Source organism: Pseudomonas sp. Pse1 (assembly GCF_024519635.1).
Taxonomy (GTDB): domain Bacteria; phylum Pseudomonadota; class Gammaproteobacteria; order Pseudomonadales; family Pseudomonadaceae; genus Aquipseudomonas.
In genome coordinates, this window is sequence record NZ_JALJRO010000002.1 from 111,421 (window position 1) to 166,412 (window position 54,992).

Genomic DNA, 54,992 nt, shown 5'->3' on the forward strand with positions numbered 1-54,992 from the left:
AAAAGCTGATTCCTTGGGGTGGTTGCGGTATACTCGCGCCACTCCCTGGGGTGCTTGCCAGTTGACGATGTCCCTGAGCCGATTCGCACTACCCTGGAGGTTGCACGTTGGGCTGGTGTGCATGTCCGCTAGACGGAAAGCCTTAAAGCCTACTGCATCTTCCACCTTGAACTTTCGGGTTCAAGGGCTAAGTCAGCAGCGGTTCATCCGGGGAGCCTGATTCAAGCCGATGCCAGTTCATACTGGCATCGGCTTTTTACGATCACGCCCTTCTGGCGTATTCGACACTCGAACAGCCCAAGACGATGACCGAACCTGCGCCGCTTTCCCGCCCGCAACTTCGACGCCAGTTGCGCAAGGCCCGCCGCGCACTGACCGGCCGCCAGCAACAGCAGGCCGCCCGCGGGCTGTATCGACAACTGGCGCAACATCCGTTGTTTCGCCGGGCCAGACACATATCCCTGTACCTGCCCACCGACGGTGAAATCGATCCGCGCCTGCTGCTGCGCGCCGCCCAGCGCCGGGGCAAGGCCACCTACCTGCCGGTGCTCAGCGCCTGGCCACGGACCAAAATGGTCTTCCAGCGCATTCGTCCCGGCGAAAAACTGCAGCCCAACCGTTTTCGCATTCTCGAGCCGCGAGTCAACCCGGCGCGCCAGCGCAAGGTCTGGACACTGGACCTGGTGCTGTTGCCGCTGGTCGGTTTTGACGAGGACGGTGGGCGCCTGGGCATGGGCGGCGGTTTCTATGACCGCAGCCTGGCGTATCTGGAGCGCCGCAAAAGCTGGCGCAAGCCGACGCTGATGGGCCTGGCCCACGAATGTCAGAAAGTCGGGAAGCTGGCACAAGCCAGTTGGGATGTGCCGCTGCAAGGCACGGTGACCGATCGCCAGTGGTACGTTGCCGACCCGGCGATCCTTGACACTTGAACCTTAGCGCTTGAAGGGCTGGATCTGTTGCGCGACTTCGATCGGTGCATCGGTCTTGTTGGCCCACAGGCTCTGTGCGTAACCGGTCGTCACCACACCCAGACCAAACACGATCACCAGTACCCAGAGTAAATCCGGCTTGCGTTGCATCGATTGCCCCCCTCAAGGCGTGTCACACACGATGTCAGCAGCCGTGTCCATTCCAGGCCGTGCTTGCCGCGTCTTGCTTAAAAGTCCGGCATTTTGCGGTAACGTGAGGCGACACGCAAACACTGGCGTCAACCGACCGTCGGTTTGTCATATATTTACCCTTATCCTTCGCGCCCCCTTCTTTTGGAGCATAAAAGATGGCCTATTGGCTGATGAAATCCGAGCCCGACGAGCTCTCAATCAAAGGCCTGGAAAAGCTCGGCGAAGCCCGTTGGGACGGGGTTCGCAACTACCAGGCGCGGAATTTCCTGCGGGCCATGGCGGTGGGTGACGAGTTTTTCTTTTATCACTCAAGCTGCCCCGAGCCGGGTATCGCCGGGATCGGGCGGATCATCGAAGCCGCCTACCCGGACCCGACGGCGCTGGAGCCCGAGAGCCATTACTTCGACCCCAAGGCCAACGCTGAAAAGAACCCTTGGAGTGCGATCAACGTCGCGCACGTGGAAACCTTTCCCAAGGTGCTCAGGCTCGACTACCTGAAGCAACAGAGTGCCCTGGAACAGATGCCCCTGGTGCAGAAAGGCAGCCGGCTTTCGGTGATGCCGGTCACCGCCGAGCAATGGGCTGCCGTACTTGCATTGCGCTGATGGAGCATTAGCGCCCGTCGGCCCTTACTGAATGATCAGGTTGTTGAACAACAGATCCTCGACCATCGGCTTACCGGTTTCGTCGTTCATGACCTGCTGGGTCTGCTTCAGGGCTTCCTGGCGCAGCTTTTCCTTGGCTTCGACGTTGTTCATGGTTTCGCTGGTCTGCTGGTTGAACAGCGCGACCAGTTGATTGCGGATCAACGGCTCATTGGCCTTGACCGCCTTGGCCGCCTCATCGCCGGTGACACGCAACGCCACGTCGGCCTTGTAGACCTTGAGCTTGGGCGTGCCGTCCAGGCCGTAATTGCCCACGAACGGCGGGCTCAGGCTGATGTAGCTGACTTTCGGCGCCGCACCCTCTTTGGCTTCTTCGCCCAGTGCTGCCACAGGCAGAGACAGGGCCAGCATCAACATGATCCACGCTTTCACAATTCGCTCCTTATCCGGTTGGCGGCCTAGCATAGCGATCCACCCACGCCAGCCCAAGCGCAAAGCTTATGGCCGACTATCAGGGTGGGGCATGCTCGTTGACCCGTTGACTCACACACCTACACTTATCGGCCATCACTCCCAAAGGAATAGCCCTGATGAAAGCCGTGCTGTGCAAAGCCTTCGGCCCTGCCGAATCGCTGGTGCTGGAAGACGTCGCCAGTCCTGTCGCGAAGAAGAACGAAATCCTGCTGGAGGTGCATGCCGCCGGGGTCAACTTCCCGGACACGCTGATCATCGAGGGCAAATACCAGTTCAAGCCGCCCTTCCCATTTTCACCGGGCGGTGAAGCGGCAGGCGTGGTCAACGCAGTGGGGGAAAAGGTCAGTCACCTCAGGGTGGGCGACCGGGTCATGGCGCTGACCGGCTGGGGCAGCTTTGCCGAGCAGGTCGCGGTACCGGGCTATAACGTCCTGCCAATCCCGCCGTCGATGGATTTCAATACCGCTGCAGCGTTCAGCATGACCTACGGCACCTCGATGCACGCGCTGAAACAACGCGGCAACCTGCAGCCGGGAGAAACCCTGCTGGTACTGGGCGCCTCCGGCGGCGTCGGCCTGGCCGCAGTGGAAATCGGCAAAGCCATGGGCGCCCGGGTGATTGCTGCCGCCAGCAGCAGCGAGAAACTGGCGGTAGCCAAGGCCGCCGGCGCCGATGAGTTGATCAACTACAGCGAAACCAGCCTCAAGGACGAAATCAAGCGCCTGACCGACGGCCAGGGCGCCGATGTGATCTACGACCCGGTCGGCGGCGACCTGTTCGATCAGGCCATCCGCGCCATCGCCTGGAACGGCCGCCTGTTGGTGGTGGGCTTTGCCAGCGGACGTATCCCCGAACTGCCGGTCAACCTCGCACTGCTCAAGGGCGCCGCCGTAGTTGGAGTGTTCTGGGGCTCCTTCGCCCAGCGCCAACCGCAGGACAACGCCGCCAACTTCCAGCAATTGTTCGCCTGGTTCGGCGAGGGCAAGTTGAAGCCACTGGTGTCGCAGGTCTATCCGCTGGACAACGCCGCCCAGGCGATCAACGACCTGGGTCAGCGCAAGGCGGTGGGCAAGGTGGTGGTGCAGGTTCGCTAGAGGAGCTTGCGAATTTCCTCAGGCAGAAATCGTTTGAAACGCGAGTGGGGGCTGTTCAGGCACTCTCGGGCAATGTAGGGCGCCTGCCGGTTCAGCTTGGCGATCAGTGCCAGGCGCTCCTCGTTCGACCATTGGTGATGGAATACCCCGTTCGTCAGATACGCGCGGGTGTAGCGAAACGCCGTCAGATCGACCCAGTTGAATTCTGCGAAGCGGACAAAGCTGCGGTTGATCTCGCGGCATTTCACCTCCTTGAGCCACGCATGGGCATCAATTGGGTCATCCAGGCGGAACTGAATGGGCGCTATCAGCTCCACTACCGCCAGTTTTTCAGCATCCACCGTCCAGGGCTTGAACCGCCACTGCTCTGTCGCCTCCTTCGCCGCGTCCGCCAGACCGGGATGGTCACTTTGCAGGACGCGGACCTTGCTCACCGAACCATCGGCATGCACGGTCAAGCTGACTTTTACATCGCCTGTCACCCCTGCCCTGTGCAGCGCACTGGGATAAATCGGTTTCGGACTGTACTCCGCCACCAGGAAGATTTCTGCGGCCAAACCTTCGCCCGCCACACACAACATCAAAAACAAACCAAGCCAACGCATACCGCCCTCCGCATTCCGGTGCCGGGTTTGGCACTGATGCAAAAGGGTACGGACAGCGTTGTAAAAGCCCTATCCCGGCATTTCCGAGAGCCTTGCGGGAAGCGTCGCAAAAAGTTGCACTTCAATTCCTACAGCGGCGACTGATTGATGAGCAACGGATGCCGGCTTCAGTGCCGCGGCGCATCCGCGTGATCCCGGGCTGTGCCACAGCGCTTGAGCCGCGCCTCCAGATTGCGGTCCGGCATGGCGTGGCTACGCAGAGCGCTGACCGTTTGCTCGACGTAATCGCGCGTCGTCCCATAGCGTCCGCAGGCGCTTTCAAAGACCTGGCTGAGCACATGATCCGGCAAATTTCCGGCATAGCTGGGCAGGTGTCGCTCCAGGACAAAGCCCAATGCCTGAACCTTGCTTCCATCCTCGAGCCGACAGTTGAGCCAGTGCGGGCGATAGGAAGGAACCGGCATTTCGCGCTGCCACAGGGCGTACAGCGAGGCTTCCAGTTGTTCCTCAGGCAAGCGATAGGCAAACCCGCTGCACGAGCCGCCACGGTCCAGGCCAAATACCAGCCCCGGCAACTCCGGCGTGCCGCGATGCTCGTGGGACCACAGGTACAGGCCACGGTGGTAGCCATGCACCCGCCCGCGCACACGTTCGACCGCCGAGCATTCCGGACGCCAGATCAACGAGCCATAGGCGAACAACCAGACCGGCCCGCCTTTGTGCAGAGCCATGGTGGATTGCATCGAGTTGAGCAACTGCTCGCGCGTCAATTGCGCACCCAGATCAAGCCGCGGAGGATAAGCCACTTTGAGAAAGTCGGATTCAATGGCTGTCATGATAGAAACAATCGCCCCCACAGTTGTTGCGAGATGTAAGTAACTTTAGCTCAATTGAACGTAAAGCTCTAACTACCGCTCGCAACTTACTAAGAACTCAGAACTTTCCCGGATAAATATTCAATAAGTCAGCGATATATAGCCTAACGTCATTTGCAACGCCGCTTAAATATCTTTATGTACTAACCATAAGCTATTCGCACTACGACAACCGCCAGCACGTTCAGCTTGGCAACAGGAGCAGTCCCGTATAAAGGCCGGTCACAACGCCAGCCTTATCGCGTTGAAGGAACCAACGATGAAAAAATCCTGGATCTGCCTGCTTCTGGCGTTCACCTATACAACCCACGCCTGGGCGCAAGATGACGAGCAAGGGACCTGGTATCTGCAAACCAGTGTCTATACCCGACACTTTTCCCCAGACCCCGAGCACAACAATCACCAGCAGTTGCTTGGCCTGGAGTACCACGATGCCTCCGGCTGGCTGCTGGGCGGCGCGACCTTCCTCAACTCGTTCGACCAGCGAGCCTATTACGCCTATGGCGGCAAACGCTACGACAGTGCGGACTATCCGCTCTACGTGAAGCTCACCGGAGGACTACTGGAGGGTTATCACGGCAAGTACCAGAACAAGATCCCGCTCAACCGATACGGCGTTGCGCCGGTCGTCATTCCCTCCCTGGGCACTTACTACGGACCGGTATCAGCCGAGCTGGTTTTGCTCGGCTTCAACGCGGCGATGATTACCACCGGGGTGCGGTTTTAGACGGGATCACGATCGAGGATCAAGATCGAGGATCAAGATCGAGGCGCGTATGCAAATACGTCGGCGCGCATTTGGTGGGCATCCATGCCGGCTTCGACCAGGGCGTCCAGCGTGCCGTAGACCATCGCCGGTGAACCGCTGGCATACACATGCAGCGGCTTGAGATCGGGGAAGTCCTGGCACACCGCTTCGTGCAACATGCCACAGCGCCCTTCCCAGCCACACAAATCACTGACCACCTGATGCAGGAACAGATTGGGCAATTTCTGCCATTCGTCCCAGTGCTCCATCTGGTAGAAATCTTCCGGCCGACGCACGCCCCAATACAGATGCACGGGATGCTTGAAGCCCTTGGCCCGGCAGTGTTCAAGCAGGCTGTGGATCTGGCCCATCCCGGTACCTGCCGCGATCAACACCAGCGGACCGTCCGGTAATTCGGCGAGGTGGGTATCGCCAAAAGGCATTTCGATGCGCGCCATGCCGTTGCGTTGCAGTTGTTCGATCAGGCTCCGGGCGCTGGCCTCGCGAGCCAGCACGTGGATTTCCAGGTCACGTCCGGAATGCGGAGCGGAGGCCAGGGAGAAGGCGGATTTTTCGCCATTCTCGCGTTCGATCATCAAGTACTGCCCGGCGTGATAGCGCGGCGGCTTGCCCGCCGGCGCCCGCAGGCGGACCCGCCAGGTGTCGCCGCCAACGTCCAGACATTCGATGACCTGACACGACAGACTGCGCACCGGCAGTTCTCCCAGCGCAAGAACGCCATCCCACAACACGATGCAGTCTTCCAGCGGCGCTGCTATGCAAGTGTAGAACTCACCGTGGTCGCGCACCTCACCGGTCTGTTCGACCCGGCCTTCGACCAATAACGCCGCGCACACATGGCAGTTGCCGTTGCGGCAGCTTTGCGGGCAGTCATAACCCAGGCGTCGCGCGCCATCGAGAATTCGCTCGCCGGGCTGTATCTCAAGCACTGCTCCGGACGGCTGCAAGGTTACACGCATCAATCTATTCCTAACTGATTCCAGATGGCATCGATCCGGCGCGTCACCGCCTCATCCTTGACGATCACCCGCCCCCACTCGCGCGTGGTTTCACCGGGCCACTTGTGCGTGGCATCGAGCCCCATCTTCGAGCCCAGGCCGGAAATCGGCGAGGCGAAGTCGAGGTAGTCGATCGGCGTGTTATCGATCATCACCGTGTCGCGCTTGGGATCCATGCGCGTGGTGATGGCCCAGATCACGTCGTTCCAGTCACGGGCGTTGATATCGTCGTCGGTGACGATAACGAACTTGGTGTACATGAACTGTCGCAAAAACGACCAGACACCCAGCATTACCCGCTTGGCGTGGCCTGGGTACTGCTTTTTCATGGTGACCACGGCCATCCGGTACGAGCAGCCCTCGGGCGGCAGGTAGAAGTCAGTGATTTCCGGGAACTGCTTCTGCAGGATCGGCACGAACACTTCGTTCAGGGCCACGCCGAGAATCGCCGGCTCATCCGGTGGACGGCCGGTGTAAGTGCTGTGGTAGATCGGTTTGATGCGATGGGTGATGCGCTCGACAGTGAACACCGGGAAGCTGTCGACTTCGTTGTAGTAGCCAGTATGGTCGCCATACGGCCCCTCGTCGGCCATCTCCCCAGGATGAATCACCCCTTCAAGAATGATTTCGGCGGTGGCCGGAACCTGCAAATCGTTGCCACGGCACTTCACCAGCTCGGTACGGTTACCGCGCAGCAGACCGGCGAAGGCGTATTCGGACAGGCTGTCCGGTACCGGCGTCACCGCGCCAAGGATGGTCGCAGGGTCGGCGCCCAGCGCCACGGACACCGGAAACGGTTGCCCCGGATGCTTCTCGCACCACTCGCGATAATCGAGCGCGCCGCCACGATGGCTCAACCAGCGCATGATCACTTTGTTGCGGCCAATCACTTGCTGGCGGTAGATGCCGAGGTTCTGCCGGTCCTTGTTCGGACCCTTGGTCACGGTCAGGCCCCAGGTGATCAGCGGCCCGACGTCGCCCGGCCAGCAGGTCTGCACCGGCAGCATGGCCAGATCGACGTCATCGCCTTCGATGACCACTTCCTGGCAGATCGCGTCCTTGACCACCTTCGGCGCCATGGAAATGATCTTGCGGAAGATCGGCAGCTTCGACCATGCATCCTTGAGGCCTTTCGGCGGCTCGGGCTCCTTGAGGAACGCCAGCAGCTTGCCGATTTCGCGCAGCTCGCTGACCGCCTCGGCGCCCATGCCCAGGGCCACGCGCTCGGGCGTGCCAAACAGGTTGCCGAGCACCGGGATATCGTAGCCAGTAGGATTTTCGAACAACAGTGCCGGGCCCTTGGCGCGCAGCGTGCGATCGCAGACCTCGGTCATTTCCAGCACAGGGGACACTGGAACCTGGATGCGCTTGAGTTCACCGCGCTGTTCCAGGCCGCTGATAAAGTCGCGCAAATCGCGATACTGCATGCGTAAGCCTCACTTGGCCGTGGCGTTCGGGGCAGGCAGTTTAGCGCCGAACCTTGCGCTTCAGAACCACGAACTGCCGGTTGAGCACAATTCAGATAGCAAAAAGCCGGGTTTCCCCGGCTTTTTCAACCTGTTCGACTTACTTGCGTTTCATCGACAGGAAGAACTCATCGTTGGTCTTGGTCGTTTTCAGCTTGTCGACCAGGAACTCGATGGCGGCGACTTCGTCCATCGGGTGCAGCAACTTGCGCAGGATCCACATGCGCTGCAACTCGTCGTCGGCGGTCAGCAACTCTTCGCGGCGGGTGCCGGAACGGTTGATGTTGATGGCCGGGAACACGCGTTTTTCAGCGATACGACGATCCAGCGGCAGCTCCATGTTGCCGGTGCCCTTGAATTCCTCGTAGATCACTTCGTCCATCTTCGAACCGGTTTCAACCAGTGCGGTGGCGATGATGGTCAGCGAGCCGCCTTCTTCGATGTTCCGCGCGGCGCCGAAGAAACGCTTTGGTTTCTCCAGGGCGTGGGCATCGACACCACCGGTGAGGACCTTGCCGGAGCTCGGGATCACGGTGTTGTAGGCACGGGCCAGACGGGTGATGGAGTCGAGCAGGATCACCACGTCCTTCTTGTGTTCAACCAGGCGCTTGGCCTTCTCGATCACCATTTCGGCAACCTGCACGTGGCGGGTTGGTGGCTCGTCGAACGTCGAGGCAACCACTTCGCCGCGCACGGTGCGCTGCATTTCGGTTACTTCTTCCGGACGCTCGTCGATCAGCAGCACGATCAGATGAACTTCAGGGTTGTTACGCGCAATGTTCGCCGCGATGTTCTGCAGCATGATCGTTTTACCGGCTTTCGGCGGTGCCACGATCAGACCGCGCTGGCCTTTGCCGATCGGTGCGCACAGGTCGATCACACGACCGGTCAAGTCTTCGGTGGAACCGTTACCGGCTTCCATCTTCATGCGTACGGTCGGGAACAGCGGGGTCAGGTTCTCGAAGAGAATCTTGTTCTTCGCGTTCTCCGGACGATCGAAGTTGATCGTGTCGACCTTGAGCAGTGCGAAGTAACGCTCGCCTTCTTTTGGCGGGCGGATCTTGCCAACGATGGTGTCACCGGTACGCAAGTTGAAGCGACGGATCTGGCTCGGCGAGACGTAGATATCGTCCGGGCCGGCGAGATAGGAAGCGTCTGCAGAGCGCAGGAAGCCGAAGCCGTCCTGGAGGATCTCCAGCACGCCATCACCGGAGATTTCCTCGCCGCTTTTCGCGTGCTTTTTCAGCAGGGAGAAAATCACGTCCTGCTTGCGCGAACGGGCCATATTTTCTATGCCCATCTGTTCGGCCAATTCGAGCAGTTCGGTAATCGGCTTTTGCTTGAGTTCAGTCAGATTCATATAGGAATGACGTAATCATTTATAGAGGGGGGAAATTAAGCTTTTGGCTTAATGAGGCCGCGCCGCGGAGAAGGCGACAGAATCGCGTACTTATTCGAAAAGGAGTGCGTCGGCGACGGCTTGCAGGGGGCATTGGAGAAACCAGTGCGGGGCCGAATGTACCACCTGTATTTCGGAGCGTCTAGCCCTGAATAACGAAAAAGCCCCGCAAATTGCGGGGCTTTTTGGGTGACACTTGCAACGATGCTTAGATGTTGGCGTCGAGGAAAGCAGCCAGTTGCGACTTCGACAGCGCACCTACCTTGGTCGCTTCAACGTTGCCGTTCTTGAACAGCATCAGCGTAGGAATACCGCGCACGCCGTGCTTGGCAGGGGTTTCCTGGTTCTCGTCGATGTTCAGCTTGGCAACGGTCAGCTTGCCCTTGTAGGTCTCAGCGATTTCGTCCAGGACCGGAGCGATCATCTTGCATGGACCGCACCACTCAGCCCAGTAGTCGACCAGTACAGCACCTTCGGCCTTGAGTACGTCAGCTTCGAAGCTAGCGTCGCTAACGTGTTTGATAAGATCGCTGCTCATGGAAGTCTCCAGGTTGTAAGCAAAAAAACGTGGCCCATCATAGCCGCCCTTCCCCCGTTCAGGAAGCCGCAGTTGATTGAGTCTCGCTATGGTGATGCATGAGTTTGGGTATAGCTCACGTCATGGGGTAAGGGGAGCGATGAACGCAATTCCTGTACGCAAAGCGGCATTGCGTACGTGTTCCTGCATGGCCTTTTGCGCGGCGCCAGAGGCCCGGCGGCTAAGGGCGCGAAGGATCTTGCGGTGTTCCTGCCAGGTTTCCATGGCCCGCTCGGCCCGGATGAACGGTAGCTTCTGACTCTCTAGAAAGATGTCGGCCCTGGCCGTCAGGATGCTCAGCATCGCTTGATTGCCGCTGGCCAGCAGGATGCGTCGGTGGAACTCAAAGTCCAGCCGGGCCGCTGCTTCGAAGTCGCCAGACTTCAGTTCATTGCGCATGGCGGCGACATTGTCTTCCAGTGCATCGAGCTCATCAGTGCTCAGGGTCACCGCCGCCAACCCCGCCGCAAAGCTCTCCAACGCATAGCGCAACTGAAAGATATCCAGCGGCGAAGCCTGCGCCGCGAACGGCCAGCCCGGCGCGGTCTCGCCTTGCGGCAGCTCCACCGACGCCTGCACGAACACGCCTTTGCCCGGCTGGACGCTGATGACGCCCAACGCACTGAGGGAAGACAACGCCTCACGCAAAGAAGCCCGGCTGACACCCAGCTGTACCGCCAGGTCTCGTTGCGAAGGCAGGGCATCCCCAGGGCCGAAGCCCTGCTCGGTAATCAGTTTGCGGATGGCTTGCAGCGCCACTTCGGGTACGGCGCGGGAGATCGAATTCATGGTTTTCCAGACGAACCAGGCCAAGGTGCGGTCAGTTGTAAAGCTATTCGCGACGCCCGGCAAGTCGTGCCCCATGGGGGTTCGGCGCTTTCCACGGCTGCGCCATCGGGGTGCGAAATGCAACCTGACTGTTCAGACCAGTAAGACCGTACTGCGCCAGCAAAACCGTGCCCTGGCGCCCGCAAACCCCAAGTTGGCATGACCCATGCTCTGTCGATCCGCAGAAATCACTCCTTGCCGATCCGGAGATTTGCCATGACCCAGCGTTACAGCGCCCTCCTCGCCGCCCTGTTTGCCAGCCTGATGCTGAGCCAGGCACCCGCCCACGCCGACGGCCTGGAGGATGTGGTCAAACGCGGCGTCCTCAAGGTGGCCGTGCCCCAGGACTTCCCCCCCTTCGGCTCGGTCGGGCCAGACATGAAGCCACGCGGTCTCGACATCGACACCGCGAAGCTGCTGGCCGACCAACTCAAGGTCAAACTTGAACTGACCCCGGTCAACAGCACCAACCGCATTCCGTTCCTCACCACCGGCAAAGTCGACCTGGTGATTTCCAGCCTCGGCAAAAACCCCGAGCGCGAGAAAGTCATCGACTTCTCCCGCCCCTATGCGCCGTTCTACCTCGCCGTATTCGGTCCGCCAGATGCCGACATCACGTCGCTGGACGACCTCAAGGGCAAGACCATCAGCGTCACCCGCGGCGCGATCGAAGACATCGAGCTGACCAAGGTCGCCCCCGAAGGCGTGACCATCAAGCGTTTTGAAGACAACAACTCGACCATTGCTGCGTACCTGGCCGGGCAAGTCGACCTGATTGCCAGCGGTAACGTGGTGATGGTCGCGATCAGCGAAAAGAGCCCGAAACGGGTGCCCGTTCTGAAAGTGAAGCTCAAGGATTCGCCGGTCTACGTAGGCGTTAACAAAAACGAGCCGGCGCTGCTGGACAAGGTCAACCAGATCCTGGTGACCGCCAAGAGCGACGGCGCACTGGAAAAGAACGCCCTGACCTGGCTGAAAGAGCCGTTGCCGGCCGACCTCTGATTCGGCACGCTGGAGACGTTTTATGGCTTATCAGTTCGATTTCCTGCCGGTGCTGAGCAACACCGACCTGTTGTTGCGCGGTGCGTTGTTCACCCTTGAGCTGACCGCCATCGGCGCTGTGCTTGGCGTGGGACTGGGCATCGTCGGGGCGCTGGTGCGGGCGTGGAATATCCGGCCTTTCTCGGGGATCTTCGCGGTCTACGTCGAGTTGATCCGCAACACGCCCTTCCTGGTGCAGCTGTTTTTCATCTTTTTCGGTTTGCCGTCCCTGGGCGTGCAAATTTCCGAGTGGCAGGCGGCGGTGCTGGCGATGGTGATCAACCTCGGCGCCTATTCCACCGAGATCATCCGCGCCGGCATCCAGGCGATCCCCCGGGGTCAACTGGAGGCCGCGGCGGCACTCGCGATGACGCGTTTCGAGGCGTTCCGCCACGTGGTGCTGCTGCCAGCGCTGGGCAAAGTCTGGCCGGCCCTGAGCAGCCAGATCATCATCGTCATGCTCGGCTCGGCGGTGTGTTCACAGATCGCCACCGAAGAGCTAAGTTTCGCCGCCAACTTCATTCAATCGCGCAACTTCCGCGCCTTTGAAACCTATGCCCTGACCACGCTGCTGTACCTGTGCATGGCACTGCTGATCCGCCAATTGCTGAACTGGATCGGCCAGCGGTTCATTACAAGGAGTAGCCGATGAGCGATTTCACCTTCTGGGACATCGTGCGCAACCTGCTGACCGGCCTGCAATGGACCCTGGCGCTGTCGCTGGTGGCCTTTATTGGCGGCGGGCTGATCGGCTTGCTGATCATGGTCATGCGCATTTCAGATAAAGCCCTGCCGCGTCGCGTCGCCCGTACTTACATCGAGCTATTCCAGGGCACGCCGCTGTTGATGCAGCTATTTCTGGTGTTTTTCGGCGTGGCGCTGGCCGGGGTGGAGATTTCACCGTGGATGGCGGCGGCGATTGCACTGACGCTATTTACCAGCGCTTACCTGGCGGAGATCTGGCGCGGCTGCGTCGATTCGATCCCCAACGGCCAATGGGAGGCATCGTCCAGCCTGGCGCTGAGCCCGTTGGAACAGTTGCGCTACGTGATCCTGCCGCAAGCCCTGCGCATCGCCGTGGCGCCGACCGTGGGCTTCTCGGTGCAAGTGGTCAAAGGCACTGCCGTCACCTCGATCATCGGCTTCACCGAACTGACCAAGACCGGCGGCATGCTCGCCAACGCCACCTTCGAACCTTTCATGGTCTACGGCCTCGTCGCCCTCGGCTACTTCCTGCTTTGCTACCCCTTGTCGCTCAGTGCGCGATACCTGGAAAGGAGACTGCATGCCTCTGCTTAGAATTTCCGCCCTGCATAAATACTACGGCGATCATCATGTGCTCAAAGGGATCGACCTGAGCATCGAGGAAGGCCAGGTAGTCGCAATCATTGGCCGCAGTGGCTCGGGTAAATCGACCTTGCTGCGTACCCTCAACGGCCTGGAGTCAATCAACGACGGGGTGATCGAAGTCGACGGCGAATACCTCGATGCCGCCCGCGCCGACCTGCGCAGCCTGCGGCAGAAAGTCGGCATGGTGTTCCAGCAGTTCAACCTGTTCCCGCACCTGACCGTGGGTGAGAACGTCATGCTCGCGCCACAGGTGGTGCAGAAAGTGCCCAAAGCCAAGGCCGCCGAACTGGCGCGTCAGATGCTGGAACGGGTCGGCCTGGGGGAAAAGTTCGATGCCTTTCCGGACCGACTGTCCGGCGGCCAGCAACAGCGGGTGGCGATTGCCCGTGCCCTGGCCATGTCGCCAAAAGTGTTGCTGTGCGATGAAATCACCTCGGCACTCGACCCGGAGCTGGTCAACGAAGTGCTGAGCGTGGTCCGGCAACTGGCAAAGGAAGGCATGACGCTGATTATGGTCACCCACGAAATGCGTTTCGCCCGGGAGGTTGGGGATAAGTTGGTGTTCATGCACCAGGGCAAGGTGCATGAGGTGGGTGATCCCAAGACGTTGTTTGCCCAGCCGCAGACGGCGGAGCTGGCGAACTTTATCGGGACGGTCGAGGCGGCGGGCTGACCGTTCTTCAGCGTCGGTCAGCCCGTCTTCGCAGGCAAGCCCGCTCCCACCGTGAATGGCAACATGGAAACCCACTTGTGGGAGCGGGCTTGCCCGCGATTGACCGCGCAGCCGTCAGCAGTTTTCCTGCACTGGATCAAGGCTTTGAACACTGCGCGTTGGCGGCAGCGATTGATCGTGGCACGATGGTCAGGTTATCGACCGAGACCCCTAGACCATGCCCCAATCCCAAGCCAAGAATCTGTCCCTGATCGCCGCTATCGACCTGGGCTCGAACAGCTTTCATATGGTCGTGGCCAAAGCTCACCACAATGAAATACGCATTCTCGAGAGGCTCGGCGAAAAGGTTCAGTTGGCTGCCGGGATCGACGAAGCACGCCAGCTCAGCGAAGAGTCCATGCAGCGCGGGCTCGACTGCCTCAAGCGCTTTGCCCAACTGATCAACGGCATGCCCCTGGGCGCCGTGCGGATCGTCGGCACCAACGCCCTGCGTGAAGCGCGCAACCGCGGCGAGTTCATCCGCCGCGCCGAGGAAATTCTCGGGCATCCGGTCGAAGTCATTTCCGGTCGTGAAGAGGCCCGCCTGATCTACCTCGGCGTGTCCCACACCCTCGCTGACACCCCGGGCAAGCGCCTGGTGGCCGACATCGGCGGCGGCAGCACCGAATTTATCATTGGCCAGCGCTTTGAACCGCTGCTGCGTGAAAGCCTGCAGATGGGCTGCGTGAGCTTCACCCAGCGCTACTTCAAGGACGGCAAGATCACCCCGGCCCGCTACGCCCAGGCGTACACTGCGGCGCGCCTGGAGATCATGAGCATTGAACACGCCCTGCACCGCCTGACCTGGGATGAGGCCATCGGCTCCTCGGGCACCATCCGTGCCATCGGCCTGGCGCTCAAGGCCGGAGGCCACGGCACTGGCGAGGTCAATGCCGAGGGCCTGGCCTGGCTCAAACGCAAGCTGTTCAAGCTCGGCGACGCGGAGAAAATCGATTTCGAAGGCATCAAGCCTGACCGTCGGGCGATCTTCCCTGCCGGCCTGGCGATCCTCGAAGCGATCTTCGACGCCCTTGAGTTGCAACGCATGGACCACTGCGACGGCGCGCTGCGCGAAGGCGTGCTGTACGACCTGCTGGGCCGTCATCACCATGAAGACGTGCGCGAACGCACCCTCAGCTCCCTGATGGACCGTTACCACGTCGACCTCGATCAGGCCGTTCGCGTCGAGCGCAAGGCGCTGCATGCGTTCGACCAGGTGGCGGCGGACTGGGATCTGGATGACGGCGTCTGGCGCGAACTGCTGGGCTGGGCCGCCAAGGTGCACGAAGTCGGCCTGGACATCGCCCACTACCATTACCACAAGCATGGCGCCTACCTGATCGAGCACTCGGACCTGGCCGGTTTCTCCCGTGAAGACCAACTGATGCTGGCCCTGCTGGTTCGCGGGCACCGACGCAATATTCCCAAGGACAAGTTCGCCGAGTTCGGCGACGAGGGCATCAAGCTGATCCGCCTGTGCGTCCTGCTGCGCTTCGCAATTCTGTTCCACCACATCCGCGGCACCCAGGCGATGCCCCAGGTATCGCTGCATGCCAACGGCGACAGCCTGGAAGTGCAGTTCCCGGAAAACTGGCTGGACGAAAACCAACTGACCCAGGCCGACTTCGCCCTGGAAGCCGAGTGGCTGACCCGGGTCGGATTCACCCTCAGCGTGCGCTGAAAACAAAAATGGCGATCCTCAGGGATCGCCATTTTTTTGCCTGTTGCCTGAGAGTCAGCTGCTGACCGGCAGGATCGGGCTACCCAAACGCTCCAGCAAGGTCGCCTGGGCGCTGCGCGGGTTCTGGTTGCCGGTCGGGGTGTTGCGCACGTAGCGACCGTCCGATTGCAGGCTCCAGCTGTGGGTGTTATCGGTCAAGTACAGTTCCAGCTCCTTCTTGACCCGGGTCAGCAGCTTCTTGCCTTCGACCGGGAAGCAAGTTTCGACGCGCTTGTCGAGGTTGCGCTCCATCCAGTCGGCACTGGAGAGGAACATCTGCTCTTCGCCGCCATTGAGGAAGTAGAACACCCGGGTGTGCTCGAGGAAGCGGCCGATGATCGAGCGCACATGAATGTTATGCGAGACCCCGGCGATGCCCGGACGCAGGCAGCACATGCCGCGCACCACCAGATCGATGCGCACCCCTGACTGGCTGGCCTTGTACAGCGCGCGAATGATCTTCGGATCAGTCAGCGAGTTGAACTTGGCAATGATGTGCGCCGGCTTGCCGTCGAGGGCGAACTGGGTTTCGCGGGCAATCATGTCGAGCATGCCCTTCTTCAGGGTAAACGGCGCGTGCAGCAGCTTCTTCATGCGCAGCGTCTTACCCATGCCGATCAACTGGCTGAACAGCTTGCCGACGTCTTCGCACAAGGCGTCGTCGGAAGTCAGCAGGCTGTAGTCGGTGTACAGGCGGGCGTTGCCGGCGTGGTAGTTACCGGTGCCGAGGTGCGCGTAACGGACAATTTCACCGGCCTCGCGACGCAGGATCAGCATCATCTTGGCGTGGGTCTTGAAGCCGACCACGCCATAAATCACCACCGCGCCGGCCGCTTGCAGACGGCTGGCCAGTTGCAGGTTGGACTCTTCATCGAAGCGCGCCCGCAACTCGATCACCGCGGTGACTTCCTTGCCGTTACGCGCCGCATCCACCAGCGCGTCGACGATTTCCGAGTTGGCGCCGGAACGGTACAGGGTCTGGCGGACGGCCAATACATGCGGGTCCTTGGCAGCCTGACGCAGCAGGTCGACCACCGGGGTGAACGACTCGAATGGGTGCAGCAACAGGATGTCCTGCTTGCCGACCACACTGAAAATGTTCTCGCTGTTTTGCAGCAATTTCGGGATCTGCGGGGTGAACGGGGTGTATTGCAGCTCCGGATGGCTGTCCAGGCCGGTGATGCTGAACAGACGGGTCAGGTTGACCGGGCCATTGACCTGATACAGCTCGGTCTCGCTCAGGTTGAACTGCTTGAGCAAGTAATCCGAGAGGTGTTTCGGGCAAGTATCGGCCACTTCCAGACGCACCGCATCGCCGTAGCGCCGCGAGAACAGCTCGCCACGAAGAGCGCGGGCCAGGTCTTCGACGTCTTCGGAGTCAAGCGCGAGGTCGGCGTTTCGGGTCAGGCGGAACTGGTAGCAACCCTTGACCTTCATGCCCTGGAACAGGTCGTCGGCGTGTGCGTGGATCATCGACGACAGGAACACATAATTGTCGCCAGTACCGCCGACTTCTTCCGGCAGCTTGATCACCCGTGGCAGCAAGCGCGGCGCCGGGATTATTGCCAGGCCGGAATCGCGACCAAAGGCATCGACCCCTTCGAGCTCGACGATGAAGTTCAGGCTCTTGTTAACCAGCAACGGGAACGGGTGCGTCGGATCGAGGCCGATCGGGGTGATGATTGGCGCGATTTCGTCGCGGAAATAGCGGCGCACCCAGGTCTTGATCTTGGTGTTCCAGTGCCGCCGACGAATGAAGCGGACCTGATGCTTCTCCAACTCCGGCAACAGAATATCGTTGAGGATCGCGTACTGGCGGTCGACATGGCCGTGCACCAACTCGCTGATGCGTGCCAGCGCCTGATGCGGCTGCAGGCCATCGGCGCCGGCTTGCTCACGGGCGAAGGTGATCTGCTTCTTCAGGCCGGCGACACGAATCTCGAAGAACTCATCGAGGTTGCTGGAGAAGATCAGCAGGAACTTCAGCCGCTCCAGCAACGGGTAGGACTCATCCAGCGCCTGTTCCAGCACGCGGATGTTGAACTGCAGTTGCGACAGTTCGCGATGAATATAAAGGATGCTGTCATCCAGGCCCGGGACCGGCACCGCTGGCGCAGCAGGTGCCGCCTCGGCGACCACTGGTGGCGGCACCGGTGCAGGAGCGGGCTCCGGCGCCGCTTCGACCACCGGCTCGTCCACAGGCAGGGCTTCGTTTACAGCAACTTCAGTAAGGCCTTCGGTATTCATCGCGTGTTCCTGGGAGGGCTATTTTTGCTCTCGTAACAATTGAGCGGCACGTACGGCAAAGTAAGTGAGGATGCCATCAGCGCCGGCACGTTTGAAGGCGGTCAGGGACTCAAGGATCACCCCTTCGCTCAACCAGCCGTTTTGTATCGCCGCCATGTGCATGGCGTATTCACCGCTGACCTGATAGACAAAGGTCGGCACTTTAAATTCTTCTTTGACCCGATAAAGGATATCGAGGTACGGCATGCCCGGCTTGACCATGACCATATCCGCGCCTTCGGACAAGTCGCTAGCCACTTCGTGCAAGGCTTCATGGCCATTGGCCGGGTCCATCTGATAGGACGCCTTGTTGGCCTTGCCCAGGTTCAACGCGGAACCGACCGCATCGCGGAACGGCCCGTAGTAGGCACTGGCGTACTTGGCCGAATAGGCCATGATCCGCACGTTGACGTAACCGGCCAGCTCCAGCGCTTCGCGGATCGCCTGGATGCGGCCATCCATCATGTCCGATGGCGCCACCACCTGCGCGCCAGCCTCGGCATGGGACAAGGCCTGCTTGACCAGTGCATCGACGGTAACGTCGTTCTGCACATAGCCGTCTTCATCGAGGATGCCGTCCTGGCCGTGGGTGGTGAACGGGTCCAGGGCCACGTCGGTGATCACCCCCAGTTCCGGGAACTGCGCACGCAAAGCGCGGGTGGCGCGCTGGGCAATGCCTTGCGGATCCCAGGCCTGCGCGGCGTCGAGGGACTTGAGTTCGGTCGGGGTCACCGGAAACAGGGCAACCGCCGGAATCCCCAGCTCGACCCACTGCGCCGCTTCTTCAAGCAACAGGTCGATCGTCAGGCGTTCGACGCCCGGCATCGATGCCACCGCTTCGCGACGGTTTTCACCGTCCAGCACAAACACCGGCAGAATCAGATCGTTGGTAGTCAGGACGTTTTCACGGACCAGACGACGCGAAAATTCATCACGACGGTTGCGACGCAGGCGGGTTGCAGGAAACAAACGGTTGGCGGGGGTAAAGCTCACGGCAGACTCCTGAGCCCGCGCTGGCGGGCGAGCGTGACAGTTATAAGCGCACATTATGACCGTCGTGTGACAGTTATGTGCACCCCTGTGACCCGTAGTCGCATTCATTGTCCTTGTAGGATTTGTTCACGTCGAGACACATTTGGATACTTTCCTCCATGGGCCTAAGGGGTTAGGCTGCGCGTTCATTTCGCCAGCACCCAGACAATGCTCCAACAATTCCTGAATGACTTTGGCTACTTCGCCCTATTCCTGGGTACGTTTTTCGAAGGCGAAACCATCCTGGTTCTTGCAGGATTCCTCGCGTTCCGTGGCTACATGGACATCAATATCGTAGTGGTCGTGGCGTTCCTTGGCAGCTACGCCGGCGACCAGCTGTGGTACTTCCTGGGCCGCAAGCACGGACGCAAGCTGCTGGCGCGCAAGCCGCGCTGGCAATTGATGGGCGATCGGGCGCTGGAACATATTCGCAAGCATCCGGACATCTGGGTCCTGAGCTTTCGCTTCGTCTATGGCCTGCGCACTGTGATGCCGGTGGCTATCGGCCTGTCGGGGTATCCGCCTGGCCGCTACCTGATCCTCAACGGCATTGGTGCGGCAATCTGGGCCACCGCGCTGGCCGCCGCGGCCTATCATTTCGGAGCGGTTCTGGAAGGCATGCTCGGCAGCGTCAAAAAGTACGAACTATGGGTGCTGGGCGCCCTGTTGGTGTTGGGTCTTGGTCTGTGGCTGCGTCGACGATTCAAGAATGCGCGGCTGGCCAAACAGGTCTACGCCGATGAGCAGGCACTCAAGGCCGAAATGGCCCGGAACGAGCCCAAGACGCCAGCCGAGTAACTCGCGGCCGTCACGCTCAGCAGGCTGTAACGGCCAGCGCAGTGCTCACCTGAATTTCATGGCGCGATCCGCGAGAAACGGTTGTCCAACGATCAGCGGTCAACTCTTTGACCCTATGGCAACCGGTGGCAAATTAGTGGACATTTAGCGCCATGAATCTGGAGAAGAGCCCATGAGCAAAAAAGTTGCAGTGATACTTTCCGGCTGCGGCGTCTATGACGGTGCCGAGATCCACGAAAGCGTGATCACTCTGCTGCGCCTGGATCAGCGCGGCGCACAGGTGCAATGCTTCGCCCCCAACATCGCGCAATTGCATGTGATCAACCACCTGACCGGTGAGGAGATGCCTGAGGCGCGTAATGTCCTGGTGGAATCGGCGCGCATTGCCCGTGGCCAGGTCAAGGACATCCGTGAGGCCAATGCCGAAGACTTCGACGCACTGATCGTGCCCGGTGGTTTTGGTGCAGCGAAGAACCTCTCCAACTTCGCCATCGAAGGTGCCGGCTGCAGCCTGCAACCGGAAGTCCTGGCACTGGCCGAGGCCTTTGCCGAAGCCGGTAAACCTGTGGGTTTGATCTGCATTTCCCCGGCGCTGGCGGCCAAAATTTACGGCCCGGGCGTCACCTGCACCATCGGCAACGACGCCGATACTGCTGCGGCCATGACCAAAATGGGCGCCACTCACACCGACTGCGCCGTCACAGACATCGTCGAAGACAAGGCGCGCAAACTGGTCAGCACACCTGCCTACATGCTCGCGCAGTCAATCAGCGAGGCCGCCTCCGGCATCAACAAGCTGGTGGACCGGGTGCTGGAACTGACCCACGAAAACGACGCTTGAGCATCAGCCTTTGCGACTGAGCCGAGTGAGAATCCGGTCCAGCGCATTGGCAAATGCCTGTTTCTCCCGCTCGCCAAACGGCGCCGGTCCGCCGCTCATCTGCCCCTGCTCGCGCAGGTCGGTAAACAGATTGCGCACGGCCAGGCGCTCGCCCATGTTCTGCGCATCGAACTCCTTTCCCCGTGGGTCCAGAGCAGCAACGCCCTTTTTGACCAGACGATCGGCCAATGGCACATCGCTGCAGATCACCAACTCACCGGGCACCGCGTGCTCCACCAGATAGTCATCCGCCGCATCCGGGCCGCTGGGCACCACGATCAGCTTGACCAACGCCAGTGCGGGCTTGGTCTGCGGCTGGCCGGCCACCAGCACGACCTCGAACTGGCGCTTGAGGGCGAACTTTACCACCAGATCCTTCGCTGCCCGTGGGCAAGCGTCGGCATCGATCCATACACGCACGGTGTTCTCCTCTGTAATGAACTACGCCGTCGCCCGACGCTTCTCGGCCATACGACTGCGGCTGTACAGCACGACGATAGCCACAATCGCCAGCACCTGCGCACTGAGCGAGTAAGCATCAGCGTGAATCCCCAGCCAGTCGAAATCGAAGAACGGCACTGGCCGGGTGCCGAAGATCCCGGCTTCCTGCAGAGCTTTCACACCATGCCCGGCAAACACCACCGACAGCGCACAGAGCAGCCCGGCGTTGATCGAGAAGAACAGCGCCAGCGGCAACTTCGCCGAGCCGCGCAAAATCACCCAGGCCAGGCCAATCAGCAGTACGAAGGCGGTTGCACCACCGGCCAGCACCGCGTTATGTCCGGCGGGACCGGCTTGCAGCCACAGGGTTTCGTAGAACAGGATCACTTCGAACAGTTCACGGTATACCGAGAAGAACGCCAGGATCGCGAAGCCGAAACGCCCACCCCCGCCCACCAGGCTGCTCTTGATGTAATCCTGCCAGGCCGCTGCGTGGCGCCGGTCGTGCATCCACACCCCGAGCCACAGCACCATCACACTGGCGAACAGCGCCGTGGCACCTTCGAGCAGTTCACGCTGAGCGCCGCTGACGTCGATTACATAGGCCGCCAAGGCCCAGGTCCCCAGGCCAGCAAGCAAGGCCAGGCCCCAGCCGACGTTGACGCTGCGCACCGCCGACTGCTGGCCGGTGTTGCGCAGGAACGCGAGGATAGCCGCCAGGACCAGAATCGCTTCCAGGCCTTCGCGCAGCAGAATCAACAGACCGGAGATGTAACTCAGCGACCAGCTCAGGCCATCGCCACCGAGCAGGCCGGCGGATTCCTTGAGCTTGGCCTTGGCCGTGTCCAGGCGCTGCTGGGCCTGCTCCACCGGCAAGCCGTCCTGAAGTGACTGACGGTAGGCCATCAGCGCCTTTTCGGTGTCCTTGCGCACGTTGGCGTCGACGTTATCCAGCGAGCTTTCAACCAGCTCGAAGCCTTCCAGATAAGCCGCCACCGACAGATCGTAGGCCTGGTCGTGATCGCCAGCCCGGTACGCGGCAATGCTCTTGTCCAGGGTCGCGGCGGTGTAATCAAGCAACTGCGCCGGGCCACGCTGGACCTGAGGTGGCTGGGCTCGCTGCGCACGGAAAGTAGCTGCTGCTTCAGGCCCTTCGGCCGCCAGTACTTCTGCCGGGGTCTGACGGGCCAGATCGGCAAGGTTGAAGGTCTTCGTACTTTTTACCGCCGCCGGGTCGGCGGTGAAGCCAGCGATGTAGGTTGCCAGATCCCAACGCTGGCGTTCATCCAGCTGATCGGCAAACGACGGCATGTCCGTGCCCTCGATGCCCTGCCCCAGGGTGCTGTAGATCGCGTAGAGGCTCAGGCGGTCCTGACGGGCGCGATCCTGCAGGTTCGCCGGCGGCGGCTCCAGGCCGACACCGGCAGGGCCGTCACCAGCACCGCTGGCGCCATGGCAGACCGCGCAGTTCTGCGCATACAGCGGCGCGCCGCGTGCCGGGTCAGGAGTGATGATAGGCGCCTGACTGACCTCATAGGCCACCGCCAGCTTCGCCCCCAGTTGCCGCGCCTGACGGGCGACCGTCGCACCGTCCTGGCGCTCGTCGACAGCCTTGGTCAACGCCGCCAGCCCCTGCTCCAGTTCAGGCTTCTGCGGATTGGCCGGTAATCCGCCGACAAAACCCTGCAGCGAGTTCAGGAACTCGAGCTGCTCCTGGTATTCAGCGCTATCGATCACCTTGCCCGCTTCGACCGTCGCCGGGTAATCGGCGCCAATGTAGTCGAGGACATGCAGGGCTTGTGGGGCACCTTCCACGGTGTCGGCCAGCAGGTTGGAACTGCACAGCGCAAGCAACGGGAGGACCAGCCAGGCCAGGAAACGGGACGGCGCAGTCATGAATGAATCTCATTTGGTAATACGAAGTTACATATTGTTCACTTCGAATGAGTTTCACTCAAGCTTTGTCGGTCAATGGCGTGCGTTTTCAGGTGCCGAGAATGAGAAAGGCGACCCAGAGTCGCCTTTCATTGAAGCGGGATGGTTCAGACCACGGCTTTGCGCAGGGTCGCCATGAACGCAGCGGCACCAATGAACAGACCCGCGAAGGTGCGATTCATGCGTTTCTGCTGCTTTGGCGTGCGCAGCAGGCGCAACACCTTGGAGGCAAGTCCGGTGTATCCGGCCATCACGATCAGATCAACACAGATCATGGTCGCCCCGAGGATCAGGTACTGCGTCACCAAGGGAGCATGCGGATCGATGAATTGCGGCAGCACCGCCAACATGAACACCAGCGCCTTGGGATTACTGATGTTTACCAGGAAACCCCGGAATACCAGTGCCATGGGTTTGCCGATCGGGCGCATCGCCGCGTCACCGCTCATGTCACTGGGCAGCGCCTTCCATTGCTTGACGGCGAGATACACCAGATACGCCACGCCGAACCATTTGATCGCATAGAAGGCAGTCGCCGATGTCGCGAGGATCGCGCCGACGCCGGCGGCGACAATGGCAATCTGTAGCGCCAGGCCCAATTGCAGGCCGAGGGCATTCCAATAGCCGCGCCAGAAACCGTAGCGCAGGCCGCTGGACATCGACGCAATGGCGCCGGCGCCCGGAGAAAGACTGATTACCCAGCAGGCGGCAAAAAAAGCCAGCCACGTTTCCAACACCATCGCACACCTCGCCTCACACGCTTGTCAGTTGTCTAAGCTAATGCGCCAGCCGGCGAATGACTATCGATTTTTTACCGGAAATGTCCGCTGCCGACCAGCGACAGCGGGCGTGCGACTACTTCTCGAAGCCGCTGGACGGCAATACGTCGCTGCCGCGCCAGCGCCGGACCGAGCGCTGGAAGAACAGGCTGTTGGGCACTTGCACCATGGCGCTGCCGGTGCCGGCCTCTTCCGCCTCGATCAGTGTGGTGTACAGCAGGTTGATCGCGACCACCCGGCCTTTGACGCCGGGCTTGTCGGTGGTGTCCACCAACTCGACCACATCACCCAGGCGAAAGGGCCCGACGGTGAAGATCAGGATTGCGCACAGCAGGTTGGACAGCACGCTCCACATGGCGAAAAACGCCACGGCCGCAACCGCGACGAAACCCGAGAGCGCGGTCCACAGCACCGTCGCTGAAACGCCGAGGCGCTCCAGGACAAAGATCAACGCGCTGCCCATGATCAGCCAGCGCAGACCACCACGCAGCGGCATCAGCAACTGCGGTGGAAACGGATAACGCTCACCCAGACGGGTCAGCCCCTTGGCTACGAAGCGCTGCGCCAGGTAGCCCGCCAGCAGAATCAGGAGGATTTGCAGGCCAAGCCACAGCGGCTCGATCCACACCGCCGGCAAGGGCAGCTTGAACGCCTCGATCACGACAGCGCCTCCAGCTCCGCCTGCATGCTTTCCAGCAGTTCCAGCGCTTCCATCCAGGCTTCTTCAAGCTCCGCTTCGCGGACCTTCAAGCGGGCCTGTTCGGCCAGCAGGTCACGCAATTCATTCTTGCGCGCCGGCTCGTAGATATCGCTGTCACCCAGGCTTGCATCGACTTTCGCCAACTTCTCGTGGAGCTTGCCCAATTCGGCTTCGAGCTTGTCGGCCTCTCGCTTGTGCGGTGCCAGTTGCTGACGCAACGCAGCCGCGGCCTGGCGCTGGGCCTTCTTGTCAGTCTTGTCCGGATTGACCGGCGTCGTGCTCACCGGCGCATTGCGCTGACGATACTCGACCAGCCAACGGGCGTAGTCTTCCAGGTCGCCGTCGAACTCTTCGACCTTGCCGTCGGCCACCAGGAAAAAGTTGTCAGTGGTGCTCTTGAGCAGATGACGGTCGTGGGAGACCACCAGAACCGCGCCACTGAATTCCTGCAGGGCCATGGTCAGCGCCAGGCGCATTTCCAGGTCCAGGTGGTTGGTCGGTTCGTCGAGCAACAGCAGGTTAGGCCGTTCCCAGGCGATCAGTGCCAGCGCCAGGCGGGCCTTTTCACCACCGGAGAAGTTGAGCACCGGTTCGTCGATTCGCGCACCGCGGAAGTCGAAGCCACCAAGAAAGTCGCGCAGAGTCTGTTCGCGCTCGGTCGGCGCCAGGCGCTGCAGGTGCAGCAAGGGGCTGGCCTTGGCGTCCAGCGAGTCCAACTGGTGCTGGGCAAAGTAGCCGACCACCGTGTTCTCGCCACGGGTCAGGCGCCCAGCCAGCGGTGATAGTTCGCCGGCAAGGTTCTTGATCAGGGTCGACTTGCCGGCGCCGTTGGGGCCGAGCAGGCCGATCCGCGCGCCCGGGGTCAACTGCAGTTTGACCTTCTCCAGGATGGTCTTGTCGCCGTAACCCAAGCGGGCATCGGACAGGTCAATCAAGGGGCTGGAGATCTTCGTCGACTCGCGGAACACGAAGTCGAACGGCGAATCGACGTGAGCCGCCGACAGTTCCTCCATCCGCTCCAACGCCTTGATCCGGCTCTGGGCCTGACGGGCCTTGGTGGCCTGGGCCTTGAACCGGGCGATGTAGCTTTCCATGTGCGCCCGTTGCGCCTGCTGCTTCTCGTAGGCCTGTTGCTGCTGAGCCAGACGCTCGGCACGGGCCCGTTCAAACGCCGTGTAGCCACCGCGGTACAGGGTGATCTTGCGCTGATCGACGTGGGCCACATGATCGACCACGGCGTCGAGGAAGTCGCGGTCGTGAGAAATCAGCAGCAGGGTGCCGGGGTAGCTCTTGAGCCACTCTTCCAGCCAGATGATGGCGTCGAGGTCCAAGTGGTTGGTCGGTTCGTCAAGCAGCAACAAGTCCGACGGACACATCAAGGCCTGCGCCAGGTTCAGACGCATCCGCCAGCCACCGGAGAAATCTCCGACGCGACGATCCGTCTGTTCGTTGGTGAAGCCCAGCCCCGCCAGCAGCTTGCGCGCGCGCGCATCGGCGGTGTAGCCGTCGGCACTGTCGAGCTCGGCGTGCAGGCGCGCCTGGGCGGCACCATCGTGGGCAGCTTCGGCGGCGGCGAGGTCGCGCTGGACCTCGCGCAGGCGCAGGTCACCATCGAGCACGTAGTCGACCGCCAGGCGATCCAGCGTATCGACCTCCTGGCGCATGTGGGCGATACGCCAATCTGCCGGCAGGAAGCAGTCGCCCGAGTCCGGGTGCAGTTCACCTCGAAGCAAGGCAAACAGGCTCGATTTGCCGGCGCCATTGGCACCGATCAGGCCGGCTTTGTGGCCGGCGTGCAGGGTCAGCTCGGCGTCTTCTAGCAGACGTTGCGGGCCACGCTGTAAAGTCAGGTTCTGAAGTCGAATCATAATGGCGGCGGAGTCTACCAGCTTCGCTCGCAACTGGCGCGAGTAGCACTATGTCCTCTGACCTGTGGAGCTTTTCCCTCGACACCTATGCAAGGCCGGGCATCGAGCCCATTTGCCTGCGACTGCAGGATACCGGCGCCAATGTTTGCCTGTTGTTGTGTGCGGCCTGGCTGGGCGAGCGCGGCGTCGCCTGCACTGCGCAGCGCTTGCAACAACTGGTGCACGTGGCACAGCCCTGGTACACCGATGTGGTCCAGCCCCTTCGTGAATTGCGCAGGCAATGGAAAGTAGCGGCCGTGACGGATGCCTCGATCAGCGCCCTGCGCGCGCAAATCAAAACCATGGAGCTGGAAGCGGAGAAACAGTTGTTGGTGCGCCTGGAGAATTCGGCGCGGAAATGGCCAGGGGGTGAGAGAAATGACCTGATCTTATGGCTGGAAGGTACGGCGGCGGACGCCGCCAACCTTGATCGCGACGCGCTGCATCAGCTGCGCGTCGCGTTGACCGAGGCTTAGGAAGCGCTTGTCGGTGTGCTGGTGGCGCTGGCGGCCGGTGCAGGCGAGGCAGCTGGAGCGCTGGCGGCCGACGCCGAGGCTGGCGCTGGTGCAGGCGAAGTCGCTGGTGCTGGAGTCGCTGGCTTGGCGGCGACAGGTGCGGCTGCCGGTTTGGCAGCAGCCGGTTTAGCGGCGGCGGGCTTTTTCACTGCTGGTTTTGCAGTTGGTTTAGCTGCAGGTTTAGCGGCGGCTGGCTTCGCAGCTGCGGGTTTGGCTGCGGGTTTCGCAGCACTGGCAGCAGCAGGCTTGGCGGCTGGTTTCGCAGCGCTGGCAGCGGCAGGCTTCACAGCCGGTTTAGCCGCTGGCTTGGCGGCAGCCTTGGCCGGAGCTTTGGCAGCAACAGCCTTGGCTACTGGTTTGGCAGCCGGTTTCGCAACAGCGGTTTTAGCCGCGGGCTTGGCCGCTGCAGTCTTGGCTGCAGTCTTGGCTGCGGGTTTGGCGGCGGCAGTTTTCGCCACAGGCTTGGCGGCGGCTTTTGCAGGCGCCTTGGCAGCAACCGGTTTGGCGGCGGCCGTCCTGGCAGCAGGTTTGGCTGCAGCGGCTTTAGCCGGTGCCTTGGCTACAGGCTTGGCTGCAGCGGTTTTAGCCGGTGCCTTGGCTGCAGGCTTGGCGGCGGTTTTGGCAGGCGCCTTGGCGGCTGGTTTGGCAGCCGGTTTTTTTGCCGCAGCGGCAGTTGCAGGCTTGGCCGCGCGCAGGGTCAATGCCTTGCCAACTGCCTCTTTAACCCGACCCACACCTTGGGCCAGTTTCAAGCTTTCCTGAGCATCGCGCTTGAGTTGCAGAATGTAGTTACGAGTATCGGATTGACGCTTCTGGAGGGCATCGAGCAGGTCTTCCAGCTCCTTGACCGCACCCTTGGCCTTGGCCTGCGCCTTGGCTTTTCCGGACGTAGCGGCGTCCTGCAATTTGGTGCGGGACTTGTGCAGTTTTTCCTGTGCTTTAACGCGTTGCTTTTCCAGTTTGGCGAGCAGTTTTTCAGCATCAGCCAAGGCTTGCGAACAAGCAGTTTCCAAATGTTCGAGCAGGCTGCCCGAGAGCTGTTGGAGTAAATGCAACGGAGTATTTACAGGCTTCTTATTGGCCGACATGGTTTACCTCCTGGCTGACGTGAGTGCGGCTCATACTAGACCTCTGCTGCTACCGCCGCTAGGGCATGTTGACAGTATCGATTGCCATGGGTTGCACGAAACCGAAAATGTTCTGCCCCAAGCACAAAGCAGTTCTGCGAACTGCCCTTTCGCGCTGGCATAATCCTGCACATTCCAAGCCGGAGAACGCCCATGTCGCGTTTGCTTTTTTTACCTTTGTGCGTGGTTTTTTCGATGGCGCAGGCCGCAGAAAAAAATCCGCAGAATGACGCCCACGATCTTGCTTACAGCCTGGGTGCAAGCTTGGGTGAACGCTTGCGGCAGGAGGTTCCGGACTTGCAAATTCAGGCGTTGCTCGAAGGTCTGCAACAGGCTTATCAGGGCAAACCCCTGGCGCTTGATGATCGACGCATCGAGCAGCTTTTGGCTGCACATGAAGCGCGCATGGCCGAGCAGCCCAACCAACCGAAAAGTGAAATTGCGCTACAGGAAGAGCAGCGTTTTTTAACGACGGAAAAAGCCAGGCCCGGTGTCACGGTATTGGCCGACGGCATCCTGCTGACGAAGTGGGTGGCAGGTCATGGCGACACCGCCGGTGCCCATGGCAAGGTCCAGGTCCGCTACATCGGCAGGCTGCCTGATGGCAGCGTGTTCGACCAGAACGATCAGGCCCAATGGTTCAGTCTCGACAGTGTGATCCCTGGCTGGCGCACAGCGCTGAAGGACATGCCGGTGGGCGCGAAATGGCGGCTGGTCATCCCCTCTGCGCAGGCGTATGGCGCCGAGGGTGCAGGCGATCTCATTGCGCCCTTTACACCGCTGGTATTTGAAGTGGAGTTGTTGGACATCTCTGGCTGAGAATCCATAAACGAAAAACGGTGCGTCATGCGCACCGTTCCAGGGTCTTGTCGATCAGGCTCAGGCTTGTGCCGGAGCTTCTTCCTTGTGCGCCGTGTGCAGCACTTCGATCAGGCAGTCTTCGAGCTCGAAACGCTCATGCAGCAAGCCACCCAGCTCCTTGAATTTCTCGGCGACACACTTGCCTTCGTCGCACAGATCGTTGAACGCCAGCAGCTTTTCAGTGATGACATCGATGCGTGGGTAGAGGGTCTCGGCCAGCTCCAGACCACGCTTGTCGTTGAAGGCTTTTGCCTCACCGGTGAGCTGCTCGTAGATTTCGAAATGGCCCGCCGATACATAGTCGACCAGCACGCCACAGAACTCCAGCAATGGCTTTTGCTCTTTACTCAGGGTCTCAGGCTTGGAGCCGAGAGCATCATAGGCCCGAACCAGTTCGTGACGCTCCTGCAACCAGCGATCGATCAGCAGATGCACTCCACCCCAGCGTTCCTGAGCATTCTGACAACTTTCGAGCATGGTGATCTCTCTTCCCTTGTGGGTAATGCCGCCCTACTTACCGCAAGACTTGAGTATCAAGGTTCGGCCGGGCGAAGCACCGTCGAGCAACATAAATCCAATGACGCGTGCGGGCCAGATTATGCTCGCACGCCAACTGCTACAAGGTACGCAGGAGATAAAGTTCATACAAGTGTTTAATCGCCCTGTGGGCGGCAGTGCGACGACTCGTCGCTGGATGGGTGCTGAAAGGCGCTGCAGACCATCCGAAGGGTTTGATAGCCACTGAGGATCGACACCGAGACAAAAAACATCAGACTCCATTCGGCGATGCTCAGGTCAAACAGCGACCAGGAAATCCGCGCACAGTCCACAGTTCCCTCGAACATCAGTCGGAGCAGGCACACTAGTGGCATCTCTCTGGAAAACTCCTGGGCGTCCGGTGAGCATGCAATCAGTTGCGACACAGGATCGTTTTGCAGCACCACCTGGCGCCAGGCGATAGCCATGCCTGCGCTGGCGCTGATCAGGCTCGCCAGCCAATACAAACCACTGCCCAGGCGACGCGGACCATGCACCGCTGCGATCATGCACACGAGCATCAACAGCAGCAGGCACAGACGCTGCAACATGCACAGGCCACACGCTTTGAGTCCGACTGCATACTCCAGATAATACGAACCGCCCAACACCACGGCCGCCGCCAGGAAAGCCATGAAAAACAACGATCGTGAGCCGGCCAAGGACATGGCTTATCCGTAAAAGAAGAGACAGACAGTTACGGTAGAGGAAAGCGCTGCGGCCTTTCAAGGAGGGTCAGCGCCATGAATTCGACACGATCGTAGGGAAATGCCGACAGGTTTGACAGGAAAACGTGTAGTCCCTCGTAAGACTCTGCCTACGACATACACACTGAAGCAGATACGGCGCGTTTCAGGTAGCAGGTTCGCCCGTTCGGACGAGCCTGCATCCATGTAATCCTACACGCGAGCGGGAACGGGCAAGGGTGACGCCAGTAGGCGCTCATCCAGCAACCCCAGGCCTTCCTGAAAAAGCTGGTTGCTGCGCTCGGTGTCCCCCAGTTGAGCCAGCAATCGAGCAAGCTCGGCGCAAGCTTCGGGATTGCGCTGCAAGCGCAGGCTGCTTTCCAGATAGTCCCGCGCCTTGCCCCACAGACTGGTTTGCAGGCACAGCCGCCCAAGGGTCAACAACAGGCTTGGGTCGTTCGGATGATCCTTTAACCAAGCCTCGGCGGTTTGCAGCTGTCGCGCCGGATCACTGCCGCGCAGCAAACCGTACAAACGTGCCAGATGGCTATCGTAATGACGCTTGAGTGCGGTGCGCAGAACTTCCTCGGCTTCAACTTCGGCGCCCAATTGGCGCAACTGTTCGGCATACGCCAGCACCAACTGAGGTTCCTGGCGTTGAGCCGAGGTGAGCTGTTGCCAGGCGCGGTTGAGCGACTGCAGGCCGACCGCACCGCTATCGTCCCGATGCGCCGCGAGGCTGAGATTTTCACCCCAGGCCCGCCGCTCCAATTCTGCCAACTCACTGGCAGGCAGCGCCTTGTCCTTGCGCAATTCGGGCAACAAGCGAATCACTGACGACCAGTCACCGCGCTGCTGATGCAGGCGCTGCAACTGACGCAATACCTGCACGCTATGGGGATGACGCTCATGCATCGCTACCAGAGTGGTCAGGGCACCGTCGGTATCGCCACGGTCGGTCTGCAATTGCGCATGACTCAAGGCAATTGCCAACTCGGCCTGAGGCTGGCGCTCCAACGCTCGCTCCAGCAGGTTGTCGCACTCCTCGTAGCGCCCTTGCTCATTGGCCGCCCGGGCAGCCCCCAGGTAATACAGCAATGGTTGACGCTCGGCTTCGGCGGCGCGCTGCAGATGGCGCTGTGCGCTGGCCCAGCGACCTTCCGCGAGATCCAGCTGGCCATGTTCGATTGCCACCTGTACTCGCCGGCTGCGATTTCGATTGGACCACGGATTGACCACACCGCTGGAGACGGCCACCAACTCGATCAATGCTTTGACGCCCCACAGCACCAGCCAGATTACCGCCAGCAACAGCAAGGTCGCCCAGAGGCTCGACTCATAGCGAAAGGAGTTGTAGGCAATCAACACGTAACCGGCGTGCTGGGCGATCGCCAGGCCGAGGGCTCCGGCGGCTGCTATGACCAGAAACACAATGATGTAGAGGCGCTTCATTGGCGGGTCTCCGACGTGGCTCCGGCAGCCTTGGCAGCGGGCTTGACCGACTCCTCGGCATTCACGTTACGGCGTTCGAGGTAGCCCTGGACTGCGCTTAGTGTGGTCGCCAGATCCGGGGTGAGCACCGTGACAGGCTGCTGACTCAGTTCACCGATCTGCTCAAGCATGACTTTGCTTTGCGGGTTGTCCTGATTGAAGCTGCCCTTGAGCACGTCACGAGCTTCCGCCAGCGCCTGGGTGTAGACCGGCGCCTGCCCATTGAGCGCGGCCCACTGCGCTTGCTCGAGTGCCAGGCTCAACGCAAGGCGCACCTGGGTCAGGCTCTGGCCGGCGAGCAACGGACGAATATTCTTGTCGGCGCCGAAATCGATGCGGATGTAGCGCGAGATCTGATCCCACCATTGCGCCCAGCGACTGGCACCATCGCCATCGGCGGTCAGCCCCAGCAAGGACTCACCGCGATCGTGGTACTCCGGCGCCAGCTCGGTCAGTTCGGTGACCTGATCACGCAGCGCCCCCAGCTTGAGGAACAGCCCGGTGCGGTCGGGCTGCTCGGTACTGCGCAGAGCCGCCAGACTCTTGGCGATCTGCTCACGTGCAGCGAAAGAGCCCGGATCGTTTTGCTCACGGAGGATTTCGTCCGCCCCCTGGACCAGCGCCTGGGCGCTGCTGATGTCCTGCAGTGCCGAGAGGCGCAAGCTGGCTAGGCGCAACAAGTGCTCGGCTTCGGCCAGGCGCCAGTCCTTGCGGCTGGCGCCGAGCACCGTTTCCAGACGCTGATTGAGTCGTTGCTGGTCACCCTGCAACTGCGCGACCAAGCGGCGCCGCTCTTCCAGTTCTTCGGCTGCCGGCAATTGCTCCAGGCGCGCCGACAGGCGTTGCTCGTTGAGTTTCAGACTCTGCGACTGGTCACTCAGCGCCTGCAACTGCCCCAATTGCTGCTGGGTGTTGGCGTGCAGCGTGCGCACCTGCCAGACACCCCAGCCGCCGACGGCAACGCCTGCGGCGCCTACCAGCAACGCCACAAGCGCCAGGCCATTGCCCCGGCGCGGTGCCGGGCTGTTTACGGGTTCAACCGGCACGTCGAGCGCGGGTTGCAGGTCATCTTTTGGCAAGGCTGTTTCGCTCACGTATCCATCCTTTGCATTAGAGAACGGGTCGGGTTTCCCGCAACGCCGTCAGCAAAGCCGTGGCACTGGCACCACGACAATCCACAACTAGTTTGGCGCCTGCCAATCGCGCCATCTCGGCGACCCTGGGGCTGGGAACGAACAACGGCAACCGCGCCAGCGCCGGCCAGGCTTCACCTGCCATTTGCCGCAGGTGCTCAAAACCCTGTCCACTGCTGACCACCAGGCCGTTCAAGCGTTCCGCCGCAATCCGCTCGGGCAAGACTCCGGACGCATAAGGCGGCAGGCTACGCCGGTACACTTCCAGGTAATCGACACTAGCACCTTGCTCACGCAAACGCTCAGCCAGCAGTTCACGCCCGCCCTCCCCGCGCAGGATCAACACGCGCGCGTCGGGCCGGGAGATTGCCTGGCGCAATGACTCCATCGCCAGCAAGGCTTCGCTGTCGTCGCCTTGCGTCGGGAAACCCACCTGCAGCCCGTGCTCCTGGAGTACCTGCGCAGTCGCCGCGCCGACACTGAACCACTGCAGGTGCGGCAGCCGTGGCCATGCCGGTGCGATCAAGGCAAGTCCCATGCGGGCGGCCGGCTTGCTGACCACGATCACCGCGCAATAACGATCCAGGTGCTCGATCACTTTGCGCATTGTGGCAGAGGCCGAAACCGGCTCCATTTCCAAAAGCGGCAGGCTGCTGCTGAAAATCCCCTCTCGCGCCAAAAAAGCCGCCAGCGCCGCAGAGTCTTCCGTCGGGCGCGTTAGCAGCAAGCGCCAGCCTGTCACTCGTGCCCCGCCTCACCGTAGACCGCTTTCAGAATAGTGTCGGCCCCCTGGTTCAACAGATCTTCGGCGACTTTCACGCCTAAAGCTTCGGCATCGCCACGTGGGGCCCGAGCCTCGGCATTAAGCAAAAGAGTGCCATTCGGGTCACCTACCAGGCCACGCAGCCAGACCTGCTCACCCTCGAGCACGGCATAGCAGGCAATCGGCACCTGGCAGCCACCGTTGAGGTGCTTGTTCAGCGCGCGCTCGGCACTCACACGGGTCGCAGTGTCCTGATGATGCAGCGGCGCCAGCAGGGCGTGGATTTCACTGTCGGCACTGCGGCATTCGATACCCACCGCGCCCTGGCCACCGGCAGGCAGACTGTCGTCGACGCTGATCGAGGAGCTGATGCGATCTTCGAAGCCCAGGCGGATCAGCCCGGCAGCCGCAAGAATGATTGCGTCGTACTCACCCGCATCCAGTTTGGCCAGGCGAGTGTTGACGTTGCCACGCAGGAAGCGGATCTGCAGGTCCGGTCGGCGGCTCAGCAACTGGGTCTGGCGGCGCAAGCTGGAAGTACCCACCACACTGCCCTGGGGCAGCGCCTCAAGACTGGCGTAGGTATTGGAAACAAACGCGTCGCGCGGGTCTTCGCGCTCGCAGATGCAATACAAGCCTAGTCCTTGCGGGAAGTCCATGGGTACGTCTTTCATGGAGTGCACAGCGATGTCGGCTTCGTTTTCAAGCAGCGCGGTTTCCAGCTCCTTGACGAACAGGCCTTTGCCACCGATTTTCGACAGGGGCGAGTCCAGCAGCTTGTCGCCGCGACTGACCATGGGTACTAGCGTCACGATCAGGCCGGGGTGAGCCTGCTCCAGACGAGCCTTGACGTATTCGGCCTGCCACAAGGCCAGGGCACTTTTGCGGGTAGCGATGCGGATTTCGCGAGGGGACATGGATCAATCCGTACTGAATAGATACGGCGGATAATAACAGCTCAGCCAAATTCGCTTTGACTTGTATCAGGGGCAACGTGGCCTCCCTGGCCTGACATGCCCGGAAAAGGGATCTGAAAACCGCGTGCGGCTCGCGGTTTAAAGCTGCTGCATCATCTTGCGCACGCCAGCGACATGGCGCCGACTGACAATCAGCGCATCACCGTTCAGACCTTTGAGAAACAGCTGGAAATGCCCGAGCGGAGTCCGTTGCAGACGCTCGATTCGCTCGCGCGCCACCAGCGCATTGCGGTGGATACGCACGAAGCGGTCGCCGAACTCGTCCTCCAGCGCCTTGAGCGGCTCGTCGAGCAGAACCTCGCCACCTTCATGGCGCAAGGTCACATACTTGTGATCGGCAATGAAATAGACGACCTGTGCCAAGGGAATCAGCTCAATACCTTTGCGGGTTCGAGCACTGATGTGACTGCGCGGCCCGCTGCCGCTTTCCGCTGCTGGCCGGGTCAGGGCCGCGAGTTGCACGCGATTGGGGCGCTCGGCCTTTTTCAGGGCTTCGAGCAGCAGCTCGGCACGGACCGGCTTGACCAGATAGCCCATTGCACTGGCTTGCAGGGCCTCAATGGGAAATTCTTCCTGGGCGGCGCAGAACACCACCGCTGGCGGGGCCTCTCGTTCGCACAGGCGAGCGGCCACTTGTAACCCGTCGAGGCCAGGCATGCGCACATCAAGCAGCACGATATCGGGCTTCAGGCTGTCGATCAGGGTCAACGCCTCTTCGCCGTTCGTGGCGCTGGGCTCCAGGACGTTGTATCCCTCGAGCTCACTGACCATACGGCTCAGGCGCTCGCGGGCTTGGGGTTCGTCATCAACGATCAGGACATTCATATTGCGCTGGATTCCTGCGTGAGTCTCGCACAAGGATAGCGTAGACAGGTGAAGTGACATCCGTCACCGCGATCCACGCTAAGACTAGCGCGAGCGCCGAAAAGTGCCGCACGTCGGACAGCAATATTTATCAGTGTCGGTGTGGCAGCGTGAAAACTCAGTCCTGGCGAGTCAGTACTGCAGGGAATGTTGATAGCCACCATGTACACCCCCGCTCTTCAACTGTCGGCCTGGAGTCGGGCCGGCGCGCACCTGAAACGCACAATCACGCGGCCCCTATCGTCCAACTGTAGACGTTCGCCGTGCCAACCGTCGGCAATTGACAAATATCGTTGCGCATTCCCGGCGACAGCCCGTGCTGCAGGGCCGCGCAAAACAGCAAAAACCTGCTGACCAGTGTCACCGACACGATTGGCAACCCTGTTATTATCCGCCGCAGGTTTTCACGCCATTCTCCTTCAGCCGATCACGAGCGAATTCATGAGCACTGACAAGACCAATCAGTCCTGGGGCGGCCGCTTCAGTGAGCCCGTCGACGCCTTCGTCGCCCGCTTCACCGCCTCCGTCACTTTCGACCAGCGCCTGTATCGCCACGACATCATGGGCTCTATCGCCCATGCCACCATGCTGGCCAAGGTCGGTGTGCTGACCGATGCCGAGCGCGACAGCATCATCGAAGGCCTGAGCACCATCCAGGGCGAAATCGAGGCCGGCACCTTTGACTGGCGCATCGACCTGGAAGACGTGCACATGAACATCGAGGCGCGCCTGACCGACCGTATCGGCGTCACCGGTAAGAAGCTGCACACCGGTCGCAGCCGCAACGACCAGGTAGCCACCGACATTCGCCTGTGGCTGCGTGACGAGATCGACCTGATCCTCGCTGAAATCACCCGCCTGCAAAAAGGTCTGCTGGAACAGGCCGAGCGCGAGTCCGAGACCATCATGCCAGGCTTCACGCACCTGCAAACCGCCCAGCCGGTGACCTTCGGGCATCACATGCTGGCCTGGTTCGAGATGCTCAGCCGTGACTTTGAGCGTCTGGTCGACTGCCGCAAGCGAACCAACCGCATGCCCCTGGGCAGCGCCGCGCTGGCCGGCACCACTTACCCGATCGATCGTGAGCTGACCGCACAACTGCTGGGCTTCGACGCCGTCGGTGGCAACTCGCTGGATAACGTGTCCGATCGCGATTTCGCCATCGAGTTCTGCGCCGCCGCCAGCATCGCGATGATGCACCTGTCGCGCTTCTCCGAAGAGCTGGTGCTGTGGACCAGTGCGCAGTTCCAGTTCATTGATCTGCCGGATCGCTTCTGCACCGGCAGCTCGATCATGCCGCAAAAGAAAAACCCGGACGTGCCGGAGCTGGTACGCGGCAAGAGCGGCCGGGTGTTCGGCGCGCTGATGGGCCTGCTAACCCTGATGAAGGGCCAACCGCTGGCCTACAACAAGGACAACCAGGAAGACAAGGAGCCGCTGTTCGACGCCGCTGACACCCTGCGCGACTCGCTGCGGGCCTTTGCCGACATGATCCCGGCGATCAAGCCAAAGCACGCCATCATGCGTGAAGCGGCCTTGCGCGGTTTCTCCACCGCCACCGACCTGGCGGACTACCTGGTGCGTCGCGGCTTGCCATTCCGTGATTGCCACGAAATTGTCGGCCACGCGGTGAAATACGGCGTGGAGAGCGGCAAGGACCTCGCAGAGATGAGCCTGGAAGAACTGCGTCAATTCAGCGACCAGATCGAGCAGGACGTGTTTGCCGTGCTGACCCTGGAAGGCTCTGTGAACGCCCGCAACCACATAGGCGGCACCGCGCCGGCGCAGGTGAAGTTGGCGGTGGCACGCGGTCAGGCGTTGTTGGCCAGCCGATAAAACGTTCGCGGCGGTGTGACGATTCGACAAGCCCGCTCCCACAGATGCGATATCGACCTGTAGGAGCTGGCTTGCCAGCGAAAGCTATCCAAAAACCAGCCAAGCCCTATTTCTTGGCAGCTATCATCGCCAAAAACTCCGGCATCGCCGCATCCTTGTCTGCCCCAACCTTCTGCACATTCGGGTTCTGCTCCAGCCGCTCCAACAACGCCTTCGCCTGCGGCAACTCTGCCAGCACATCAATCCCGAATAACTTCTTCCCAACTCCATAAGCCAACGGCACGCTGTAGAGAAAATACAGATCCGCCAGGCTCAGGCTATCGCCCGCCACGTAGGGCGCAAATTTGCCATGTCGACCCAGGGCTGCAAACCCCAGGAGCAGTTCATTTTTAGCTTTTTCCTTGATGGCGTCAGGCACAGTCCCACCAAAAAACGCCTCGCCATAACAGGCGCGCGCTGGCAGTTCGATGTACAGCTCGATTTCCTTGGCCAGCGCCAGCACCTGCGAGCGCTCGAACGGCTCGGTCGGCAGCAGCGGCTTGCCCGTCTGGCTACTCTCGATATAGTCGAGGATCACCGCCGTCTCGTTGATATACCCCTGATCGGTGCCCAGCACCGGTACCTTGCCCCTCGGACTGATCGCCAGCGATTCAGACGATTGCGTCGGGTAGAACCTGACCTCTTCGAACGGCAGGCCTTTTTCCAGCAACGCCAGCTTGACCATGTTGTAGTAGTTGCTGACGGCGAATCCGTAAAGTTTGAGCATCACAAGCCTCCAGGCCGTGCGGGGTGGGCAGTGCCTGTTTATAGATCCCTCAAGCGGTTCTTGCCAGCAGCATCAGCGGGCTGAATACAGGTAAACTGGCGCTCTTTCCTTGAGGAGCCTGCCATGAGCGAGCCAACCGATATCGACAACGACGAAGAAGAGTTTGCCGAGACCACACTGGTCGAAGCGATCGAAAACCAGATCGAAAGCGACAACCCGCCCGCTGCGAAAGCGACATTCAACAAACTGACCCTGGTCGGTTACGAACATGACGACATTCTCAATCTGATGGCCCACGTCCTGGCCTACGAGATCGACGCCATGCTCGACGACGACCGCCCGTTCGACACCGAGTGGTACGAAACGGCCCTGCGCGCCCTGCCCGAGTTGCCGCCGGAAAAACAATAAGCCGACGCTCCCGCGACTCGCACCTCGCGAAATACCGGGAGCGAGCCTGAGCGCACGGTTCATCTGCGACGAAATGCTCTCAGCCAACACTGGACAGCCACGCCGAGTGAGTTCACCTTAGGGGCGCTTGAGTCTTATTCCTAGAAAGTCTGGAGTCCTTATGTCGCTTACCCCTGAGTTGGTTGCCGAACTGGAAATCCTTGCACTCTTCAACCTGGACAGTTCCCAGGAAGGCCTGAAAATTCATCAGACCGCTGCCCCGAAAGCGATTGCCGCCGCACAACGCCTGTACGAAAAAGAATTGATCGACCAACCCGATGGCGGTTACCTGACCAGCCTGGGACGTGACGCAGCGCAGAATGTGCAGACTGTACTGACCATCCTTTCTGTCGAAGAAACCGCATAAAGCCATCTGAATCGCCCACGGAAACCCCTGTGACGGGATTTCCGCGGGCAGACTGTCGCCCGCTGGTAGAAATTTGACGCCAGGAACCAACAATCCGCTTAAAAGTCATGCCCACGAGGCTGTAGACTGGCTCCCGTCCCGAGACTTCCCTCGTTCGTTCACTGCGAGCCGGTTTAAGCTGACATGACCCGCACCCACGAAATCCGCCCCGACCTGGATGAGGGCATTGATCGCAAGGTTCTCGGACAGCTGCGCGCGCGCTTTCTCAAGCTCAACGAAGGTCGGCTGGCACGCACCCTGGAAGGTTTATCGCCACGCCAGCAGGTCGTGCTGAAGCTTCTTCCGCTGTTTTTCCACGTCAATCATCCCTTGCTGCCTGGATATGTCTCGAGCAGCACGCCCGCCGGACTATCAAACTTCGAGCCCGACACCGCGACCCTCGCCGAAGCTCAGCGGCTGACCCGCTCCTTCTCCTACAGAGCCCGTCACGGCAACCCGCCGCGCCCCATTCACGGCCTGTTTCTCATGGGCAGCCTCGGCACTCTGGCCCAGGCCGACCAGAGCGATATGGATGTTTGGGTTTGCCATGCCCCAGACCTCACCGACAGCGAACTCGCCGAACTGCGCAAGAAATGTCAGTTGCTCGAAGCCTGGGCCGCGAGCCAGGGAACTGAAGCGCATTTTTTCCTGATCGATGCGGAGCGCTTCGTCCGCGGCGAGCGCGACACTCAACTCAGCTCCGAAGACTGCGGCACCACCCAGCACTACCTGCTGCTGGACGAGTTTTACCGCACCGCAATCTGGCTGGCCGGGCGGACACCGATCTGGTGGCTGGTACCGGTGTACGAAGAAGCCGGCTACGAGCTGTACACCCATACCCTGCTGTCCAAGCGTTTTATCCGCGCAGACGAAACCCTCGACCTCGGCCACTTGGCGCACATCCCGCCGGGGGAGTTCATTGGCGCCGGGCTTTGGCAGTTGTTCAAGGGCATCGAGTCGCCTTACAAGTCAGTGCTCAAACTGCTGTTGATCGAGGTCTACGCCAGCGAACACCCACATGTGGGATGCCTGAGTCTGCTCTTCAAGCAGGCGGTATTCGCCAATCACCTCGACCTTGACGAGCTGGACCCGTACATCATGGTCTACCGCCGCATCGAGGAATATCTCCTGACCAGGGGCGAGCCGGAGCGCCTGGAGCTGGTTCGACGCGCCCTGTACCTCAAGGTCAACCGCAAGCTTACCGGCGTCGGCCGGCAACGCAGCAGCAGTTGGCAGCGCCAACTGCTCGAACGCCTGACCCGCGAATGGCACTGGGATCACCGGCAACTGGCAATGCTCGACAGCCGCAGCCAGTGGAAGGTCCGCCAGGTCAGCGCAGAACGTCGAGCGCTGGTCAGTGAACTCAACTACAGCTATCGCTTCCTGACGCAATTCGCCCGCAACGAGCAAAGCGCCAATCTGACCAACCAGCGTGACCTCAAAGTACTCGGGCGCAGGCTGTACGCGGCGTTCGAGCGCAAAGCCGACAAAGTCGAAGTGATCAATCCGGGCATCGCCCCGGACCTGGCCGAGGACACCCTGACCCTGGTGCACTCCCGCGATAAAAACGAGCCAGGGCAAAGCCATTGGGGCTTGTACAACGGCAGCCTGAGCAAGATGGAGTGGGAGCATTTCTCGCCCATCAAGCGCAGCCGGCACCTGCTGGAACTGCTCACCTGGAGCCATCGCAACGGCGTGATCGACAGCAGCACACGCCTGGCGCTGCACCCCGGTGACAGCGATCTCAGTGAATTCGAACTGTTCAACCTGCTGGGCAGCCTGCAACAAAGCATCACACTCCCCTTGCCGATGGTGGATGAAGAGCCGCTGTTGCGCGCCAGCGTCCCCGGCGAAGTGCTGATCCTGGTCAACGTCGGCATCGACCCGCTCAAACAGCATCGCGAATTGAATATCCTGATGACCACCGAGCGTACGGACTCGTTGAGCTATGCCGGCGTGCGCGAAAACCTGGTGCTGACCCTTGACCGGGTTACGCTGAACAGCTGGAACGAGGTGCTGGTCAGCCGCCACGACGGACCACATGCCCTGCTCGACTGCCTGCGTGACTACCTGAACGAGCTGCCACAGGACGCCCGACAGCCGCAGCTCCGGGTGCGATGCTTCTGCCACAATCGGGCGCCGTTCATTGCCCAGCGGGTGGAAGAGATATTCGATACCGCGCAGAACCTGCTGCTCAGCGGGCTCAATCATCGCTACCTGATTCAGGTTCAGCAGCGTTACCACGTACTGGAGCTGGTGCCGGGACAGGTCAGGCACGTCGCCCTGGCCAACCTGCCGGCGCTACTGGACTACCTGGGCAAGGAGCAAAAGCAATACAGCCCCCTGCACTTGGACCCGATGGCCCTCGAAGATGAGGACCTTGCGCTGATCCTGCCCATGGGGCTGCCGGACTGCATCCAGGTGTTCTATCGCCTCTTCGACGCTTCAGCAGAACTGTATGTGCTGGATGAGTTCAACACGCTGTGGCAACAGCGCCAGCCGTTTCACGACGAAACCAGCCTGCTGCTGCCTTTACAGCGCTTCCTGCAATCGATTCTGTACCGCCGCGAGGCATTGATGCCGCTGGAGTCCAGCCAATCAACCGCAGTTCCAGACGTGCTGTACTACCAATTGCTGGCCTCGGGCAGCGGTCGGGCGCGCCGGGTAGAACCGCGAGCGGCACCGCAGAGCGCTGCGAAAAAACCGTTCTATGAGGTCCAGGCGATTATCGGTAAAGCGGCCCCCACGAAGGTGCAGGTCACCCTGTATTGCAATCAACAAGAGTTCAGCGAAGTGGAGCACGGCGACGCGTTGTTTGCCGTGGTCGCGCAGGCAATTGTCGAGCAGCGTTGTGAGGTCCAACCCTATCGGTGCTACATCACCGACCTCGACCTGTCCGGCCTGCCCGGTGACGGGCAAGGCTCAAGTCAGCTTTATCTGCGATACAAGGCAGACCTGGAGCGCGCGTTGAACAAGGCGCTCGAACAGGTTTAGCGCCCGATCACTCTGGAAAAGCGCCACCGTTGGCCGGCTGACTTTCCACTTCGAGCAGGGTCAGTTTCAGGGTCTTGCCAGCCGGTGCCGGCCAGTCGATGTGCTGGCCGACTTTCAGGCCCAGCAAGGCGCTGCCCACGGGCGCAAGAATGGAAATCTTGCCTTCGTCGGCGTTGGCATCCTTGGGATAAACCAGGGTCAGGTGATAATCCTTGCCGCTACTCTCTTCACGGCAATGCACCCGCGAATTCATGGTGACGACATCGGCAGGCACCTCATCGTGACCGACCAGCGTCTCGGCGCGATCCAGTTCGGTTTGCAGCGCAATCACGCCCGGCAGCGTGTCATCCAGGCTGTCGATCAGGCGCTCCAGACGTTGTACGTCCAGACGGGTAAGGGTGATGGAAGGTGCGGTCATGATTCAGGCAGACTCCTTTCTTCTGCACGAAAAAAGCAAAACCCCGCCAAAAAATAGGCGGGGTTTTCACGCGCCTCGATGAGTTGAGGCGTAACCGGACACTATCACAGCTCAAAAAATATACAAGCCATGGTCGGGCAGACTCAGCTCGCACTTCGGCGTTGCGCCGCCTGCTGGCAAATCACCCGACGTCGCTGGTCATCAGCAGAACGCCACTCGCGAATGTCTTCGACGTGGCGAAAGCAGCCGATGCAGACTTTCAGTTCGTCGAGTCGGCAGACACTGGTGCAGGGCGACGGCACGGCCGGGCTGACATTGCTGTACAGCGGCTTGGGCGGGCGAACCGGGGCGGTCTGAGTCACGACTTCAAAGGCCTTCGAATTCGAGGTCGACATCCGCCTGCTGCTTGACGATGCGCTCGAGCATTTCACCCAGTTGCTCTTCGCTCTTGTCGCACATCCAGCGCTCGCTTTCTTCGTCGTAGTCGAAATGGAAGCCGCCGGATACGGCCGCCAACCACAGCTGGCGCAGCGGCTCCTGGCGACTGAAAATCAACTGGCTGCCGTTTTCAAACTTGACGGTCAACACGCCAGCCGAGCTTTCCAGGTCAATGTCCAGCTCGCTGTCGTCGAAAATATCTTCCAGTTTCTCCTGGGTAGCATCGACCAGATCGTGGAAACGGGCTTCAGTCAAACTCATTGCGGCAACCTCGAAAAGTGTCTACTTGCGCTCAAGCGCCGCAAGATACGGACGCGCCGGGGCGATTGCAAAGGATACCGTTCAAGCGCCGGAACCGCTTGCACAATAACCACCCGGGCCCCTCGGGATGATCAGCGGCGATGGACAAAGCCCCGCCGGACGGGTTGTCCGTCGCATAGGCAAGGTGCCGGGTGGCCGGTATACTCCGGCGCAATTAACGCATTTTCAAGGATTTCGCCATGAAGCGCCTGATCTCGTCCCTTGCTGCGCTCACTTCGCTCGTCGCTTTTACCTGCCTGTTATCGGCCTGCGGCCAGAAAGGTCCGTTGTATCTGCCTGACGACAGCAAGCCTGCAGATGAGCAGGCCAAGTCGTCGCAGGCGAAATCGCACGACCATAGCAACAGCAACAGCAACAGCACCTACTAAGGGAACATCATGGACGCTTTTAACTACCGTGACGGTGAGCTGTTCGCGGAAGGTGTTGCCTTGTCCGCCATCGCCGAGCGCTTTGGCACGCCAACCTACGTCTACTCCCGTGCGCACATCGAGGCCCAGTACCTGGCCTATGCCGATGCGCTGGCAGGCACGCCGCACCTGATCTGCTTCGCGGTCAAGGCCAACTCCAACCTGGGTGTTCTGAATGTCCTGGCGCGTCTGGGCGCCGGTTTCGACATCGTCTCCCGTGGCGAGCTGGAGCGTGTACTGGCTGCAGGCGGCCAGGCTGACAAGATCGTGTTCTCCGGTGTCGGCAAGACCCGCGACGACATGCGCCGCGCCCTGGAAGTCGGCGTGCATTGCTTCAACGTCGAGTCCACCGACGAGCTGGAACGCCTGCAAGTGGTCGCTGCCGAGCTGGGTGTTCGCGCGCCGATCTCCCTGCGGGTCAATCCGGACGTCGATGCCGGCACCCACCCGTACATTTCCACCGGTTTGAAAGAAAACAAGTTCGGCATCGCGATCGCCGATGCCGAAGACGTGTACATCCGTGCCGCCCAACTGCCCAACCTGGAAGTGGTCGGCGTCGATTGCCACATCGGCTCGCAACTGACCACTCTGCCACCGTTCATCGATGCCCTCGATCGCCTGCTGGGCTTGATCGATCGCCTGAGCGACTGCGGCATCTACCTGCGTCACATCGACCTCGGTGGCGGTCTGGGCGTGCGCTATCGCGATGAAGAGCCGCCATTGGCTGGCGACTACATCAAGGCGGTTCGCGAGCGTATCGATGGTCGCGATCTGGCACTGGTGTTCGAGCCGGGCCGTTTTATCGTGGCCAATGCCGGCGTACTGCTGACCCAGGTCGAGTACCTCAAGCACACCGAACACAAGGATTTCGCCATCGTCGACGCGGCGATGAACGACCTGATCCGCCCGGCGCTGTACCAGGCCTGGATGGACGTCACTGCCGTGCGCCCGCGCGATAGCGCTGCACGTGCCTACGATGTCGTTGGTCCAATCTGCGAGACCGGCGATTTCCTCGCCAAGGACCGCCAACTGGCGCTCGAAGAAGGCGACCTGCTGGCCGTGCATTCGGCCGGTGCCTACGGGTTTGTCATGAGCTCCAACTACAACACCCGCGGCCGTAGCGCCGAGGTGCTGGTGGACGGTGATCAGGCATTTGAAGTGCGTCGCCGCGAGACGGTAGCCGAGTTGTTTGCTGGCGAAAGCCTGCTGCCGGAGTAACCCCATGCTGCTGCGTTTTACCAAGATGCACGGCCTGGGCAACGACTTCATGGTTCTCGACCTGGTCAGCCAGCACGCACACATTCTGCCCAAGCACGCCAAGCAATGGGGTGATCGGCACACCGGGATCGGCTTCGACCAGTTGCTGATCGTCGAGGCGCCGAGCAATCCGGACGTGGACTTCCGTTATCGGATCTTCAATTCCGACGGCTCCGAAGTCGAACAGTGCGGCAACGGCGCGCGCTGCTTTGCCCGATTCGTGCTGGACAAGCGCCTGACCGCCAAACGGCAGATTCGGGTCGAGACCAAAAGCGGGATCATCGAACTCGATGTACGCAATGACGGCCAGATCAGCGTCAATATGGGCGCACCGCGCCTGGTGCCGGCGGAAATTCCGTTCCAGGCCGAGGCGCAGGCTGTTAGCTATCCACTGGACGTCGATGGTCAGACCGTAGAGCTGGCGGCGGTATCCATGGGTAATCCCCATGCCGTGTTGCGCGTGAACGACATCAACAACGCACCGGTGCATGAACTGGGGCCGAAGATCGAACATCACCCGCGCTTCCCGGCGCGAGTCAATGTCGGTTTCCTCCAGGTCATCGACCGCCACCGCGCGCAATTGCGCGTCTGGGAGCGTGGCGCCGGGGAGACCCAAGCCTGCGGTACCGGTGCTTGCGCCGCGGCCGTGGCTGCGATCAGCCAGGGGTGGATGGATTCGCCGCTATTGATCGACCTGCCTGGCGGGCGCCTGTCCATTGAATGGGCAGGCCCTGGCCAACCGGTGCTGATGACCGGTCCGGCAGTGCGCGTATATGAAGGACAAGTGCGTCTTTGAGTGAGCCAAATCCATGACTGATCAGCCTCAGGTTCCAGCCCCACAGCCCGACGAATCCCCTTCCGAAAGCCTTGAGGCGGCGGCGATTGCCGCGTACCTGGAGGCTCATCCGGATTTCTTCGTCGAGCACGAAGAACTGCTCCCCGCCCTGCGCATTCCGCACCAGCGTGGCGACACCGTCTCGCTGGTGGAACGGCAGATGAAGATCCTCCGCGAGCGCAACATCGAAATGCGTCATCGCCTTTCGCAGTTGATGGACATCGCCCGCGACAACGATCGCCTGTTCGACAAAACCCGCCGCCTGATCCTCGCCTTGATGGATGCCAGCAGCCTCGACGATGTGGTCATGAGCGTCGAAGACAGCTTGCGCCAGGATTTCCAGGTGCCCTTTGTCAGCCTCATCCTGTTCAGCGACGAGCCGTTGCCGGTCGGTCGCTGGGTCAGCGCCAGCGAAGCACAGAAAGCCATCGGCGGTTTACTGGCCGAAGGCAAAAGCGTCAGTGGCAGCCTGCGTGAACATGAGTTGGACTTCCTGTTCGGCGAGGACCAACGCCAGCAGATCGGCTCCACCGCCGTGGTGGGTATCAGTCATCTGGGCCTGCATGGCGTGCTGGCGATCGCCAGCCGCGATCCACAACATTACAAAAGCTCGGTCGGCACCCTGTTTCTCAGCTACATCGCTGAAGTCATGGGGCGCGTATTGCCACGGGTCAACAGCACCCTGCGCTCGGTACGCTGACCATGGAACGACAACTGGACGCCTACTGCGAGCACTTGCGCAGTGAGCGTCAAGTGTCGCCCCATACGCTGCAAGCCTATCGTCGCGACTTGAACAAAGTCCTCGCGCACTGCGAAAAACAGCAGATCGACTCCTGGAGCGCGCTGGACATTCAGCGTCTGCGCAGCCTGGTCGCACGGCTACACGCCCAGGGCCAATCCTCACGGAGTCTGGCGCGGCTGCTCTCGGCGGTGCGCGGGCTTTACCATTATTTGAATCGCGAAGGTTTGTGCGATCACGATCCGGCCAACGGTCTCGCGCCGCCCAAGGGCGAACGGCGATTGCCCAAGACCCTCGACACCGACCGCGCCCTGCAACTGCTCGAGGGCGCAGTCGAGGATGACTTCCTGGCGCGCCGCGACCAGGCCATTCTTGAGCTGTTCTACTCCTCGGGCCTGCGCCTGTCGGAGTTGACCAGCCTCAATCTCGACCAACTCGACCTCGCCGATGGCCTGGTGCAAGTACTCGGCAAGGGCAGCAAGACCCGCGTGCTGCCAATCGGCAGTAAGGCGCGCGAGGCGCTTGAGGCGTGGCTGCCCCTGCGTGCACTGGCCAATCCGACAGACGATGCGGTTTTTATCGGCCAAAGAGGCCAGCGGCTGGGGCCGCGTGCAGTGCAGGCAAGGGTCAAGGCCGCCGGCGAGCGCGAGCTGGGGCAAAACCTGCACCCGCACATGCTCCGGCACTCTTTCGCCAGCCATGTGCTGGAGTCTTCCCAAGACCTGCGGGCCGTCCAGGAGCTGCTCGGTCACTCAGATATCAAGACCACGCAGATCTACACCCACCTGGACTTCCAGCACCTGGCCGCGGTCTACGACAATGCCCACCCACGGGCCAAACGCATCAAGGGCGACGAACAATGACCGTGCAACTGATCACCTTCGACCTCGACGACACCCTGTGGGATACCGCCCCGGTCATCGTCAGCGCGGAAGCCACCTTGCGTGAGTGGCTGGCCGAACATACACCGGTGCTCGGTGCCCTGCCGATCGAACATCTGCATGCGATTCGCGAGCGGGTACTGACGCGCGAGCCACAGCTCAAACACCGCATCAGCGCACTGCGTCGCCGAGTGTTGTTTCATGCACTGGAAGAAGCCGGCTACGCGCAGGTGCAGGCCAACGAATTGGCCGACCAGGCCTTTGAAGTGTTCCTGCACGCACGCCATCAACTGCAGATTTTCCCTGACGTGGCGCCAACTCTGGAAATCCTCGGCAACCACTACGCACTCGGCGTGGTCACCAACGGCAATGCCGACGTGCGCCGCCTGGGGCTGGCGGACTACTTCAAATTTGCCTTGTGCGCCGAAGACATCGGCATCGCCAAGCCCGATGCTCGACTGTTCCACGAGGCCCTTCAGCGCGGCGGTGCCACGCCAGGCACGGCCGTTCATATTGGCGATCATCCAGGCGACGACATTGCCGGGGCACAGCAGGCAGGATTGCGCGCGATCTGGTTCAACCCGACGGGCAAGATCTGGGAAGCGGATCGCTTGCCAGATGCGCAGATTCGCAGCCTGACCGAACTGCCGGCGTTGCTCGCCCGTTGGAACAGCGGCGCGGTCTGACCCGAGGTTTTGCTTGAGCCATGAAAAAGCCCGCAGCGACGGCGGGCTTTTTCTTTTCCGTAAATGTCCACAGCATTCCACAAAACCTAGTGATTACGGGGCTTACCGGGTATTATCCTGTCTACAGAATCCCACCCATATCTACCTGATCCCACGAAAATGTGTGGGGCTGCGTGTGGGGTTGGATCAGTCGACGAGGAAATAGAATGAGCCGATTGAACCCCAAGCAAGTCGAACATTTGAGTGAGCCAGGCCGGTATCTGGACAGTGATGGGCTTTACCTTGTAATCAGCACTACCGGTAGCAAGTCCTGGTTGTTGCGATTTCAGCTCAGCGGCAAGCGTCGTGACATGGGGTTGGGGCCGTTTCCGACCGTCACGCTTAAGGCAGCACGACTGGCCGCCACAGAGGCTCGTTCGCTGATCATGCAAGGCCGCGACCCACTGGACGAGCGCAAAGCAGAACAGCAGCGGCAAAAAGAGCAGCGGTTGGCGGATAAAGCAAAATCTGTCACGTTCAAGTCGCTGGCGTCCGACTACCACCGGTCACACTGTCAGCACGTGACCGATGGCTGGCGTAAAGGTTGGCTTTCCAAATTGGAGCGCTATGTCTATCCAGTCATGGGGGAGCTGCCGCCCGGACAGGTTCAAACCGAGCATGTATTGCGTGTTTTGCAGCCGATCTGGAGCGAGAAGCCCCGGACCGCGAGCGAGGTTAGAAGCCAGATAGAAAGCGTGCTGGACTCCGCCAAGGCGCTAAGCCTTCGATCTGGCGAGAACCCCGCGCGCTGGCGCGGCCATCTGGACAACCTGCTAAGTCGGGCAGACAAGAAACGGGCTACGCAATCGACCAACCATCCAGCCATGCCCTGGCGTGATCTGCCAGCGTTCATGGGAAGGTTGGCCGCCGCCAATGACCGTGACTCTCAAGCACTACAGCTCGTGATCCTGACTGCCTCACGGGCTGGCATGGTTCGCTTGGCGACGTGGGACGAGTTCGATCTAGAGTCAGCCATCTGGAATCTGCCAGCCGATCGCATGAAAACTCGGCAGGCGTTCGCCATCCCATTGCCACAGCAAGCGGTTGAACTACTTCGAGCAATCCCGCGCACTGTTGGCAGCCCCTATCTGTTTCCAGGCACTGGGAAGTCTGGCGTGATGGGCCGTGTTGCATTCTTGTCACTACTGCGGGCGATGGATCTGCCAGACATAACAACACACGGGTTCCGGGCCACCTTTCGCACTTGGGCGAGTGAGTGCACGCACCATCCGCGAGAAGTCTGTGAACTGGCGCTGGCCCATGATGAGCGCGACAAAATCGAGGCCGCCTATAGCCGCAGCAACCTGCTGGAGAAACGCCGCGAGCTGATGCAAGCCTGGGCGAACTTCGCCACCACTCCACCAGCGGTAAATGTAATTCACGGCGCGTTTGGGCGAGTCGAAGCATGAGCCGCAAATATGATGGTGACCTAGCCAAACCTATCAAGCGGGAGCCGCTGGGACCGTCCGATACACCCGAACAGCGCGAGGAATGGAATGAGGCGAACGAAGCTGAGGAAAAGCGCCGGATGGGCCTGTTATTTGAGGCCCATGGTATCAAGGCTGGCGATTGGGAAAATCTTTGCTGGAGCTTGGCGCGTGACTTACGGGGCTTCCAGTTGGCCAGCAGCAAGCGGCCGGGCCGGCCTAAACGCTGGTGGGATTGGCCTCGCGCTGAGTTGAGGCTGGATATCGAAGAACTCCAAGCGGCGGGTCTTTCGGTTACTGAAGCGACTCAGCATCTGGCCAACGTGGAGCCATATAAGTTTTTTCTGAGCCACGCAAATGGCGCCGAGCGGCTGAGGAGTGAATCCACTCGCCCGATCACCCCGCGCATTTTTGAATTGGTACGCTATTTACGAGATCCGATGAATTTTGCGGGTGAAACTACAGAAGAGCCTGGAGCACTTGCGCGTAAATTACTTGATGTTAATTACACGCAGGACGATCCTCAAAACGAGCAATAGTATTGGAATCCATGGCGCCCACTGACTCAGGCGCTCTTAATTCGCGAGGAGCGAACATGGACTCCACACTCACTGACAGCCCCCCTGTTTGCTTACTCCGCCTGCGCGACGTTATGGAGCGTGTTGGGCTGCGTTCAAGCTCAATTTACCAATCCGTGCAAAGGGGCACATTCCCAAAACCCATCAAGCTCGGTGACAGTGTTTCTGTGGCTTGGCTTGACCAAGAAGTTGACGCATGGCTCAGGGCGCGGCTCATGTCCCGCCAACCCAGCATCACCCCACGCAAGCGCCGCCTGAAGGGAAGTCATGCAGGAGGCCAGGTCAATGACTGACAATCTGCGGGTCATGCGCATCGATGAGGTCATGAAGCGGACAGGACTAGCCCGCGCCTCGATCTACAAATACGCCCTGAACCAAACATTCCCGCAACAGGTGCAGCTTGGCCGTGGTGGTGCAGTTGGATGGTTAGAGCATGAGGTTAATGCTTGGGTGCAAGAGCAAATCGACAAGAGCCGGGGCAAAACTGTCAGCGCATAAAAAGCCGGACGAGCGCGCCTCCGACTGTGTCAGACACTGAGCAGAGCAGTGGCAGGCACGCTGATTGTCGCCCCCCAGTCTGGCCTTCGACAATGATCGGGGGCAAATCCTATGGACTTCAAAGACGCTGTGCAGGCTCATCATGGGGAGCTTGATAAGGAGCCTGTACCTGATGGCAAGCCGCACCCATTCCGCGCCCACGGCGACCGGCAACGCCAACACACCGGGTGGTATCTGCTCTTTCCAGACGGCAATGGCTGTTGGGGTTCGCTACACCCTAACGGCTCAGGTGTTTGGCATGTCCCTAGCCTAATTACTTCACCTCGATCCGATTCGGACAAGGAATAGGCATGGCGCGAAATCGCCTCAAGGCGAAGGGAAGAAAGGAGTCTGGTAGATTCGTCGCGCTCCCCCATGCCGTTATGGATAGTGACGACTACAAGTCACTCTCGGGCAGCGCCATGAAAGTCTTGATGTGCCTGCTTAGGCAGTGCAACGGCAGAAACAACGGTGACCTGTCAGCCTCATTCACCCTAGCCAATACTTGGGGAATCGGTAGCAAATCGACCCTATCTAAGGCCCTAAAAGAGCTGCAAGAGCGCGACATGATCATCTGCACTCGTGAGGGACGCTTTCTCAGGCCCGGTGGCTGCTGTGCACTGTATGCAGTCACCTGGCTTGCAATAGACGAATGCGGCGGCAAGCTGGAGGTTTCGTACTCCGTTGTTCCACCGCGAAAGTTCAGCCTTGAAAGATCAAATAACCCGGTACAAAAACTGTACCCACAGCGTACAGAAAATGTACCGATGGCGGTCTAGCCAGCTTTCTTTTTATGTTGCATCGGTACAGAAACTGTACGCATGGAAAGGGTTCACTTGGTACAGAAACTGTACTCCTTCTTAGATATACCAGGGCGTAGCCCTAACAAATGCTATAGCTGTTGCATTTGCTTAGGTCATAAATGACCTGCTTTGGCTTTAGGCGAAAGGGGTCCCCGCTTGCGGGGTTGAGCCTGCTTTTGATCTGGCTCTGTGTAGTTATCCACGGATCGTAGGTGCGAAGCGCCGAAGGGAGGTGGGTAACTCATGCTTTGTTGTCTAGTGTGAGGGAGCAAAACACCACGGACTGCGCTCTGCGTGCTTTGCTTGCGGGTAATCCGTGGAAAGCATGCGAGTGAAGCCGTGAACTGTCGGCGTTGTTTGTTCAATGTGAGGGCGTGTGATGCGTGAGTCGATACCGTTAGCTGACCGAGCTATGTCGATGCTGCTGAACGAGTTCGCCAGTGATCCCCCTGCTGCGACCCTGGGACTGCTGACACTATTCTACGGTCAGCCATTGCCAGTAATGCTGGTGGCGCGATGGGCTGACTTCGATCTTGAGGCGAAGCTGTGGCTATTGCCGACCGGCGACTTGCCGCTGACAGCGCCAGTAGTGAAGCTGCTAAGGCGGTATCGGTCGACCTGTGGCGGCGATCCCACTAGCTACCTGTTCGCGCTTCCAAGCGGTCGCGGGCTGAGTGAGGCAGTGGCGAATAAACGGGTGGAGAACCTGACAGGTGAATGGTTCCCACTAGACACCCTGTGCGCTTGGGCGCTGAAGTGCGTCCCTGATTTGATGACTGGCGGCGAATGGGTGGAAAAACGCCTGAGTGAGTATGTTGCCAAGGGGGCCACCGTGACGCAGGTTGAGGCGTTACGGCGTGAGTTTGCCGCAAGGATGCGCGCCCAGGTCGAATACTGGCACGACACGTTGAACCTTGATGAGCTGATTGCGCCGCTATGTTGATTTGTAGCGCTGTCCTGGACGGGCTGCCGGATGGGTCATTCAAGAGCGAGGTGTGCGATGGGCGATACGGTCTATACGCGATTGAGCGAAACGATGATTGGCAGGCTGCGCCGGGATGAAGCGGCTAGCTATTTGCGAGACGAGCATTATCCGAGGTTGCGCTTCCGCTACCGGAAAACCCGAACGCGCGGCACTTGGGATGCGTACCTGGGCGGACGTTGGCGCAAGGTCGGCAATTATCCCGAGTGGGATTGCAAGACCATGCTGGAGCGTCTGCCACACGTGTTGGAGCAGCTTAATAGGGGTGCTCAGCCGGTGGTGTCGGTTGGCATGTTGGTAACGATGAGACAGTTACTAGCGTGGTTTTTGAATCGGCAATTGCGCACGCGCACGTTATCGAACGCACGTAAAAGCAACTGTAGATCGATGATTAACATTTGGTTGCTGCCACGCCTGGATGACGTGCTGATTGGCGACTTGAACAAGGAGCTACTTGACCGGCTGTTGGTGCATCCGATGCAGATGGAATTAACGCCCGCGTATATTCGCAAGGTCTATGGGGTGTTGGTGGCGGCCATTCGTTGCGCTGTGGATGTGGGGGCTTTGGGTTCAAACCCGCTGTTAGGCGTGACGTTCTCGGACTTCAGGCTGGCGAAAATCAAGCCAAGGACAGCGCGGTTGCGTCCTGAGCAAGTGGACTCGCTGGTGTCGATCCTGGGGGAGCGTTTCGAGGAGTATCCGCGTATATGCATGATTGCATTGTTAATGCTGTGTTTTGGCCTGCGCCTGGGTGAGACGCGGAAATTGCGCTGGGCGTATTTCCATATGGACCAACGTTTATTGATCATTCCAGCGGCTGATACCAAGACGGGAGTAGAGCTTGAGCTGCCGCTGACGGATGCGGTGTGGGCGCTGCTGGAGCATTACCGTGCGCGCTGTGGTGATAGGGGCTCTGAGTATTTGTTTCCTGGTGCGGGAGGGCTGGCGTTGAGTGAGGCTTCGGTGCTTGCGATGTTTAGGGAATTGTCGGATGGGCAATGGACGAGTCACGACTTGCGCAAGCTGGCGCGGGCCTGTTGGGCGCGGATGGGGGTTGATTATTTGGTGGGTGAGTTGTTGTTGAATCACGCGATGCCCGGGTTGACGGCTGTGTACATACAGACGCAATTGCCGGGTCTGAAACGGGCGGCGCTGGAGCGGTGGCATGGGGAGGGGAGCAAGTATTTTTCGGGCTTGAAGTTGGAAAAGCGGTTTGGGCTTGCGTAATCGCCTCGCACATGACCACCAAATTGCATTGCTACTGACCAGGCATTTTTGTTCGTGGTGACCACCGGTTGCATCCGGTTGACCCATGCACGCACAAGAGACAAGCGGCAGAGAGAGCGGCCAATAGCAACCAGTTAGATGCGTCCAGGAAATCAGGAGCTACTCACTTCGATTTCGATCGAGTAACAGGATGAGCTGAGCCGGCAATTCATAGCGGATCTCGCACGGCGATTGTGCACGCTGACACGAACGCGGCGCCCCCCATCAGAAGGTACGACTCTAATCACTTGAATGCCGGGGCTGCCCTTTTACTCAGTCACTCGCACAGCAGTGAGTATCACGCGACGCGATTGAACCGCTACAAAATCTCCTCCGCCCCAACTGACTATTCGTCCTTCACCCGACGCATCAAGGCATCGAGCGCCAACGAGGCATCGGATGAGGAGCCTGGCGTGACGACGGAGTATGCCTGTAATGCATGCTCTGACTCACGCTTGATGACCGTCATAGCAATTCCGACCTTGACTCCATCCACGCTCGTGGAATCAGCTGCAGTAATCCCTTGCAGGCCACGCCATTGCGTCGCAGCTGACTTGCACGTAAGACCAACTGTACGAAAAGCACCTTCACAGGCCAACTGTGCGCGCTTGGCGAGATCGGTCTTGACCGCCCCCGGAGCATGAATAAACATTATCTGCTCTGCGGAGTTCGGCCCAAGGTTGCGTTGAGCTATGACAGGTGACACGGCAGCACCGACAACCGGTAGCCGTGAGATGGAGAAAAGATCGGGTGTCAGGATCGTTACTTGGACAGCTGGAATTGCCTGCTCTGTCATCTCTTCCGACCATTCTGAGTTAAAGAGCCTGTCGAGGCGGCTTTGCGAGGCTTCAATCCCATCGAGCACTGTACCGATCATTTCTTTGTCGATATAAACAGTCTGGCCATTGACGAAAACCGGTTTGCGATTTGCTGCCGCCGCTAAGAAGCGTTCAGCGCTATCCACAGAAGCCGCGATCTGCGGACCAAGTGCCCGCAGACTGGCTGACATGCTGACAAACCCTGGTGTCCGGACGACCTTCCGCTGTTCGTAGCTCTGCTGAATGCTCTTCCAGGTTTCAACCGGATATCCGTTCGTCATGACTCTTGCTTGGTTCAGCGCTTCCACGATCTGAGTAAGTGCCTTCGGATCATTTCCAGCATCCGCCTTCAACAACCGCCAGAATTCATCGTGAACCGACTTGTCGACGAAACCACTCCCGGTGTTCATCACCGACTGCATGATCGTACGCGCTTGGGGCTGGGTCGTTTCTGAGGCGTAGGTGCTGCCGACACAAGCCAGCAGGCAGAGTCCAAGAAGGAAGTTAGTGAGGGGTTTAGACATCATGCAAGCGAGCTCATATCTGGTTGCTGGCTGGAAGGATAGTTGAACGGCTGTGGGACGTACTAACCGGACGCCCTGTTGCACAATCTACTGCTGAGTAGTGAGCTGGTCAGTGGAGTGCAAATGGGTGAGCAAATCTTTGCAATTACCCATCGTGCTTTTGTAACCAGACGGGTTTAGAGAGCCAAGTGGCTTGGAGCAAGGTGGGTGTTGGGTTTGGGGGTGTTTGTGTTTTTTGGAA

60 protein-coding genes, 1 other RNA gene and 1 pseudogene (1 of these 62 running past the window's edge) are annotated in these 54,992 nt (G+C 60.3%); 32 read left to right on the plus strand and 30 right to left on the minus strand.

Features of this window, described 5'->3' with window-relative positions:
* The 3 genes from NR126_RS03175 to NR126_RS03185 form a co-directional block, all read left to right on the plus strand.
* Positions 1–9, plus strand: partial view of a cell division protein ZapA gene (locus NR126_RS03175; protein WP_027616897.1) — the final stretch only. Its footprint begins 309 nt before the window's first position; only the last 9 of its 318 coding nucleotides appear in the window; the start codon falls outside the window, past its left edge; the stop codon is at positions 7–9.
* A 30-nt stretch (positions 10–39) separates the two neighbouring features.
* A non-coding RNA gene (ssrS, locus tag NR126_RS03180) (6S RNA) lies at positions 40–218 on the plus strand.
* Between the two features lie 87 nt (positions 219–305).
* Positions 306–929: a 5-formyltetrahydrofolate cyclo-ligase gene (locus tag NR126_RS03185; protein ID WP_027616896.1), complete on the plus strand. Its 624-nt coding sequence runs from the start codon at positions 306–308 to the stop codon at positions 927–929.
* A 3-nt stretch (positions 930–932) separates the two neighbouring features.
* On the opposite strand, the gene NR126_RS03190 is transcribed toward NR126_RS03185, so the two are convergent.
* Entirely contained in the window at positions 933–1,079 is a 147-nt protein-coding gene (locus NR126_RS03190; RefSeq protein ID WP_177327211.1) for a hypothetical protein, read from the minus strand.
* Positions 1,080–1,276: 197 nt separating this feature from the next.
* On the opposite strand from NR126_RS03190, the gene NR126_RS03195 reads away from it, so the two are divergent.
* Complete coding sequence (locus tag NR126_RS03195; RefSeq protein ID WP_027616895.1) at positions 1,277–1,726, plus strand: EVE domain-containing protein; 450 nt, start codon at positions 1,277–1,279, stop codon at positions 1,724–1,726.
* A 24-nt stretch (positions 1,727–1,750) separates the two neighbouring features.
* On the opposite strand, the gene NR126_RS03200 is transcribed toward NR126_RS03195, so the two are convergent.
* Positions 1,751–2,158 (minus strand): flagellar basal body-associated protein FliL, encoded by a 408-nt coding sequence (locus tag NR126_RS03200; RefSeq protein WP_027616894.1) that lies wholly within the window; start codon positions 2,156–2,158, stop codon positions 1,751–1,753.
* A gap of 158 nt (positions 2,159–2,316) precedes the next feature.
* Here NR126_RS03200 and NR126_RS03205 point away from each other — a divergent pair, with 158 nt between their 5' ends.
* Positions 2,317–3,294 (plus strand): NADPH:quinone oxidoreductase family protein, encoded by a 978-nt coding sequence (locus NR126_RS03205; RefSeq protein ID WP_027616893.1) that lies wholly within the window; start codon positions 2,317–2,319, stop codon positions 3,292–3,294.
* On the opposite strand, the gene NR126_RS03210 is transcribed toward NR126_RS03205, so the two are convergent.
* Both NR126_RS03210 and NR126_RS03215 read right to left on the minus strand, forming a co-directional pair.
* Complete coding sequence (locus NR126_RS03210; protein WP_105753603.1) at positions 3,291–3,899, minus strand: energy transducer TonB; 609 nt, start codon at positions 3,897–3,899, stop codon at positions 3,291–3,293. The genes NR126_RS03205 and NR126_RS03210 overlap by 4 nt on opposite strands.
* Positions 3,900–4,066: 167 nt before the next feature.
* On the minus strand, positions 4,067–4,735 hold the full coding sequence (locus NR126_RS03215) for a gamma-glutamylcyclotransferase (protein ID WP_027616891.1): 669 nt from the start codon (positions 4,733–4,735) through the stop codon (positions 4,067–4,069).
* A 298-nt stretch (positions 4,736–5,033) separates the two neighbouring features.
* Between NR126_RS03215 and NR126_RS03220 the strand changes: the two genes are divergently transcribed.
* Positions 5,034–5,501, plus strand: a complete 468-nt coding sequence (locus tag NR126_RS03220; protein ID WP_027616890.1) for a hypothetical protein — start codon at positions 5,034–5,036, stop codon at positions 5,499–5,501.
* Positions 5,502–5,533: 32 nt separating this feature from the next.
* Here the strand turns inward: NR126_RS03220 and NR126_RS03225 are convergent, their stop codons facing one another.
* The 5 genes from NR126_RS03225 to NR126_RS03245 all read right to left on the minus strand — a co-directional run bounded on the left by NR126_RS03225 (position 5,534) and on the right by NR126_RS03245 (position 10,772).
* The gene (locus tag NR126_RS03225; protein WP_027616889.1) at positions 5,534–6,502 is read right to left on the minus strand and encodes a CDP-6-deoxy-delta-3,4-glucoseen reductase; all 969 of its coding nucleotides are present in this window, start codon (positions 6,500–6,502) and stop codon (positions 5,534–5,536) included.
* Positions 6,502–7,968, minus strand: coding sequence for a 4-hydroxy-3-polyprenylbenzoate decarboxylase (gene ubiD / locus NR126_RS03230; RefSeq protein WP_105753602.1), 1,467 nt, complete (start codon positions 7,966–7,968; stop codon positions 6,502–6,504). Before ubiD ends, NR126_RS03225 begins: the two co-directional genes overlap by 1 nt.
* Positions 7,969–8,107: 139 nt before the next feature.
* Positions 8,108–9,367 (minus strand): transcription termination factor Rho, encoded by a 1,260-nt coding sequence (rho, locus tag NR126_RS03235; RefSeq protein ID WP_003206716.1) that lies wholly within the window; start codon positions 9,365–9,367, stop codon positions 8,108–8,110.
* Between the two features lie 247 nt (positions 9,368–9,614).
* Entirely contained in the window at positions 9,615–9,944 is a 330-nt protein-coding gene (trxA, locus tag NR126_RS03240) for a thioredoxin TrxA (RefSeq protein ID WP_003206727.1), read from the minus strand.
* 120 nt (positions 9,945–10,064) lie between these two features.
* Positions 10,065–10,772 carry a FadR/GntR family transcriptional regulator gene (locus tag NR126_RS03245; protein ID WP_105753601.1) on the minus strand — a complete coding sequence of 236 codons (708 nt, stop codon included), beginning with the start codon at positions 10,770–10,772 and terminating at the stop codon, positions 10,065–10,067.
* 255 nt (positions 10,773–11,027) lie between these two features.
* Between NR126_RS03245 and NR126_RS03250 the strand changes: the two genes are divergently transcribed.
* The 5 genes from NR126_RS03250 to ppx all read left to right on the plus strand — a co-directional run bounded on the left by NR126_RS03250 (position 11,028) and on the right by ppx (position 15,595).
* Positions 11,028–11,813, plus strand: coding sequence for a transporter substrate-binding domain-containing protein (locus tag NR126_RS03250; protein ID WP_027616885.1), 786 nt, complete (start codon positions 11,028–11,030; stop codon positions 11,811–11,813).
* A 22-nt stretch (positions 11,814–11,835) separates the two neighbouring features.
* Complete coding sequence (locus tag NR126_RS03255; RefSeq protein ID WP_027616884.1) at positions 11,836–12,504, plus strand: amino acid ABC transporter permease; 669 nt, start codon at positions 11,836–11,838, stop codon at positions 12,502–12,504.
* Complete coding sequence (locus NR126_RS03260; protein ID WP_027616883.1) at positions 12,501–13,151, plus strand: amino acid ABC transporter permease; 651 nt, start codon at positions 12,501–12,503, stop codon at positions 13,149–13,151. The genes NR126_RS03255 and NR126_RS03260 overlap by 4 nt, the downstream gene beginning before the upstream one ends.
* Positions 13,138–13,875 (plus strand): amino acid ABC transporter ATP-binding protein, encoded by a 738-nt coding sequence (locus NR126_RS03265; protein ID WP_027616882.1) that lies wholly within the window; start codon positions 13,138–13,140, stop codon positions 13,873–13,875. Before NR126_RS03260 ends, NR126_RS03265 begins: the two co-directional genes overlap by 14 nt.
* A 217-nt stretch (positions 13,876–14,092) precedes the next feature.
* Positions 14,093–15,595, plus strand: a complete 1,503-nt coding sequence (gene ppx, locus NR126_RS03270) for an exopolyphosphatase (protein WP_027616881.1) — start codon at positions 14,093–14,095, stop codon at positions 15,593–15,595.
* A gap of 54 nt (positions 15,596–15,649) precedes the next feature.
* On the opposite strand, the gene ppk1 is transcribed toward ppx, so the two are convergent.
* Complete coding sequence (gene ppk1, locus NR126_RS03275; RefSeq protein ID WP_027616880.1) at positions 15,650–17,881, minus strand: polyphosphate kinase 1; 2,232 nt, start codon at positions 17,879–17,881, stop codon at positions 15,650–15,652.
* An 18-nt stretch (positions 17,882–17,899) separates the two neighbouring features.
* Positions 17,900–18,913, minus strand: a complete 1,014-nt coding sequence (hemB, locus tag NR126_RS03280) for a porphobilinogen synthase (protein ID WP_027616879.1) — start codon at positions 18,911–18,913, stop codon at positions 17,900–17,902.
* Between the two features lie 207 nt (positions 18,914–19,120).
* On the opposite strand from hemB, the gene NR126_RS03285 reads away from it, so the two are divergent.
* A complete protein-coding gene (locus tag NR126_RS03285; RefSeq protein WP_027616878.1) occupies positions 19,121–19,750 on the plus strand; it encodes a DedA family protein in 630 nt (209 codons plus the stop codon).
* A gap of 172 nt (positions 19,751–19,922) precedes the next feature.
* A complete protein-coding gene (gene elbB, locus NR126_RS03290; protein WP_027616877.1) occupies positions 19,923–20,591 on the plus strand; it encodes an isoprenoid biosynthesis glyoxalase ElbB in 669 nt (222 codons plus the stop codon).
* Positions 20,592–20,594: 3 nt separating this feature from the next.
* Here the strand turns inward: elbB and NR126_RS03295 are convergent, their stop codons facing one another.
* The 5 genes from NR126_RS03295 to NR126_RS03315 form a co-directional block, all read right to left on the minus strand.
* A complete protein-coding gene (locus NR126_RS03295; RefSeq protein WP_027616876.1) occupies positions 20,595–21,050 on the minus strand; it encodes a YaiI/YqxD family protein in 456 nt (151 codons plus the stop codon).
* Positions 21,051–21,071: 21 nt separating this feature from the next.
* Positions 21,072–22,967, minus strand: a complete 1,896-nt coding sequence (locus NR126_RS03300) for a cytochrome c/FTR1 family iron permease (RefSeq protein WP_256829660.1) — start codon at positions 22,965–22,967, stop codon at positions 21,072–21,074.
* Between the two features lie 146 nt (positions 22,968–23,113).
* A complete protein-coding gene (locus NR126_RS03305; protein ID WP_256829661.1) occupies positions 23,114–23,746 on the minus strand; it encodes a LysE family transporter in 633 nt (210 codons plus the stop codon).
* A 115-nt stretch (positions 23,747–23,861) separates the two neighbouring features.
* Positions 23,862–24,443: a mechanosensitive ion channel family protein gene (locus tag NR126_RS03310; RefSeq protein ID WP_256829812.1), complete on the minus strand. Its 582-nt coding sequence runs from the start codon at positions 24,441–24,443 to the stop codon at positions 23,862–23,864.
* Entirely contained in the window at positions 24,443–26,353 is a 1,911-nt protein-coding gene (locus tag NR126_RS03315; protein ID WP_027616872.1) for an ATP-binding cassette domain-containing protein, read from the minus strand. The genes NR126_RS03310 and NR126_RS03315 overlap by 1 nt, the downstream gene beginning before the upstream one ends.
* Positions 26,354–26,403: 50 nt before the next feature.
* Here NR126_RS03315 and NR126_RS03320 point away from each other — a divergent pair, with 50 nt between their 5' ends.
* The gene (locus tag NR126_RS03320; RefSeq protein ID WP_256829662.1) at positions 26,404–26,868 is read left to right on the plus strand and encodes a TIGR02444 family protein; all 465 of its coding nucleotides are present in this window, start codon (positions 26,404–26,406) and stop codon (positions 26,866–26,868) included.
* Here the strand turns inward: NR126_RS03320 and NR126_RS03325 are convergent.
* Complete coding sequence (locus NR126_RS03325) at positions 26,865–27,995, minus strand: AlgP family protein (protein ID WP_256829663.1); 1,131 nt, start codon at positions 27,993–27,995, stop codon at positions 26,865–26,867. The genes NR126_RS03320 and NR126_RS03325 overlap by 4 nt on opposite strands.
* A gap of 192 nt (positions 27,996–28,187) precedes the next feature.
* Here NR126_RS03325 and NR126_RS03330 point away from each other — a divergent pair, with 192 nt between their 5' ends.
* Positions 28,188–28,853 (plus strand): FKBP-type peptidyl-prolyl cis-trans isomerase, encoded by a 666-nt coding sequence (locus NR126_RS03330; protein ID WP_105753592.1) that lies wholly within the window; start codon positions 28,188–28,190, stop codon positions 28,851–28,853.
* A gap of 60 nt (positions 28,854–28,913) precedes the next feature.
* On the opposite strand, the gene NR126_RS03335 is transcribed toward NR126_RS03330, so the two are convergent.
* The 8 genes and pseudogenes from NR126_RS03335 to NR126_RS28935 form a co-directional block, all read right to left on the minus strand.
* Positions 28,914–29,372: an Rsd/AlgQ family anti-sigma factor gene (locus NR126_RS03335; protein ID WP_027616868.1), complete on the minus strand. Its 459-nt coding sequence runs from the start codon at positions 29,370–29,372 to the stop codon at positions 28,914–28,916.
* A 176-nt stretch (positions 29,373–29,548) separates the two neighbouring features.
* Positions 29,549–30,100, minus strand: coding sequence for a disulfide bond formation protein B (locus tag NR126_RS03340; protein ID WP_105753591.1), 552 nt, complete (start codon positions 30,098–30,100; stop codon positions 29,549–29,551).
* A 231-nt stretch (positions 30,101–30,331) separates the two neighbouring features.
* The gene (locus NR126_RS03345; RefSeq protein ID WP_027616866.1) at positions 30,332–31,570 is read right to left on the minus strand and encodes a heme biosynthesis protein HemY; all 1,239 of its coding nucleotides are present in this window, start codon (positions 31,568–31,570) and stop codon (positions 30,332–30,334) included.
* Entirely contained in the window at positions 31,567–32,703 is a 1,137-nt protein-coding gene (locus tag NR126_RS03350; protein ID WP_256829664.1) for a uroporphyrinogen-III C-methyltransferase, read from the minus strand. Before NR126_RS03350 ends, NR126_RS03345 begins: the two co-directional genes overlap by 4 nt.
* Before the next feature lie 16 nt (positions 32,704–32,719).
* Positions 32,720–33,484: a uroporphyrinogen-III synthase gene (locus tag NR126_RS03355; RefSeq protein WP_027616864.1), complete on the minus strand. Its 765-nt coding sequence runs from the start codon at positions 33,482–33,484 to the stop codon at positions 32,720–32,722.
* Positions 33,481–34,422 (minus strand): hydroxymethylbilane synthase, encoded by a 942-nt coding sequence (gene hemC / locus NR126_RS03360; RefSeq protein WP_105753589.1) that lies wholly within the window; start codon positions 34,420–34,422, stop codon positions 33,481–33,483. Before hemC ends, NR126_RS03355 begins: the two co-directional genes overlap by 4 nt.
* Before the next feature lie 138 nt (positions 34,423–34,560).
* A complete protein-coding gene (locus NR126_RS03365) occupies positions 34,561–35,307 on the minus strand; it encodes a LytTR family DNA-binding domain-containing protein (protein ID WP_105753588.1) in 747 nt (248 codons plus the stop codon).
* Positions 35,304–35,441, minus strand: a pseudogene (locus tag NR126_RS28935) (sensor histidine kinase); the annotation flags it as partial. The pseudogene NR126_RS28935 and the gene NR126_RS03365, both read right to left, overlap by 4 nt.
* Before the next feature lie 346 nt (positions 35,442–35,787).
* On the opposite strand from NR126_RS28935, the gene argH reads away from it, so the two are divergent.
* A complete protein-coding gene (argH, locus tag NR126_RS03375; protein WP_027616861.1) occupies positions 35,788–37,182 on the plus strand; it encodes an argininosuccinate lyase in 1,395 nt (464 codons plus the stop codon).
* Between the two features lie 106 nt (positions 37,183–37,288).
* Here the strand turns inward: argH and NR126_RS03380 are convergent, their stop codons facing one another.
* Positions 37,289–37,948: a glutathione S-transferase gene (locus NR126_RS03380; protein ID WP_256829665.1), complete on the minus strand. Its 660-nt coding sequence runs from the start codon at positions 37,946–37,948 to the stop codon at positions 37,289–37,291.
* Positions 37,949–38,071: 123 nt separating this feature from the next.
* Here NR126_RS03380 and NR126_RS03385 point away from each other — a divergent pair, with 123 nt between their 5' ends.
* The 3 genes from NR126_RS03385 to NR126_RS03395 all read left to right on the plus strand — a co-directional run bounded on the left by NR126_RS03385 (position 38,072) and on the right by NR126_RS03395 (position 41,795).
* The gene (locus NR126_RS03385) at positions 38,072–38,356 is read left to right on the plus strand and encodes a hypothetical protein (protein WP_105753585.1); all 285 of its coding nucleotides are present in this window, start codon (positions 38,072–38,074) and stop codon (positions 38,354–38,356) included.
* A 160-nt stretch (positions 38,357–38,516) separates the two neighbouring features.
* Complete coding sequence (locus NR126_RS03390; RefSeq protein WP_027616858.1) at positions 38,517–38,762, plus strand: TIGR02647 family protein; 246 nt, start codon at positions 38,517–38,519, stop codon at positions 38,760–38,762.
* 183 nt (positions 38,763–38,945) lie between these two features.
* Entirely contained in the window at positions 38,946–41,795 is a 2,850-nt protein-coding gene (locus NR126_RS03395) for a class I adenylate cyclase (RefSeq protein ID WP_105753584.1), read from the plus strand.
* 7 nt (positions 41,796–41,802) lie between these two features.
* Here the strand turns inward: NR126_RS03395 and rnk are convergent, their stop codons facing one another.
* The 3 genes from rnk to cyaY all read right to left on the minus strand — a co-directional run bounded on the left by rnk (position 41,803) and on the right by cyaY (position 42,912).
* The gene (gene rnk, locus NR126_RS03400) at positions 41,803–42,213 is read right to left on the minus strand and encodes a nucleoside diphosphate kinase regulator (protein ID WP_027616856.1); all 411 of its coding nucleotides are present in this window, start codon (positions 42,211–42,213) and stop codon (positions 41,803–41,805) included.
* Positions 42,214–42,356: 143 nt separating this feature from the next.
* Positions 42,357–42,575, minus strand: a complete 219-nt coding sequence (locus NR126_RS03405) for a DUF1289 domain-containing protein (protein WP_105753730.1) — start codon at positions 42,573–42,575, stop codon at positions 42,357–42,359.
* 4 nt (positions 42,576–42,579) lie between these two features.
* Positions 42,580–42,912, minus strand: a complete 333-nt coding sequence (gene cyaY, locus NR126_RS03410; protein ID WP_105753582.1) for an iron donor protein CyaY — start codon at positions 42,910–42,912, stop codon at positions 42,580–42,582.
* 239 nt (positions 42,913–43,151) lie between these two features.
* Between cyaY and NR126_RS03415 the strand changes: the two genes are divergently transcribed.
* The 13 genes from NR126_RS03415 to NR126_RS03475 all read left to right on the plus strand — a co-directional run bounded on the left by NR126_RS03415 (position 43,152) and on the right by NR126_RS03475 (position 53,370).
* On the plus strand, positions 43,152–43,340 hold the full coding sequence (locus NR126_RS03415; RefSeq protein WP_256829666.1) for a lipoprotein: 189 nt from the start codon (positions 43,152–43,154) through the stop codon (positions 43,338–43,340).
* A gap of 9 nt (positions 43,341–43,349) precedes the next feature.
* Positions 43,350–44,597, plus strand: coding sequence for a diaminopimelate decarboxylase (gene lysA, locus NR126_RS03420; protein WP_105753580.1), 1,248 nt, complete (start codon positions 43,350–43,352; stop codon positions 44,595–44,597).
* A 4-nt stretch (positions 44,598–44,601) separates the two neighbouring features.
* Positions 44,602–45,432, plus strand: coding sequence for a diaminopimelate epimerase (gene dapF / locus NR126_RS03425; protein WP_027616851.1), 831 nt, complete (start codon positions 44,602–44,604; stop codon positions 45,430–45,432).
* A 13-nt stretch (positions 45,433–45,445) separates the two neighbouring features.
* A complete protein-coding gene (locus tag NR126_RS03430) occupies positions 45,446–46,171 on the plus strand; it encodes a DUF484 family protein (protein WP_027616850.1) in 726 nt (241 codons plus the stop codon).
* Positions 46,172–46,173: 2 nt separating this feature from the next.
* A complete protein-coding gene (gene xerC, locus NR126_RS03435) occupies positions 46,174–47,073 on the plus strand; it encodes a tyrosine recombinase XerC (RefSeq protein ID WP_027616849.1) in 900 nt (299 codons plus the stop codon).
* Complete coding sequence (locus NR126_RS03440) at positions 47,070–47,777, plus strand: HAD family hydrolase (RefSeq protein ID WP_027616848.1); 708 nt, start codon at positions 47,070–47,072, stop codon at positions 47,775–47,777. The genes xerC and NR126_RS03440 overlap by 4 nt, the downstream gene beginning before the upstream one ends.
* A gap of 206 nt (positions 47,778–47,983) precedes the next feature.
* Positions 47,984–49,225: a site-specific integrase gene (locus NR126_RS03445; protein ID WP_256829668.1), complete on the plus strand. Its 1,242-nt coding sequence runs from the start codon at positions 47,984–47,986 to the stop codon at positions 49,223–49,225.
* Positions 49,222–49,782 (plus strand): hypothetical protein, encoded by a 561-nt coding sequence (locus NR126_RS03450; protein ID WP_256829669.1) that lies wholly within the window; start codon positions 49,222–49,224, stop codon positions 49,780–49,782. Before NR126_RS03445 ends, NR126_RS03450 begins: the two co-directional genes overlap by 4 nt.
* Positions 49,783–49,838: 56 nt before the next feature.
* Entirely contained in the window at positions 49,839–50,114 is a 276-nt protein-coding gene (locus NR126_RS03455; RefSeq protein WP_256829670.1) for an AlpA family transcriptional regulator, read from the plus strand.
* On the plus strand, positions 50,107–50,319 hold the full coding sequence (locus tag NR126_RS03460; RefSeq protein WP_256829671.1) for an AlpA family transcriptional regulator: 213 nt from the start codon (positions 50,107–50,109) through the stop codon (positions 50,317–50,319). Before NR126_RS03455 ends, NR126_RS03460 begins: the two co-directional genes overlap by 8 nt.
* Before the next feature lie 350 nt (positions 50,320–50,669).
* Positions 50,670–51,137, plus strand: a complete 468-nt coding sequence (locus NR126_RS03465; protein ID WP_256829672.1) for a hypothetical protein — start codon at positions 50,670–50,672, stop codon at positions 51,135–51,137.
* 442 nt (positions 51,138–51,579) lie between these two features.
* A complete protein-coding gene (locus tag NR126_RS03470; RefSeq protein WP_256829673.1) occupies positions 51,580–52,104 on the plus strand; it encodes a hypothetical protein in 525 nt (174 codons plus the stop codon).
* A gap of 57 nt (positions 52,105–52,161) precedes the next feature.
* Positions 52,162–53,370, plus strand: a complete 1,209-nt coding sequence (locus NR126_RS03475; protein ID WP_256829674.1) for a tyrosine-type recombinase/integrase — start codon at positions 52,162–52,164, stop codon at positions 53,368–53,370.
* A gap of 385 nt (positions 53,371–53,755) precedes the next feature.
* Here NR126_RS03475 and NR126_RS03480 read toward each other — a convergent pair whose 3' ends face one another.
* Complete coding sequence (locus NR126_RS03480) at positions 53,756–54,754, minus strand: hypothetical protein (RefSeq protein ID WP_256829675.1); 999 nt, start codon at positions 54,752–54,754, stop codon at positions 53,756–53,758.
* Positions 54,755–54,992: the final 238 nt, after the last annotated feature.

Excerpts from the sequence above, each read along its gene's own strand:
- NR126_RS03185 (WP_027616896.1), top strand. The coding sequence starts at position 306 with ATGACCGAACCTGCGCCGCTTTCCCGCCCGCAACTTCGACGCCAGTTG.
- NR126_RS03190 (WP_177327211.1), bottom strand. The coding sequence starts at position 1,079 with ATGCAACGCAAGCCGGATTTACTCTGGGTACTGGTGATCGTGTTTGGT.
- NR126_RS03195 (WP_027616895.1), top strand. The coding sequence starts at position 1,277 with ATGGCCTATTGGCTGATGAAATCCGAGCCCGACGAGCTCTCAATCAAA.
- NR126_RS03205 (WP_027616893.1), top strand. The coding sequence starts at position 2,317 with ATGAAAGCCGTGCTGTGCAAAGCCTTCGGCCCTGCCGAATCGCTGGTG.
- NR126_RS03210 (WP_105753603.1), bottom strand. The coding sequence starts at position 3,899 with ATGCGTTGGCTTGGTTTGTTTTTGATGTTGTGTGTGGCGGGCGAAGGT.
- NR126_RS03215 (WP_027616891.1), bottom strand. The coding sequence starts at position 4,735 with ATGACAGCCATTGAATCCGACTTTCTCAAAGTGGCTTATCCTCCGCGG.
- NR126_RS03220 (WP_027616890.1), top strand. The coding sequence starts at position 5,034 with ATGAAAAAATCCTGGATCTGCCTGCTTCTGGCGTTCACCTATACAACC.
- NR126_RS03225 (WP_027616889.1), bottom strand. The coding sequence starts at position 6,502 with ATGCGTGTAACCTTGCAGCCGTCCGGAGCAGTGCTTGAGATACAGCCC.
- ubiD (WP_105753602.1), bottom strand. The coding sequence starts at position 7,968 with ATGCAGTATCGCGATTTGCGCGACTTTATCAGCGGCCTGGAACAGCGC.
- rho (WP_003206716.1), bottom strand. The coding sequence starts at position 9,367 with ATGAATCTGACTGAACTCAAGCAAAAGCCGATTACCGAACTGCTCGAA.
- trxA (WP_003206727.1), bottom strand. The coding sequence starts at position 9,944 with ATGAGCAGCGATCTTATCAAACACGTTAGCGACGCTAGCTTCGAAGCT.
- NR126_RS03245 (WP_105753601.1), bottom strand. The coding sequence starts at position 10,772 with ATGAATTCGATCTCCCGCGCCGTACCCGAAGTGGCGCTGCAAGCCATC.
- NR126_RS03250 (WP_027616885.1), top strand. The coding sequence starts at position 11,028 with ATGACCCAGCGTTACAGCGCCCTCCTCGCCGCCCTGTTTGCCAGCCTG.
- NR126_RS03255 (WP_027616884.1), top strand. The coding sequence starts at position 11,836 with ATGGCTTATCAGTTCGATTTCCTGCCGGTGCTGAGCAACACCGACCTG.
- NR126_RS03260 (WP_027616883.1), top strand. The coding sequence starts at position 12,501 with ATGAGCGATTTCACCTTCTGGGACATCGTGCGCAACCTGCTGACCGGC.
- NR126_RS03265 (WP_027616882.1), top strand. The coding sequence starts at position 13,138 with ATGCCTCTGCTTAGAATTTCCGCCCTGCATAAATACTACGGCGATCAT.
- ppx (WP_027616881.1), top strand. The coding sequence starts at position 14,093 with ATGCCCCAATCCCAAGCCAAGAATCTGTCCCTGATCGCCGCTATCGAC.
- ppk1 (WP_027616880.1), bottom strand. The coding sequence starts at position 17,881 with ATGAATACCGAAGGCCTTACTGAAGTTGCTGTAAACGAAGCCCTGCCT.
- NR126_RS03285 (WP_027616878.1), top strand. The coding sequence starts at position 19,121 with ATGCTCCAACAATTCCTGAATGACTTTGGCTACTTCGCCCTATTCCTG.
- elbB (WP_027616877.1), top strand. The coding sequence starts at position 19,923 with ATGAGCAAAAAAGTTGCAGTGATACTTTCCGGCTGCGGCGTCTATGAC.
- NR126_RS03300 (WP_256829660.1), bottom strand. The coding sequence starts at position 22,967 with ATGACTGCGCCGTCCCGTTTCCTGGCCTGGCTGGTCCTCCCGTTGCTT.
- NR126_RS03305 (WP_256829661.1), bottom strand. The coding sequence starts at position 23,746 with ATGGTGTTGGAAACGTGGCTGGCTTTTTTTGCCGCCTGCTGGGTAATC.
- NR126_RS03315 (WP_027616872.1), bottom strand. The coding sequence starts at position 26,353 with ATGATTCGACTTCAGAACCTGACTTTACAGCGTGGCCCGCAACGTCTG.
- NR126_RS03320 (WP_256829662.1), top strand. The coding sequence starts at position 26,404 with ATGTCCTCTGACCTGTGGAGCTTTTCCCTCGACACCTATGCAAGGCCG.
- NR126_RS03325 (WP_256829663.1), bottom strand. The coding sequence starts at position 27,995 with ATGTCGGCCAATAAGAAGCCTGTAAATACTCCGTTGCATTTACTCCAA.
- NR126_RS03330 (WP_105753592.1), top strand. The coding sequence starts at position 28,188 with ATGTCGCGTTTGCTTTTTTTACCTTTGTGCGTGGTTTTTTCGATGGCG.
- NR126_RS03335 (WP_027616868.1), bottom strand. The coding sequence starts at position 29,372 with ATGCTCGAAAGTTGTCAGAATGCTCAGGAACGCTGGGGTGGAGTGCAT.
- NR126_RS03340 (WP_105753591.1), bottom strand. The coding sequence starts at position 30,100 with ATGTCCTTGGCCGGCTCACGATCGTTGTTTTTCATGGCTTTCCTGGCG.
- NR126_RS03345 (WP_027616866.1), bottom strand. The coding sequence starts at position 31,570 with ATGAAGCGCCTCTACATCATTGTGTTTCTGGTCATAGCAGCCGCCGGA.
- hemC (WP_105753589.1), bottom strand. The coding sequence starts at position 34,422 with ATGTCCCCTCGCGAAATCCGCATCGCTACCCGCAAAAGTGCCCTGGCC.
- NR126_RS03365 (WP_105753588.1), bottom strand. The coding sequence starts at position 35,307 with ATGAATGTCCTGATCGTTGATGACGAACCCCAAGCCCGCGAGCGCCTG.
- argH (WP_027616861.1), top strand. The coding sequence starts at position 35,788 with ATGAGCACTGACAAGACCAATCAGTCCTGGGGCGGCCGCTTCAGTGAG.
- NR126_RS03380 (WP_256829665.1), bottom strand. The coding sequence starts at position 37,948 with ATGCTCAAACTTTACGGATTCGCCGTCAGCAACTACTACAACATGGTC.
- NR126_RS03385 (WP_105753585.1), top strand. The coding sequence starts at position 38,072 with ATGAGCGAGCCAACCGATATCGACAACGACGAAGAAGAGTTTGCCGAG.
- NR126_RS03390 (WP_027616858.1), top strand. The coding sequence starts at position 38,517 with ATGTCGCTTACCCCTGAGTTGGTTGCCGAACTGGAAATCCTTGCACTC.
- NR126_RS03395 (WP_105753584.1), top strand. The coding sequence starts at position 38,946 with ATGACCCGCACCCACGAAATCCGCCCCGACCTGGATGAGGGCATTGAT.
- rnk (WP_027616856.1), bottom strand. The coding sequence starts at position 42,213 with ATGACCGCACCTTCCATCACCCTTACCCGTCTGGACGTACAACGTCTG.
- cyaY (WP_105753582.1), bottom strand. The coding sequence starts at position 42,912 with ATGAGTTTGACTGAAGCCCGTTTCCACGATCTGGTCGATGCTACCCAG.
- NR126_RS03415 (WP_256829666.1), top strand. The coding sequence starts at position 43,152 with ATGAAGCGCCTGATCTCGTCCCTTGCTGCGCTCACTTCGCTCGTCGCT.
- lysA (WP_105753580.1), top strand. The coding sequence starts at position 43,350 with ATGGACGCTTTTAACTACCGTGACGGTGAGCTGTTCGCGGAAGGTGTT.
- dapF (WP_027616851.1), top strand. The coding sequence starts at position 44,602 with ATGCTGCTGCGTTTTACCAAGATGCACGGCCTGGGCAACGACTTCATG.
- NR126_RS03430 (WP_027616850.1), top strand. The coding sequence starts at position 45,446 with ATGACTGATCAGCCTCAGGTTCCAGCCCCACAGCCCGACGAATCCCCT.
- xerC (WP_027616849.1), top strand. The coding sequence starts at position 46,174 with ATGGAACGACAACTGGACGCCTACTGCGAGCACTTGCGCAGTGAGCGT.
- NR126_RS03440 (WP_027616848.1), top strand. The coding sequence starts at position 47,070 with ATGACCGTGCAACTGATCACCTTCGACCTCGACGACACCCTGTGGGAT.
- NR126_RS03445 (WP_256829668.1), top strand. The coding sequence starts at position 47,984 with ATGAGCCGATTGAACCCCAAGCAAGTCGAACATTTGAGTGAGCCAGGC.
- NR126_RS03450 (WP_256829669.1), top strand. The coding sequence starts at position 49,222 with ATGAGCCGCAAATATGATGGTGACCTAGCCAAACCTATCAAGCGGGAG.
- NR126_RS03455 (WP_256829670.1), top strand. The coding sequence starts at position 49,839 with ATGGACTCCACACTCACTGACAGCCCCCCTGTTTGCTTACTCCGCCTG.
- NR126_RS03460 (WP_256829671.1), top strand. The coding sequence starts at position 50,107 with ATGACTGACAATCTGCGGGTCATGCGCATCGATGAGGTCATGAAGCGG.
- NR126_RS03465 (WP_256829672.1), top strand. The coding sequence starts at position 50,670 with ATGGCGCGAAATCGCCTCAAGGCGAAGGGAAGAAAGGAGTCTGGTAGA.
- NR126_RS03470 (WP_256829673.1), top strand. The coding sequence starts at position 51,580 with ATGCTGCTGAACGAGTTCGCCAGTGATCCCCCTGCTGCGACCCTGGGA.
- NR126_RS03475 (WP_256829674.1), top strand. The coding sequence starts at position 52,162 with ATGGGCGATACGGTCTATACGCGATTGAGCGAAACGATGATTGGCAGG.
- NR126_RS03480 (WP_256829675.1), bottom strand. The coding sequence starts at position 54,754 with ATGATGTCTAAACCCCTCACTAACTTCCTTCTTGGACTCTGCCTGCTG.